Annotated in this window: 56 protein-coding genes and 1 tRNA gene (2 of these 57 cut by a window edge); 24 read left to right on the forward strand and 33 right to left on the reverse strand. The window is 62.7% G+C overall.

Features of this window, described 5'->3' with window-relative positions; all coding sequences use genetic code 11:
• Both D1820_RS01085 and D1820_RS01090 read left to right on the forward strand, forming a co-directional pair.
• A protein-coding gene (locus D1820_RS01085; RefSeq protein WP_118067583.1) for a DNA alkylation repair protein crosses the window boundary here: on the forward strand, positions 1-432 show its 3' end. 693 nt of this gene lie to the left of the window's left edge; the window shows 432 of its 1,125 coding nt (coding positions 694-1,125); its start codon lies beyond the left edge, outside the window; its stop codon occupies positions 430-432.
• A 122-nt stretch (positions 433-554) separates the two neighbouring features.
• A complete protein-coding gene (locus tag D1820_RS01090; protein WP_205521394.1) occupies positions 555-1,682 on the forward strand; it encodes an ABC transporter ATP-binding protein in 1,128 nt (375 codons plus the stop codon).
• A gap of 9 nt (positions 1,683-1,691) precedes the next feature.
• On the opposite strand, the gene D1820_RS01095 is transcribed toward D1820_RS01090, so the two are convergent.
• Both D1820_RS01095 and D1820_RS01100 read right to left on the reverse strand, forming a co-directional pair.
• Positions 1,692-2,381 (reverse strand): YafY family protein, encoded by a 690-nt coding sequence (locus D1820_RS01095; RefSeq protein WP_096788921.1) that lies wholly within the window; start codon positions 2,379-2,381, stop codon positions 1,692-1,694.
• 74 nt (positions 2,382-2,455) lie between these two features.
• Positions 2,456-2,764, reverse strand: coding sequence for a hypothetical protein (locus D1820_RS01100; protein WP_096788922.1), 309 nt, complete (start codon positions 2,762-2,764; stop codon positions 2,456-2,458).
• Between the two features lie 222 nt (positions 2,765-2,986).
• Here D1820_RS01100 and tatA point away from each other — a divergent pair, with 222 nt between their 5' ends.
• The 5 genes from tatA (at position 2,987) to D1820_RS01125 (ending at position 6,134) form a co-directional block, all read left to right on the forward strand.
• Positions 2,987-3,205 carry a twin-arginine translocase TatA/TatE family subunit gene (tatA, locus tag D1820_RS01105; protein ID WP_014874185.1) on the forward strand — a complete coding sequence of 73 codons (219 nt, stop codon included), beginning with the start codon at positions 2,987-2,989 and terminating at the stop codon, positions 3,203-3,205.
• 6 nt (positions 3,206-3,211) lie between these two features.
• A complete protein-coding gene (gene tatB / locus D1820_RS01110) occupies positions 3,212-3,697 on the forward strand; it encodes a Sec-independent protein translocase protein TatB (RefSeq protein WP_118067584.1) in 486 nt (161 codons plus the stop codon).
• Positions 3,694-4,662 (forward strand): twin-arginine translocase subunit TatC, encoded by a 969-nt coding sequence (locus tag D1820_RS01115; protein ID WP_040177947.1) that lies wholly within the window; start codon positions 3,694-3,696, stop codon positions 4,660-4,662. The genes tatB and D1820_RS01115 overlap by 4 nt, the downstream gene beginning before the upstream one ends.
• A 125-nt stretch (positions 4,663-4,787) precedes the next feature.
• On the forward strand, positions 4,788-5,243 hold the full coding sequence (gene rpiB, locus D1820_RS01120; protein ID WP_096788923.1) for a ribose 5-phosphate isomerase B: 456 nt from the start codon (positions 4,788-4,790) through the stop codon (positions 5,241-5,243).
• 48 nt (positions 5,244-5,291) lie between these two features.
• Positions 5,292-6,134 carry an ATP-binding protein gene (locus D1820_RS01125; RefSeq protein WP_118067585.1) on the forward strand — a complete coding sequence of 281 codons (843 nt, stop codon included), beginning with the start codon at positions 5,292-5,294 and terminating at the stop codon, positions 6,132-6,134.
• 108 nt (positions 6,135-6,242) lie between these two features.
• On the opposite strand, the gene D1820_RS01130 is transcribed toward D1820_RS01125, so the two are convergent.
• The 20 genes from D1820_RS01130 to D1820_RS01225 form a co-directional block, all read right to left on the reverse strand.
• Positions 6,243-7,472: a peptidoglycan DD-metalloendopeptidase family protein gene (locus D1820_RS01130; RefSeq protein ID WP_118067586.1), complete on the reverse strand. Its 1,230-nt coding sequence runs from the start codon at positions 7,470-7,472 to the stop codon at positions 6,243-6,245.
• A gap of 137 nt (positions 7,473-7,609) precedes the next feature.
• Positions 7,610-8,257 (reverse strand): protein-L-isoaspartate(D-aspartate) O-methyltransferase, encoded by a 648-nt coding sequence (locus tag D1820_RS01135; RefSeq protein ID WP_014874191.1) that lies wholly within the window; start codon positions 8,255-8,257, stop codon positions 7,610-7,612.
• The gene (gene surE, locus D1820_RS01140) at positions 8,254-9,036 is read right to left on the reverse strand and encodes a 5'/3'-nucleotidase SurE (RefSeq protein ID WP_118067587.1); all 783 of its coding nucleotides are present in this window, start codon (positions 9,034-9,036) and stop codon (positions 8,254-8,256) included. The genes D1820_RS01135 and surE overlap by 4 nt, the downstream gene beginning before the upstream one ends.
• Positions 9,037-9,317: 281 nt before the next feature.
• Positions 9,318-9,971: an SDR family oxidoreductase gene (locus D1820_RS01145; RefSeq protein ID WP_118067588.1), complete on the reverse strand. Its 654-nt coding sequence runs from the start codon at positions 9,969-9,971 to the stop codon at positions 9,318-9,320.
• A gap of 110 nt (positions 9,972-10,081) precedes the next feature.
• Positions 10,082-10,351, reverse strand: a complete 270-nt coding sequence (locus D1820_RS01150; RefSeq protein WP_118067589.1) for a hypothetical protein — start codon at positions 10,349-10,351, stop codon at positions 10,082-10,084.
• Positions 10,352-10,583: 232 nt separating this feature from the next.
• The gene (locus tag D1820_RS01155) at positions 10,584-11,126 is read right to left on the reverse strand and encodes a DUF2199 domain-containing protein (protein ID WP_118067590.1); all 543 of its coding nucleotides are present in this window, start codon (positions 11,124-11,126) and stop codon (positions 10,584-10,586) included.
• A 123-nt stretch (positions 11,127-11,249) separates the two neighbouring features.
• Positions 11,250-12,707 (reverse strand): amidophosphoribosyltransferase, encoded by a 1,458-nt coding sequence (gene purF, locus D1820_RS01160; protein WP_040173288.1) that lies wholly within the window; start codon positions 12,705-12,707, stop codon positions 11,250-11,252.
• A gap of 249 nt (positions 12,708-12,956) precedes the next feature.
• On the reverse strand, positions 12,957-13,661 hold the full coding sequence (locus D1820_RS01165; protein WP_096870995.1) for a Hint domain-containing protein: 705 nt from the start codon (positions 13,659-13,661) through the stop codon (positions 12,957-12,959).
• A 553-nt stretch (positions 13,662-14,214) separates the two neighbouring features.
• A complete protein-coding gene (locus D1820_RS01170) occupies positions 14,215-14,769 on the reverse strand; it encodes a CvpA family protein (RefSeq protein ID WP_040172899.1) in 555 nt (184 codons plus the stop codon).
• Between the two features lie 40 nt (positions 14,770-14,809).
• A complete protein-coding gene (gene radA, locus D1820_RS01175) occupies positions 14,810-16,174 on the reverse strand; it encodes a DNA repair protein RadA (RefSeq protein ID WP_024097800.1) in 1,365 nt (454 codons plus the stop codon).
• Between the two features lie 176 nt (positions 16,175-16,350).
• Positions 16,351-16,797, reverse strand: coding sequence for a paraquat-inducible protein A (locus tag D1820_RS01180; RefSeq protein ID WP_118067591.1), 447 nt, complete (start codon positions 16,795-16,797; stop codon positions 16,351-16,353).
• Complete coding sequence (locus D1820_RS01185) at positions 16,794-17,447, reverse strand: hypothetical protein (protein ID WP_118067592.1); 654 nt, start codon at positions 17,445-17,447, stop codon at positions 16,794-16,796. The genes D1820_RS01180 and D1820_RS01185 overlap by 4 nt, the downstream gene beginning before the upstream one ends.
• Before the next feature lie 19 nt (positions 17,448-17,466).
• A complete protein-coding gene (locus D1820_RS01190) occupies positions 17,467-18,213 on the reverse strand; it encodes an ABC transporter ATP-binding protein (RefSeq protein ID WP_118067593.1) in 747 nt (248 codons plus the stop codon).
• Positions 18,210-19,010, reverse strand: coding sequence for an ABC transporter permease (locus tag D1820_RS01195; RefSeq protein WP_027247608.1), 801 nt, complete (start codon positions 19,008-19,010; stop codon positions 18,210-18,212). The genes D1820_RS01190 and D1820_RS01195 overlap by 4 nt, the downstream gene beginning before the upstream one ends.
• Positions 19,007-20,044, reverse strand: a complete 1,038-nt coding sequence (alr, locus tag D1820_RS01200) for an alanine racemase (RefSeq protein WP_118067594.1) — start codon at positions 20,042-20,044, stop codon at positions 19,007-19,009. The genes D1820_RS01195 and alr overlap by 4 nt, the downstream gene beginning before the upstream one ends.
• Before the next feature lie 258 nt (positions 20,045-20,302).
• A complete protein-coding gene (locus tag D1820_RS01205; RefSeq protein WP_040172918.1) occupies positions 20,303-21,823 on the reverse strand; it encodes a replicative DNA helicase in 1,521 nt (506 codons plus the stop codon).
• A 303-nt stretch (positions 21,824-22,126) separates the two neighbouring features.
• Complete coding sequence (locus tag D1820_RS01210; protein ID WP_118067595.1) at positions 22,127-22,807, reverse strand: orotate phosphoribosyltransferase; 681 nt, start codon at positions 22,805-22,807, stop codon at positions 22,127-22,129.
• 72 nt (positions 22,808-22,879) lie between these two features.
• Entirely contained in the window at positions 22,880-23,920 is a 1,041-nt protein-coding gene (pyrC, locus tag D1820_RS01215) for a dihydroorotase (RefSeq protein WP_118067596.1), read from the reverse strand.
• 102 nt (positions 23,921-24,022) lie between these two features.
• Positions 24,023-24,982, reverse strand: coding sequence for a hypothetical protein (locus tag D1820_RS01220; protein ID WP_040172924.1), 960 nt, complete (start codon positions 24,980-24,982; stop codon positions 24,023-24,025).
• 214 nt (positions 24,983-25,196) lie between these two features.
• On the reverse strand, positions 25,197-26,264 hold the full coding sequence (locus D1820_RS01225) for a glycosyltransferase family 2 protein (protein ID WP_118067597.1): 1,068 nt from the start codon (positions 26,262-26,264) through the stop codon (positions 25,197-25,199).
• 308 nt (positions 26,265-26,572) lie between these two features.
• Between D1820_RS01225 and D1820_RS01230 the strand changes: the two genes are divergently transcribed.
• The 3 genes from D1820_RS01230 (at position 26,573) to D1820_RS01240 (ending at position 30,757) form a co-directional block, all read left to right on the forward strand.
• Complete coding sequence (locus D1820_RS01230; RefSeq protein ID WP_162894116.1) at positions 26,573-27,484, forward strand: MoxR family ATPase; 912 nt, start codon at positions 26,573-26,575, stop codon at positions 27,482-27,484.
• Between the two features lie 15 nt (positions 27,485-27,499).
• Positions 27,500-28,765, forward strand: a complete 1,266-nt coding sequence (locus tag D1820_RS01235) for a VWA domain-containing protein (protein WP_118067599.1) — start codon at positions 27,500-27,502, stop codon at positions 28,763-28,765.
• Between the two features lie 123 nt (positions 28,766-28,888).
• On the forward strand, positions 28,889-30,757 hold the full coding sequence (locus D1820_RS01240) for an OmpA family protein (RefSeq protein ID WP_118067600.1): 1,869 nt from the start codon (positions 28,889-28,891) through the stop codon (positions 30,755-30,757).
• Between the two features lie 91 nt (positions 30,758-30,848).
• Here the strand turns inward: D1820_RS01240 and rsgA are convergent, their stop codons facing one another.
• The 4 genes from rsgA to D1820_RS01255 all read right to left on the reverse strand — a co-directional run bounded on the left by rsgA (position 30,849) and on the right by D1820_RS01255 (position 35,121).
• Positions 30,849-31,940: a ribosome small subunit-dependent GTPase A gene (rsgA, locus tag D1820_RS01245; RefSeq protein ID WP_118067601.1), complete on the reverse strand. Its 1,092-nt coding sequence runs from the start codon at positions 31,938-31,940 to the stop codon at positions 30,849-30,851.
• Between the two features lie 252 nt (positions 31,941-32,192).
• Entirely contained in the window at positions 32,193-33,377 is a 1,185-nt protein-coding gene (locus D1820_RS01250; RefSeq protein ID WP_118067602.1) for a VWA domain-containing protein, read from the reverse strand.
• Positions 33,378-33,430: 53 nt separating this feature from the next.
• Positions 33,431-33,598 (reverse strand): hypothetical protein, encoded by a 168-nt coding sequence (locus tag D1820_RS19010; RefSeq protein WP_040177966.1) that lies wholly within the window; start codon positions 33,596-33,598, stop codon positions 33,431-33,433.
• A gap of 95 nt (positions 33,599-33,693) precedes the next feature.
• Positions 33,694-35,121, reverse strand: coding sequence for a DUF2927 domain-containing protein (locus D1820_RS01255; RefSeq protein WP_118067603.1), 1,428 nt, complete (start codon positions 35,119-35,121; stop codon positions 33,694-33,696).
• Between the two features lie 216 nt (positions 35,122-35,337).
• Here D1820_RS01255 and D1820_RS01260 point away from each other — a divergent pair, with 216 nt between their 5' ends.
• Both D1820_RS01260 and D1820_RS01265 read left to right on the forward strand, forming a co-directional pair.
• Entirely contained in the window at positions 35,338-35,715 is a 378-nt protein-coding gene (locus D1820_RS01260; protein WP_027247597.1) for a hypothetical protein, read from the forward strand.
• A 1-nt stretch (position 35,716) separates the two neighbouring features.
• A complete protein-coding gene (locus tag D1820_RS01265; protein WP_036767018.1) occupies positions 35,717-36,067 on the forward strand; it encodes a DNA-binding transcriptional regulator in 351 nt (116 codons plus the stop codon).
• Here the strand turns inward: D1820_RS01265 and D1820_RS01270 are convergent.
• The gene (locus tag D1820_RS01270) at positions 36,061-36,696 is read right to left on the reverse strand and encodes a DUF998 domain-containing protein (protein WP_118067604.1); all 636 of its coding nucleotides are present in this window, start codon (positions 36,694-36,696) and stop codon (positions 36,061-36,063) included. The genes D1820_RS01265 and D1820_RS01270 overlap by 7 nt on opposite strands.
• A gap of 136 nt (positions 36,697-36,832) precedes the next feature.
• Positions 36,833-37,672 (reverse strand): MoxR family ATPase, encoded by an 840-nt coding sequence (locus tag D1820_RS01275; RefSeq protein ID WP_040172939.1) that lies wholly within the window; start codon positions 37,670-37,672, stop codon positions 36,833-36,835.
• Positions 37,673-37,865: 193 nt separating this feature from the next.
• Between D1820_RS01275 and dksA the strand changes: the two genes are divergently transcribed.
• Together dksA and D1820_RS01285 are read left to right on the forward strand one after the other, a co-directional pair.
• The gene (gene dksA, locus D1820_RS01280) at positions 37,866-38,288 is read left to right on the forward strand and encodes an RNA polymerase-binding protein DksA (RefSeq protein ID WP_036767290.1); all 423 of its coding nucleotides are present in this window, start codon (positions 37,866-37,868) and stop codon (positions 38,286-38,288) included.
• A gap of 119 nt (positions 38,289-38,407) precedes the next feature.
• Entirely contained in the window at positions 38,408-39,634 is a 1,227-nt protein-coding gene (locus tag D1820_RS01285; RefSeq protein ID WP_118067605.1) for an FAD-dependent monooxygenase, read from the forward strand.
• Between the two features lie 250 nt (positions 39,635-39,884).
• On the opposite strand, the gene xth is transcribed toward D1820_RS01285, so the two are convergent.
• The gene (gene xth, locus D1820_RS01290; RefSeq protein WP_118067606.1) at positions 39,885-40,691 is read right to left on the reverse strand and encodes an exodeoxyribonuclease III; all 807 of its coding nucleotides are present in this window, start codon (positions 40,689-40,691) and stop codon (positions 39,885-39,887) included.
• Between the two features lie 388 nt (positions 40,692-41,079).
• Between xth and D1820_RS01295 the strand changes: the two genes are divergently transcribed.
• Both D1820_RS01295 and D1820_RS01300 read left to right on the forward strand, forming a co-directional pair.
• Positions 41,080-41,316, forward strand: coding sequence for a DUF6749 family protein (locus D1820_RS01295; RefSeq protein ID WP_118067607.1), 237 nt, complete (start codon positions 41,080-41,082; stop codon positions 41,314-41,316).
• A gap of 70 nt (positions 41,317-41,386) precedes the next feature.
• Positions 41,387-42,643: a hypothetical protein gene (locus D1820_RS01300; RefSeq protein WP_118067608.1), complete on the forward strand. Its 1,257-nt coding sequence runs from the start codon at positions 41,387-41,389 to the stop codon at positions 42,641-42,643.
• 54 nt (positions 42,644-42,697) lie between these two features.
• Here the strand turns inward: D1820_RS01300 and D1820_RS01305 are convergent, their stop codons facing one another.
• Entirely contained in the window at positions 42,698-43,021 is a 324-nt protein-coding gene (locus D1820_RS01305) for an iron-sulfur cluster assembly accessory protein (RefSeq protein WP_014874225.1), read from the reverse strand.
• A gap of 123 nt (positions 43,022-43,144) precedes the next feature.
• Between D1820_RS01305 and D1820_RS01310 the strand changes: the two genes are divergently transcribed.
• The 8 genes from D1820_RS01310 (at position 43,145) to D1820_RS01345 (ending at position 51,090) form a co-directional block, all read left to right on the forward strand.
• A complete protein-coding gene (locus D1820_RS01310; protein ID WP_254683389.1) occupies positions 43,145-44,302 on the forward strand; it encodes a deoxyguanosinetriphosphate triphosphohydrolase in 1,158 nt (385 codons plus the stop codon).
• A 112-nt stretch (positions 44,303-44,414) separates the two neighbouring features.
• Positions 44,415-44,744 carry a hypothetical protein gene (locus D1820_RS01315; protein WP_040172957.1) on the forward strand — a complete coding sequence of 110 codons (330 nt, stop codon included), beginning with the start codon at positions 44,415-44,417 and terminating at the stop codon, positions 44,742-44,744.
• A 205-nt stretch (positions 44,745-44,949) separates the two neighbouring features.
• Positions 44,950-46,695 carry an arginine--tRNA ligase gene (argS, locus tag D1820_RS01320; protein WP_118067610.1) on the forward strand — a complete coding sequence of 582 codons (1,746 nt, stop codon included), beginning with the start codon at positions 44,950-44,952 and terminating at the stop codon, positions 46,693-46,695.
• 92 nt (positions 46,696-46,787) lie between these two features.
• Positions 46,788-48,164 (forward strand): SPOR domain-containing protein, encoded by a 1,377-nt coding sequence (locus tag D1820_RS01325; RefSeq protein ID WP_118067611.1) that lies wholly within the window; start codon positions 46,788-46,790, stop codon positions 48,162-48,164.
• Positions 48,165-48,327: 163 nt separating this feature from the next.
• Positions 48,328-49,332 (forward strand): beta-N-acetylhexosaminidase, encoded by a 1,005-nt coding sequence (nagZ, locus tag D1820_RS01330; RefSeq protein ID WP_118069957.1) that lies wholly within the window; start codon positions 48,328-48,330, stop codon positions 49,330-49,332.
• The gene (locus tag D1820_RS01335; protein WP_040177974.1) at positions 49,325-50,116 is read left to right on the forward strand and encodes a ScpA family protein; all 792 of its coding nucleotides are present in this window, start codon (positions 49,325-49,327) and stop codon (positions 50,114-50,116) included. Before nagZ ends, D1820_RS01335 begins: the two co-directional genes overlap by 8 nt.
• A complete protein-coding gene (gene scpB / locus D1820_RS01340; RefSeq protein ID WP_118067612.1) occupies positions 50,116-50,778 on the forward strand; it encodes an SMC-Scp complex subunit ScpB in 663 nt (220 codons plus the stop codon). The genes D1820_RS01335 and scpB overlap by 1 nt, the downstream gene beginning before the upstream one ends.
• A gap of 105 nt (positions 50,779-50,883) precedes the next feature.
• On the forward strand, positions 50,884-51,090 hold the full coding sequence (locus D1820_RS01345) for a hypothetical protein (protein ID WP_118067613.1): 207 nt from the start codon (positions 50,884-50,886) through the stop codon (positions 51,088-51,090).
• A gap of 13 nt (positions 51,091-51,103) precedes the next feature.
• On the opposite strand, the gene D1820_RS01350 is transcribed toward D1820_RS01345, so the two are convergent.
• The 3 genes from D1820_RS01350 to D1820_RS01360 all read right to left on the reverse strand — a co-directional run.
• The gene (locus tag D1820_RS01350; RefSeq protein WP_118067614.1) at positions 51,104-52,216 is read right to left on the reverse strand and encodes a 2'-deoxycytidine 5'-triphosphate deaminase; all 1,113 of its coding nucleotides are present in this window, start codon (positions 52,214-52,216) and stop codon (positions 51,104-51,106) included.
• Positions 52,217-52,326: 110 nt separating this feature from the next.
• A tRNA-Pro gene (locus tag D1820_RS01355) sits at positions 52,327-52,403 on the reverse strand.
• A 75-nt stretch (positions 52,404-52,478) separates the two neighbouring features.
• Positions 52,479-55,536, reverse strand: partial view of a MerR family transcriptional regulator gene (locus D1820_RS01360; protein ID WP_118067615.1) — the 3' portion only. It continues 440 nt past the right edge of the window; 3,058 of the gene's 3,498 nt are visible here — the last part of the coding sequence; its start codon lies off the right edge, out of view — the gene reads right to left on this strand; the stop codon is at positions 52,479-52,481.

Consider the following 55,536-nt stretch of genomic DNA (forward strand, 5'->3'; position numbering starts at 1 on the left):
CGCCCGCAGGAGCTGGCCTGGATGACCGCCCATGCGCTGCGTGGGTTGGTGAAGGCCGGGCACAGCGGCGCGATGAAGATGCTGGGGTATGACCCGGACATGCCTCTCGCCGCGACGATCACGCTGCGCGATGATCCTGTGCATATTGGCGGCGCTCTACAGTTTGACTGCCAGCTGGACGGTGCACCGGACGCCCCCGTGCTGGTGGACTATCGTCTGCATTTTCAACGTCCCGGCGGCAAGGTGTCGGCCAAGGTCTTTAAGCTGAAACAATCGGCCCTGACTGGCGGTAGCACGCGTCTCAGCAAACGCCATCCGCTGAAAGCCGGGGCGAGCACCTTTACTCTGGTGCCGGGACCCCATCGGCTTGAACTGCTGGTCAACGGGTGCGTGCGCGCTGAGTTGAGTTTTGATTTATTGCCACCGCAGTGATCATGCTGCCACTGACGACCCTTGATGTCGCGCTCTGGTGCGCTCCCTTGCATGGAGACAGTGGCGTTGATATCTGCAGGCCAATCCCGATCATTTAGGTCGGACACGAACAACGAGGTCGCATGACATCTGCCCCCCCTGATCCGATGCTTGGCACCGACAGCCCGACGGCAGCTGCGCCGCGTCTCGAAATCCGCAATCTGCGGCGCTTTTTTGACGGGCGTGCGGTGGTAGATGATGTGTCCTTGCAGATCCAGGCCGGGCAGGTGACCTGTCTGCTTGGCCCGTCGGGATGCGGCAAATCCACCACGTTGCGGATGATCGCCGGGGTGGAGATGCAGGACAGCGGCGAGATCTACGTCGATGGCAAACTGATCTGCGATACCGTGTTTCGCGTACCGCCAGAGCGCCGTGAAATCGGGTTGATGTTTCAGGATTTTGCCCTGTTTCCGCATCTGAGCGTTGCCGACAATGTCGCCTTCGGCCTGAAGGGCAGCAAGGACGAGAAACGCGCCCGTGTTGAAGAATTGCTGCATAAGGTCTCGCTCGCGCAATATATCGACGAATTCCCCCATCAACTGTCTGGTGGCGAACAGCAGCGTGTGGCTTTGGCCCGCGCGCTGGCCCCACGCCCACGGATCATGCTGATGGATGAGCCGTTTTCCGGGCTTGATAATCGCCTGCGCGACGGTATCCGCGATGAGACCCTGACACTGCTGAAAGAAGAGGACGCCGCCGTCCTGCTGGTCACCCATGAGCCGGAAGAGGCGATGCGGATGGCTGATGAGATTGCTTTGATGCGTTCTGGCAAGATCGTGCAGCAGGGCGCGCCTTATAACGTCTACACCCGACCAGTGGATCGCGCGGCGGTGGGTTTTTTCAGTGATACCAACGTTTTGCATGCCGAGGTGAACGGGGCGCTTGCCGAAACCCCCTTTGGCCAGTTTCTGGCGCCGGGCGTGCCGGATGGCACCAAGGTCGATATCGTGTTCCGCCCGCAGCACCTGCGGATTGATTTTGACCGCAACGGACGCGGTCCTCATCCGACTCCCAGCGATGGGGTTGCCGCGCGCGGCGTCGTCAAACGGGCCCGCTTCCTCGGGCATGAGAGCTTGGTTGAGTTTCGTATGGATTTTGACGACAGCGTGTTGAAGGCGACGGTGCCAAATGTCTTCCTGCCGGATGCCGGGCGGGTGATGTGGCTGACTGTGCGCCGCAACCGTTGCTTCGTCTTTCCAACCGGCGGCTGACGCGGCGGATCAGTCCGGCGCGGGGGTGTCGGCATAGGGCTGATAATCCATCAGGCGCTTGCCCGGTTCATCCACGAACAACTCCGGCAGGGGCTCGGCGGCCTCGATGAGGTCAACCCGAAATACCCTGAAATCCTCACGTGCCTCGCACCAGGCGGTGAGGGTCCAGACCCGGCCCCAGTATTCCATATGCAACGGGCGGATGACCCGCTCGGTCAGCGTGTCATCAATACGTCTGTAGGTGAGATGCAGCTTTTGGCGCGCCTTGATTGCTGCGCGCAGCGTTGGCATCTGGGTAAACCCTCGCGCTGCGTCGGCGAAGGGGTAGACTGCAAATTTCCAGGCATCAGCTTCGGCAATGGTACCCTCGGGCAGCACCGCGTCCACCTTGGCGGCCAGACTTTCGGCAGCGGCCTTCAGATCGGGATCGGCAGCCTCAGCGACAATCGCCATACCAAGGTTCAGCGCCTCCAACTCCTCGCTGGTGAGTGTGAGGGGCGGCAGGGTGATCGCCTCGCGCACCATATAGCCCACACCGCGCGCACCCTCGACCGGCACACCGCTGGCGACCAGCGTGTCCATGTCGCGGTAGATTGTGCGGGTCGAGACCTCCAGCCGTGCAGCAATGTCCTGCGCGCGGTGCAGTTTTCCATCGCGCAGGATCTGGATAATGTCGAACAGGCGGTCGGTGCGGCGCATGTCCTAGCCTTTATACGGGGCGGGGAGGAGGTCAAGACCACCCTCCGCCCCTTGAGCCTGAAAGGAGCCTGACCCTAGCTGGCCATGGACCAACGGACCTCCTCATGACGCATCTTGGCCGTATCGGGCGCGATTGCCGCCATTACCTCTGCCGAGAACTCCTGCGTCATGAAGCTTTGTGCCACCTCCTGTGCTGTCGCCATATCCTGCCAGACCACATAGTCGGTCCAACTGCCATCTGCGCCCTGGGTCAGCTGACGATGCAGAAAGCCGGATTGCGCGCGCACAAATCCCTCGGTGCGCTGCATCAGCGCCACAAAATCCGCTGTCTTGACGCCCTCAGCCAGATGAAAGGTCACGATCTCTGCCACATGTTTGTCCATCACTTGTCTCCTTTTCGGTGTGATACACTGGCAATAGCGCCCCTCAACTGACATGAACCTGTCAGTTGGATTGCGTCACCTCGGATAAAGCTGCTTTTTTGTCAGTTTCCGATGCCGCCCATGCGGCTCAGATCTTTGCCGCGCCGGGGTGGGGGCGTAAAACCGTCGTCAAATGACATCTGCGGGCCATCCCCCGGTCCGCACGCAGAAGGAGACCCTCTCATGCTTAACAATATCGGCCTTCCGGGCCTGCTGCTCATCGCCGTTGTCGTGCTAGTCCTGTTTGGTCGCGGCAAGATTTCTTCGCTGATGGGTGAAGTGGGCAAAGGCATCACCGCCTTCAAGAAAGGTGTCAACGACAGCACCAAGGAACTGGAAGAAGAGAACACCGCTGAGGCCGCGCGCGACGTGACCCCCGAGACCGAAAAAGACAAGGTCTAAGCGGCGATGTTTGATCTTGGGTGGACCGAACTCATGGTCATCGGCGTTGTGGCGCTGATTGTTGTCGGGCCCAAGGACCTGCCGGTTTTGTTCCGCAATGTCGGGCGGTTCGTGGGTAAGGCCAAGGGCATGGCGCGCGAGTTCAGCCGGGCCATGAATGACGCTGCCGATGAGGCGGGCGTCAATGACATGGCCAAGGGCCTGAAGGCTGCAGCCAATCCGATGAACACCGCCATGGATGGCGTCAAACAGGCGGCGCAGGATATGGCAAAGTCAATCGACCCGACCAAATTCGACCCCGACAGCGAAACCGGGAAACTGGCGGCTGAACGGGCAGAAGATGCCAAGAAAATCCAAGCCGCCACCGCCCGTGCCGCAGCAGACCGCAAGGCGCGCGAGGCCGCTGAAGCGCAGGCCAAGGCGGCTGAGGCGGAGGCGGCTTTGGCAACTCCAGACACGCCGACAACGCCGGAAAGTGAGACCAAGACATGAGCGCGTCTGAAGACATCGACGACAGCACAGCGCCGCTGATTGAGCATTTGGCCGAATTGCGCACCCGCCTGATCCGGGCGGTGGGCGCGTTCATCGTGGGGATCGTGCTGGCCTTCACTGTTGCAGAACCAATCCTGCAATTCCTGCTGGGTCCGATTGAGGAAACCCTGCGCAATCTGGGCGATCCCGCACCAACACTGCAATACACCAGCCCACAGGAATATCTGTTCACGCTGTTCCGCATCTCCATGGTGTTTGGCTTTGCACTGTCGTTCCCGGTCATTGGCTTCCAGCTCTGGCGCTTTGTGGCGCCGGGTCTCTACAAGACTGAGAAGAATGCGTTTTTGCCCTTCCTCATCGCCTCGCCGGTGATGTTCCTCTTGGGGGCGAGCTTTGCGCATTTCGTGGTGACACCGCTGGCGATGGCTTTCTTCCTTGGCTTTGCCGATGTGTCGTCGATCTTTGCCAACCTTCTGTCTGGCGCGGTCAGCAGCCTGCCTGCCGATGCCGCCGTGGTGCCGGAAACCACCGAAGGGGTGCGGATCACCTTCTTTGGCAAGGTGAACGAGTCGCTGGATATCACGCTGAAATTCATCATGGCCTTTGGCCTGTGCTTTCAGCTGCCGGTGCTTCTGACCCTGATGGGGAAGGCCGGTCTGGTCAGCGCTGACGGGCTGGGTAGCGTGCGCAAATATGCGGTTGTCGCCATCCTTGTATTGGCAGCTCTTGTGACCCCGCCGGATGTGATCACGCAAGGGATCCTGTTTTCGGTGGTCTATGGTCTTTATGAGGTGTCGATCCTTCTGGTGCGCCGGGTTGAGAAAACCCGCGAGGCGAAGTTGCGCGCCGAAGGTTACTATGACGACGACGATGATCTCGGCGAGGAAATGGATATGCATCCCGAAGATGATCCTCTGATGGCCGAGTTTGAAGATGATGATCAGGACGACGGTAAGGCCAAGTAATCCCTACCGGAACGGATGACAAAAGGCGCGCTGGAAACGGCGCGCCTTTTTGCTTTGGCGGCTGCCCTCTTGCCCGCGCAGCCTGAACATGCTTTGACCCCGGTAACCCACCGACGGAGACTCCCATGGACCAGAAAAAACCGACCCGCGTTGTGCTTTCCAGCGACCACGCCGCGATTGAGCTGCGCCAGGCCATCGCGGATCACATTGCCGCCAACGGCTGGGAGGTCGTCGACATTGGCCCCACCACCCCGGAGAGCACCCATTACCCCAAGCACGGCGCAGCCGCGGCGGAGCGTGTGGCCTCGGGCGATTGCGATCTCGGGATCATTCTTTGCGGCACCGGTCAGGGCATCATGATGGCCGCAAACAAGGTGAAGGGCATCCGTTGCGGCGTCTGCTCTGAAACCTTCTCCGCCAAGATGATCCGCCAGCACAACAACGCCAATATGCTCTCCATCGGGGCGCGTGTGGTTGGTGACAGCCTGGCGATTGAGATTGTTGATGCCTTCCTCAATGCTGAGTTTGAAGGCGGTCGCCACGCCACCCGCGTGGATATGATTGAGCCGCAGGACAGCTGATCCCACAAAGGGTCGCGCCCCCAAGCCAGATAACCGGAGGTCCAGATTATGGATGAGACAAGCCTGACCCGCATCGCGGATGCGCTGGAGCGGATGGCGCCCGCACCGGTGAAGGCACCGGATTTTGCTGCGGCGTCGGCTTTTGTCTGGCATGTCGCGCCGGACCGGCTGGAGCCTGTGAGAAGCGTCAACCGCGTTGATCTGGACCTGCTCCTGGGGATTGATCGCGCGCGGGACACACTGTTGGACAACACCCGTCGCTTTGCCGCCGGGTTCGGCGCGAACAACGCGCTTCTATGGGGCGCCCGTGGCATGGGGAAATCCAGCCTGGTGAAGGCGATTCACGGCCAGTTGTCACCGGAGTTTCCGGCGCTCAAACTGGTGGAATTGCAACGCGAGGATCTGCCCTCGGTGGCGCGTCTTCTGAACCATCTGCGCGCCGCGCCTGAGCGCTTCATCCTGTTCTGTGATGACCTTTCCTTTGGCCATGATGATCAGCACTACAAAAGCCTGAAAGCGGTGCTGGATGGCGGTATCGAAGGGCGCCCGGATAATGTGCTGTTCTACGCCACCTCCAACCGTCGCCACCTGATGCCGCGCGATATGATCGAAAACGAGCGTTCCAGTGCCATCAACCCCTCCGAAGCGGTTGAGGAAAAGGTCTCGCTCTCGGATCGGTTCGGGCTGTGGTTGGGTTTCCACCCTTGCGATCAAGACGAATATCTCGCCATGATTTCAGGCTATTGCGCAGCCTACGGTGTAGAGATTGCGGAGCAGGAGCTGCGCGCCGAGGCGATAGAATGGCAAGCCACACGCGGCGCGCGTTCGGGGCGGGTGGCCTGGCAGTTCTTCACCGATCTCGCCGGTCGTCACGGTGTGAAAGTCACCTGAGAAGGCCGCGCGCGGCTTTGGAACGACCCCACCGGTACATCAAATGGAAAACGGCGCTTAGGGATCTCCCGGGCGCCGTTTTTTATGGTCTGATGTAAGGGGGCGACGTCACTGCAGATAGGGCAGGGGATCAACGCTTTCGAAGCCGTTGCGAACCTCAAAATGCACATAAGCCGACGGCCCGTCACGCAGCGCAGCAATCGTCTGGCCGCGTGACACTGTATCGCCCTTGTTCACCGCGATCTTGTCAACGTTGGCATAGACCGTCAGCAGCTTGGCGTCATGGCGGATCACGATGATCGGGATATTGTTTGAATCCTTGGTGATCGCCGCGACGGTGCCGCCATCGGCGGCCTGTACCGGCGCGCCCGCAGCCCCCGCGATATCAATGCCGTCGTTCTTGCCCTTGGCATAGGTGCGGGTGATCTTGCCCTTGACCGGGTAACTCATCGCGCTGCTGGCGCTGCGGGTGGGGGCGGGCACTTCCACCTTTGGCAGATCCTTGGGAGCTTCGGCGGCCGGGGCAACGGTTTCCTGCGGCAGCGGCTTGGTCGCGCTGGGTGGGGTGGGCGTGCTGGTGCCCTCACCGGGGGCCGTGACGGTTGCGACTGCGGGCACGGCTGCTGTTGCGGAGGCCTCCTTGCGCGGTGCCGGACGGTCCTTCAGCGGGATCAGCAGGAACTGGCCTTCACGAATGGCAAAATCGCTGCCCAGACCGTTCCATTCCGCCAGTGCCTTTACTGGCACCTGATACAGCCGCGAGACGGTATAGGCTGTCTCGCCGCGTTTCACCTTGTGGCGCACCGGCTCCGGCCCGCTCTGCACCTGCGGCTTGCTTGCCGGAGGTTGCGGCGCCAGCGGTGTGGTGTTGACGGTGCTTGCTGCATTTGGCGTGGTGGAGGGGGCACTGTCGATAGCATCTCCCGCCAGCGAGGCGATATCCACACCGCCTGTGCTGTTTGAAGCGGTGCCAGGTGCCCGGCGGGGCAGGGCGATGATTTCGCCCTGGCGCAGCGGATCGTCCGTCTTCATGCCGTTGAAACGGGCCAATTCGCTGGCGGGCAGACCAATGCGGCCAGCCACGTCATTCAGCGTATCGCCGCGCCGGGCCACGGCCACCTGATAGGACGGGTAGGTGATCAGGCCATTGGAATCCGGTTTCGGACGGCTGGTAGTGGCGGTTTGGGCCGCCTTGGTGGTGTTGAAAGCACCGATCTGGCCGCGCAGATCATAGTCAAGCGGCGCCTCGCAAGCGGCCAGCACGGCCACCAGAGGCAACGCCATCAGCACCTTGCGGCCTGTCGCGCGATCGCGGCGGGTGGGGTCAGTCACTGTCATTTCGCTCTCCTCAGAACGCCGTTCCCGTCTTGCGGGCCCCCATTATCCCTGGGGCTTGCCAATAGTCCGTCGGCCAGCCACGTGATCCGGCTCGGGATCTTCCCGAACTTTGGGGGAGGGCAGGTCTTGCCTCTCCCTTACGTGTCTTTGCCGATCCCCTCAAGCAGGGGAACAAAACGCACCGGGCGCAATTCGTCGTATTCCAGACCGCTGGCGGTTTTTTGAACACGGATCAGGGTCTGTACGGTGTCCGACTGCCCCACGGGCACCACCATGATACCGCCGGTCTTCAGCTGCGCCAAGAGCGGGCCGGGGGGATCCTCGGCAGCGGCGGTCACAATGATTCGATCAAAGGGCGCCTGCTCCGGCAGCCCATGGCTGCCATCTCCCACCAGCGAGGTGATATTGGACAGATGCAGCTGGTCAAAAATCTGCCGCGCCTCCCGCACCAGCCGGGCATGACGGTCCACGGTATAGACACGCCGCGCCAGCTTGCTCAGGATCGCCGCCTGATAGCCGGACCCGGTGCCGACCTCCAGAACCGTGTCGCGGGGCGAAATCTGCAAAGCCTGCGTCATCAGCCCTACGACTGAAGGCTGCGAAATGGTCTGCCCGCAGGCAATCGGCAGCGGCATGTCCTCATAGGCACGCGCCGAAAACAGCCCCCGCACAAAGGGGCCGCGATCGATCTGTTCCATCGCGTCCAGCACCTGCGCATCCGTCACTCCGCGTGAGCGCAGGGCAAACAGAAACTGCATCTTGGTTTCGGCAGTCGGCTCGCTCATTCAATGCCCTTCAGGCGCTCCAGCGCGTCCGTCGCCGTCAGATCAGCCCGCATCGGCGTGACCGAGATATAGCCCGCCAGATTTTGTGCTGCATCCGTGCCCTCGGCGGTGGCGATATGCTGATTGCCGCCCCGGATCCACAGGTAGCGCCGCCCATTGGGGGAGGTCTGCTCCTCAGCGGAGAAATGGCTGCCACGCCGAAATCCCTGCGGTGCGATCCGTCGCCCTTTGACATCCTCCGCAGGAACGGGCGGGAAATTTACGTTGTAAAACAACCGGTAATCCGCGTCTTCCTTGGGTTGTGTGTCAAGGATTGAGCGGATGAGATCGGCGCCGTGCTGGGCGGCGGCTTCAAACGGGTTGTCCAGCTGGTTGTTTTCTGGCCCAAAATACTGCGACAGTCCCATCGCGGGGATGCCCTGCAATGCTGCCTCCATCGCGCCACCCAATGTGCCGGAATAGAGCGCGTTCTCAGCCGAATTGTTGCCCCGGTTCACGCCCGACAACACCAGATCCGGCAGCTGATCCTTCATCACCACATGCAGCCCTGCCAGCACGCAGTCCGCAGGCGATCCTTCGGCGGCAAAGCGGCGCTCGCCCAGCTGGCTGAGCATGAAGGGGCGGGTGTAGCTGATGCAATGGCCGACGCCTGATTGTTCAAACGCGGGCGCGACGGTCCAGACCTCGCCGTCGGGGCCTGCCACATCGCGGGCGATCTGCTCCAGAACCGCCAGACCGGGGGCGCTGATGCCATCGTCGTTGGTGATCAGAATTCGCATGAACTGGGCCTCTCGTCTGGCTCTGGCGGGCTGTATCTTGGGTGCGGTCGCGCCGATCCGCATGTCCGACCTGAATAAGATGTGGGGCAAAAGGGGGCAAGAGTTTCCCCACTGTGACCGCGCGCAAGCTGCCCGGTGACGGCCCCTGCGGCACAGAGGCCACAGGTTTGTTGTCCGACCCTGAAACCAAGGCGACCGGTGTCCCTGACGGGCACCGGTCGGCGGAATATCGCGCGTCTGCATCGCCGTTGGGCGTCATGCAGCCGATGGGCAACGTTTGGTCAGTCGGCGGCGGTCAGGATCTGGGGCAACAGCCGGGCCGCTTCCTGCTGCGGACTGGCCAGAGCGTCGCGATCCTCGCCGGGGAAAAACCGGGCACGGACAGCGGTGGCCATGGGCTGCGGCGTCAGCACCTGTACCTTTGGGCCGGTCTTTGCAGTCTCAATCCGCCAGCTGTTGGCCAGCGACATCTGGGCCGCCTTGGTGGCGCCATAGGCGCCAAAGAATTTCTCGCCCGCGCGAGGATCCTCAAAGAACACGGCCTGACCGGTTTGCCCCAGCAGCGGCGCCATATAGGGGATCAGCACGGAGGTCGCCGTGGCATTGATCGCCATGGATTTCTGCCAATCCTTCGCAGCGACGAAATTGGCCGGGCTCAACGGTGCGGCGTGGATCGCGGTATGCAGCCAGAGATCCAGCTGCCCCCAACGGTCGTGGATGCCGCGGCAGAGCGTCGCCATAGCCTCGGGGACGGTGATGTCCATCGGGGCCAATGTGGCAGAACCGCCGACGGATTTGATCCGGTCGTCCAGCTCTTCCAGCGCGCCGGTGGTGCGGGCCACGGCAACGATGTGATGCGTCGGCGCCAGTGCCTCTGCGAGGGCGGCGCCCAGACCCCGAGAGGCCCCGGTGATGAGAGCAAGTTTCTGTGTCATGGGCGCCTTGTGCGGTGCGGCGTGACGCGGGTCAAGGGGCCAAAGCGGCGCAGCTTCCGCCCAGTACCCTGTCAGCCCTCCGTCAGTCCTTTGGCTGACACCAAGGCAGGTCAGCTGCCGGGCATCTCGACCCGCGCAGCTTTGCCGTTTTTCTGCAGGATCAGACCGTCGGCATCAATCGCAATGACCTCACCGCCAGACAGCCGGCTGCCACGGGTCACCACCTGCGTGCGCCCACTGGGCATGCGCACCATGGCGCTGAGGTTGTTGCTGGCGCCAAACAGTCCCAACAGGCTGAGGCGGTTGCGACGCAAGGCGTCTTTCTGGGTGGCATGACCTGCAACATTCGCTGGTGTCTTGCCGCTATCACGATTTGCCATTCTGGTAACTTGGTTCTTTCTCTAGTGCGCTCAGGGCGGATGCCGGTCGGCTATCAGCTTCGCTTTCCGCCGAACAGAGGGGGCGGCGCATGGTGGCAAGCGACTGCCGGTGGTCCGCCCATTGGTGCGCAAGCCCTTGCGCATGGCCTGTGCTGACGCTGCGCAATTGCGCGCAGGCCCTTGAACGTTTGCGGGGGGAAGCAGGCTAGGAAGCGGGGGAACTTCAGTGGGGTCAGGCGTCGTAGATCAGCGACGGCAGATCGTGGCCATAGGCATAAAGCAGGCCCAGCAGCTCCTCCAGCTGCGCACCGACCATCTGCAAATTGTAGAGCGGGTGATCCGGCTCAGAGATCTGCAACTCAGGATATTGCCCCTCAGGCCGCATATGTAACATCGCCTCGACCGACTCGCTGCCGTCTGGTGGGATGGCATTGGCCAGCCAGGCGCGTTTGCTGCCCAGATCCTCGGTCTCCTGCATTTCGAACCGGTCGAGATAGGCCTCGAAATCCTCCTGGCTCAGCCGCGCCCAAGTGCCCAGAATGAACTCCTCGCCACGGGTATCCGCCAGTGGCACCGCCAGCACTGCCCGCACAAAGCGCAGTTTGCCAAGGCGGCAAAAATCCTCGGTCAGCACATCACCCGCCTGAGCAGAGATCGCGCTGTTGTCATGCACGAACATATCTTCCGGGCAGACATCGGGCCGGTCACAGCTGAGGCTCAAGAGCTGGGCAAAGGTCGCCCCGCAACAGCGGCACTGGCGCTGCGAGCCAAGCATGCGGGCGAGATGTGGATCCAAAGGGTCGGCCTTTCGGTGGCGGGCGGTGGTGGTCGCAAAACGGCAAGAGGCGCCGATCCGGTGATCAGCGCCTCATGAGTCGAACTGATATCGGCTGCGCTCTTACTCCGCTGCGGCTTTCATTTCAAACCCCCGTTCCACCATATCGGTGGGAACAACCGGGTATTCGCCAGAGAAACAGGCATCGCAATACTGCGGGCAGGCGCTGTTACGCCCCTGATCCTGACCCACGGCGCGGTAAAGCCCGTCCAGTGAGATGAACTTCAGACTGTCCACGGCAAGGTGCTTGGCCATCTCATCTTCGGACATGTTTGCCGCCAGCAGCTTGTCACGGTCGGGGGTGTCCACGCCGTAGAAACAGGGCCAGGCAGTTGGCGGAGAGGCGATGCGGAAATGCACCTCGCTGGCCCCGGCATCCAGGATCATCTCCTTGATTTTGCGCGATGTTGTGCCGCGCACAACAGAATCGTCCACCAGGATCACGCGTTTGCCTTCGATCAGGGCGCGGTTCACGTTCAGCTTCAAACGCACACCCATGTTGCGGATCTGTTCGGTCGGCTCGATGAAGGTCCGGCCCATGTACTGATTGCGGATGATCCCCATCGCATAGGGGATCCCCGATTGCAGCGAATAGCCAATCGCCGCCGGGGTGCCGCTGTCGGGAACGGGGCAGACCAGATCCGCCTCGACCGGGTTTTCTTTGGCCAGCTCGCGGCCAATTGCTTCGCGGGTCTCATAAACAGAACGCCCGCCAAGGATCGAATCAGGGCGGGAGAAATAGACATGTTCAAAGATGCAGAATTTGGACGCTTGGCGGCGGAACGGGAAATGGCTCTCGACGCCCTTGTCGGTGATCACCACCATCTCGCCCGGCTCAATCTCGCGCAGGAACTCGGCACCGATGATATCAAGGGCGCAGGTTTCCGAGCTGAGCGCATACCCATCGCCGATCTTGCCGAGGACCAGCGGGCGCACGCCCAGCGGATCCCGCACGCCGATCAACTTGGTGCGGGTCATTGCCACGACGGAAAACGCCCCTTCGACCCGGCGCAGCGCATCTTCCATCCGCTCCGGGATATTGCGCTGCAGGGAGCGCGCCATCAGGTGGATGATACACTCGCTATCGGATGAGCTCTGGAAAATAGATCCCCGTTCAATCAGCTCTTTGCGCAGGGCATCGGCATTGGTGATGTTGCCATTGTGGGCAATTGCGGCCCCACCCATGGCGAATTCGCCAAAGAAAGGCTGCACGTCACGGATTGCGGTCTGACCTTTGGACCCGGCGGTGGAGTAGCGCACATGGCCAATTCCGATCGGGCCGGGCAGGGTGGACATCACATCCTGCGAGGTGAAGTTATCGCGGACATAGCCAAACCGGCGGGCACTCTGGAACCCTTCGACAGGATCATGGGTGACAATGCCACCGGCCTCCTGTCCTCGGTGTTGCAGGGCGTGCAGGCCAAGAGCAACGAAATTAGAGGCGTCCTGGACGCCGACGACGCCAAAGATGCCGCATTCTTCGCGCAGCTTGTCATCGTCAAACGGGTGGGCGGGGGGCATCTGCGGCATCGGCAAGGCGGTGTGGCTCCGAATCCGGTTGTCAGGATGCCCCCCACATAGAGGGTCCGCCCGCCCATGTCACCAAAGGATCACGGTTTCACGACAGTTGGGGTGAAAAACCCCGCTCGGCTGCTAGTGCTCTCCACAACGACAAAGACCTGCGAGCGGTCGCAGGTCGGGTGTCTTGCCATGATAGGGGCTTGGAAGCGTAGGGTCTCAGCTTGGCTAAAGCAGATCGTGATCGCGCCCTTAGGCCGCCAGCAGACCGCGCAGCATATCAAAGGCGGAAAGCACGTCATCGCTTTCCTCATCGCGCTCATCCGCGTCGCCTTTACCTGCATCGGTAAGCGCGCGGCCGTCTTCGCTGGCCAGGATCTGACGCGTCTCGGTCAGTGTCAGCATGCGAAAGGCGCCGTCGTCGTCTGCGCCGGTCTCACCTGCCACATGCACCAGCATGCCACATTCGGCCCAGATCATTTCTTCCTCGGCAAAGGTGAGATAGATGCGCGCCATCTTCTCCGGCATGGCGGCAGAGATACCGTTGTAGCCGATCAGCGAGACCACTTTGGTCATCGCAGTGGGGATGTCGAACAGGCGCTCCACTGCGGCCAGTTCCAGACCAACCTTCTGATCTGCCGGCAAGGTGAGGTCATTATCATTCCCCAGCGCACCGGCGGGGACATGCACCAACGAGGTCAGGCGCGGCACCGCATGTTTGACGCCGGTCACTTCCTGCGCGCCGCCATCCAGTGTGTAGATCTTGTCACCGGGCTTCACATCACGGGCCTGAACAAACCCGCGATCCGTTTCCACCATCACATGCGGCAGCAGACCACCAGTGCGCGGCCGGGGCCGGGCACGGCTGGGAGCGGCGGGGGAGACAGCTGCCGGGAAATCCAGCAGAAGACCAACAGGCTGACAGTCAGCAAACGATGTCGAGTGGTCCAGCAGCATGGTGTCGTCCTTCTGAGCGATGTGCCTGACATTCTGTCCGGCGTCTTGTTGACACCAATGTGCGCTGCGAAATTGGACGGAAATGGGGCAAGGATCGGGCCGATTGGGACAACTCAGGGGTTTTTGGCCGTCAATCCTGCCTCATTCACCGAATTGTTGCCCGAAAACACCTTGGATCGCAGGATTTGTTAACTTTTATCGGTCTGCGTTACGGTGTCACCCGAGGATCAGTACGCGTTCCAATGCCCCAAAATAGCGATTCTAATTGGTTAACAGAGTGTTAATGAGTGTTTTTGATGTTAGGAAAGGTAAACGTGTTCGCATCTGGAAATGTCGTCATTGGACAAGTGGTCCGTGCGAAACCTCCGCCCTCGCCTTAGCCCTCGCCGCGAGCGGTCACATGGCGATGGGGCCGGTGGTCAATGCTGGGGCTTGCAACCCTGTCAAACCTCAACCGCTCCCATCCGGCCACGAAAAAGGGCGCCAGAGGCGCCCCGTTCCAATCATGATCATATGTCCCACTGTCGCAGATGCGCGATCAGGCAGTAAGCGCTTACTTCTCGCAGGCGCCGATCAGGCTTTCATACTGCGTGGTGACCCAGCCAAGCGCCTGCTCGGGGTTGCGGTCCTCGATCTTGCCGATCATCCGCTCAAACACCACGGCAGAGCGGCTCTCATCCACGATGGTAAAGCTCTGACCGGTCATCACGACATTATAGAGGAAGAAGGCGATCGCCACCAACAGGATGCCGCGCAGCACCCCAAAGAAGAACCCGATGCCCTGATCCAGCCCGCCAAGTGCAGAGCGCTGCACCAGCGAAGAAAACAGCGGTGTGAAGAACGACACCACAATCAGCGCCAATGCAAACACCGCAGCAAAGGCGGCGATGATCGACAATTCGCAGCTGTCCGCGATGAACTCCCCGATCACCGGGATCTCGGCCATCAGCGGCTCGACCTGCGGCGCAAACAGAAAGGCCAAGATGGCGGCGGCGATCCAACCAGCGATGGCCATCGCCTCACGCACGAATCCGCGCGAATAGGCCAGCAACGCTGATACAACAATGACAAGGGCCACGACCCCGTCGATAATGGTGAAACCTTCCATGTCCCTCGCCCGTTAACCTGCGATTAGAATTCTTGCGACTTTAGCCAGCCCCAAAATACTCGCCCACAAAACCGGCGAGATCAGAGGCCTGTCGCACCGCAAGTCCGGGGACCGCGACGGATTTGCCACCACTTGGAGCTATCGCTGCGGTGAAACCAAGTTTTTGCGCTTCTTTCAACCGGTTTTCGGTCTGAGGGGCCGGTCGCAGGGCACCAGAGAGCGATATTTCTCCAAATACCACCGTATCGGCGGGCAGCGCGGTGTCTTCGCGCGCGCTCAGCAGGGCTGCCGCCACGGCCAGATCCGCCGCCGGTTCCGAGATCTTCATCCCGCCCGCAACATTGAGATAGACATCAAGCCCCGCAAACGGGATGCCGCAGCGCGCCTCCAGAACGGCCAGGATCATCGCCAGGCGCGACGAGTCCCAGCCCACCACGGCCCGACGCGGCTGCGAATGCGGCGAGGGCGCAACAAGCGCCTGCATCTCCACCAGAACCGGGCGGGTGCCTTCGATGCCGGAAAACACCACCGACCCGGGCGAGGGGGTGCCGCGCTCTGACAGGAAGAGCGCGGAGGGGTTACGAACCTCGCTCAGCCCGCCGCCGGTCATCTCAAAAACGCCGATCTCATCTGCCGGACCAAAGCGGTTCTTGACGGCGCGCAGGATGCGGAACTGGTGCCCGCGCTCGCCCTCAAAATACAGCACGGTATCGACCATATGTTCAACCACGCGGGGACCCGCAATCTGGCCCTCCTTGGTGACATGGCCGACCATGATGATGGAGATACCGTTGGTTTTGGCGAATGTGGTCAGCTCATGCGCCGCAGCACGCACCTGGCTCACGGATCCCGGCGCGCTGTCAACATGATCTGCCCACATGGTCTGGATGGAATCGATGATGGCCAGCTGCGGCCGCTCCGCCTCCAGCGTGGTCAGAATATCGCGCAGGTTGGTTTCCGCTGCCAGCTTGACCGGCGCCTCCGCCAACCCCAGCCGCTGCGCGCGCATCCGCACCTGCGCGCTGGCTTCCTCGCCGCTGACATAGATCGTCTTCAGGCCCGAGCGGGCAAACTGCGCTGCCGCCTGCAACAACAGCGTTGATTTCCCGATCCCCGGATCCCCGCCGACCAGAATGGCAGAGGCAGGCACCAGCCCACCACCCAGAACCCGGTCCAGCTCCCCCACACCACAACAGGTGCGCGGCGGCGGCGTTTCCTCTGTTGCCAGATCGCTCAGCGGGATCGTTTTGCCCCGCCGCATGCCGAGGGATTTCGACGCAGGGCCGCCCTTGGACAGGCCCTTGTCTTCGGTGATGGAATTCCACTCGCCGCAGCCATCGCAGCGCCCGGACCATTTTGAGAAGGAGGCTCCGCAGGCAGAGCAGGAATAGGATGTTTTTGCCATGCGGTAGATTTGGCAGATGTTTCCGGTTTGTTCAAGCGCTGCGGCGCCTCAGACCGGGCATGCCAGGCTCTGCCTCGCGCTCCGGGATATTTCGGGCCACAAGATGGGGCGCACAGGACATCTTCTGGCGACACATATCCCGGGGGAGGCCGAAGGCTGGGGGCAGCGCCCCGTTTCTAGTCGTCCTGCTGGCGCCGATGGCGCGCAGTCAGAAGAGACAGGACAATCGACGCCAGAATACAGCCCGTAAACAGATAAAGCCCCCAGGCGGTCTCAATCGTCGCGTAGCCAATCCCCTTGGCCAGCGTGATATAAAGCGCGATGAGAAACACATCCGCCATCGCCAGCTTGCCCAAGACATGCAGCACCGGCTGCACCTTGGCGTCCAAGAGGCCCCACTGCACCAGTGCCAGCCCGATGGTTTTGAGATACGGCGCGAAGATCGCGAAAGCCGTGACCGTCAGCGCCAAAATGACGTCACTGCCCCAAAGGCTCTGCAACCCGGTGATCACCGAAATCTCGCTGAGGCCAAAGATCGGCAGCAACCCCGCCCGCATCAGCGGCGCGAACCACGCGACGGGGTAGAGGATCAGGAGAAAGAGGGTGAGGAGGCGGAGGGTCATTCCTCCTCAGTTTCTCTCTTGTCCTCAATCTGTTTCGGCGGCGCAGGCAACTTAAGCTGTTCTTCGTTCCCACTATCCGCAACTTGGAAGATCTTGTTAAAAAGCTCGACTACTGGATTTAAGTTCTTAGCGCTCTGACCGGCAACTGCAGTAACTTCAGTTACGCCTGCAAGCATTACATCTAGGTCGCTGACTTTTTTGTGAATTTCCGTTTGAAGTTTTTCGAGGCGTTTCAGAAGTCGGCGTTTATGGTTATCTTCGAAAACATCGGAGTCGCGAATTTTTTCCCTTGCCTCGCTAATATGAGACTCAATTTCCTTTATCTGTTCCTTACTGAGCTCGACCAAAGTCGTTTCGTAGTTGGATCTGGCCTTTGTGCTGCCTCGCCTCATAGCAAAAGTTAATTCTAGTTTGGCCAACTGTCTTAGAACAGCGTCGCAGGCGCTCTCCACGCTTGTCACTTGGGAGGGGTCTACTGCTGAGATCGAAATTCCTGCTAGATGGGAAAACTCGATAATACTTCCATAGAGTTCAAATAACTCGCCGGCAATTTGGTTGGCGTGAGTTTCACCACTTGTGATCCCCAAATCGCCTCCATTAATTTCCTTAATTCGATCAATCGAATTGATGATACTTGTAACTGGATCCATCTAGTTGCTCTCCAAAATGCTATCTCACCGCCTCAATCGGCCCCTCTGCGCGGCCGTGGATGAATTGTTCCATATAGGGATCACCCGAGTGGTCCATATCAGCCACCGGACCAGTCCATTGGATCACGCCGCCATGCAGCATCGCCACATTGTCGGCAATCGCGCGCACCGAGGTCATATCGTGGGTGATGGTCATGGCGGTGGCGCCCATCTCGACCACGATCTCGCGGATGAGGTCGTTGATGACGCCGGACATGATCGGGTCGAGGCCGGTGGTGGGCTCATCGAAAAAGATGATCTCCGGCTCGGCGGCAATGGCGCGGGCAAGCCCGACACGTTTCTGCATGCCACCCGACAGTTCTGCAGGCAATCGGTCTGCCACATCGGCCTTCAGCCCCACCCGGCGCAGTTTTTCAATGGCGATCTCGCGCGCCTCATCCACAGGGCGCTTTAGTGAGCCGCGCAGCAGGCGGAAGGCGACGTTCTGCCAGACGGGCAGGGAGTCAAACAGCGCAGCTCCCTGAAACAACATGCCAAACCGCGCAAGAAACTTATCGCGGTCGCCACTGTCAGCGGGCTTGCCATCAACCAGGATCTCGCCGCTGTCCGGCTTGATCAGGCCCAGAATGCTCTTGAGGGCGACCGATTTCCCGGTGCCGGAGCCACCGATGATCACCATGGAGCTGCCCTTGGGGATCTCAAGCGTCATGCCTTGCAGGACCCGGTTGTCGCCAAAGGCCTTATGGACGTCATTCATCTGGATCATAGCGAGAAGAAAATCCCTGTGAGGACAAAATTGGCAGCAAGGATCAGGACGGCTGCGGCCTCAACCGACCCTTTGGTGGCGCGGCCCACGCCCTGCGCCCCGCGGCCCGACTGCATACCATAGTAGCAGCCCATGGTGGCAGCGATGGTGCCAAAGGCCGCCCCCTTGACCAGCGAGGAGACGATATCGCGCAGCTCAAGGAAATCGACGGTGTTCTTCAGATAAGCCGCCGGATTGAAGCCCAGGTTCTGCGTCGCGACCACATAGCCGCCCATGATGCCGATAATATCGCCAACGCCCACCAGCACCGGCACCGTGATCAGCGCGGCCAGAACGCGGGGCGCCACCAGGTATTTCATCGGATGCGTGGACAGTGTGACCAGCGCGTCGATCTGCTCTGTCACCTTCATCGTGGCGATTTCAGCCGCGATGGAGGAGGTGACGCGCGCGGCAATCATCAGACCAACCAGCACCGGTCCAAGTTCGCGCACCATCCCAATGGCGACGATCTGCGGCACGACTGCCTCGGCGTTGAAACGCGCGCCGCCCGCATAGATCTGCAAGGCCAGCGCCGCCCCGGTGAAAATCGCAGTGAGGCCCACCACCGGCAGCGACAGCCAGCCCACCTGCAACAGCGCATTCAGCAGCTCGCGCGGGTAGTAGGGCGGCCGCAGCATATGGCTGAACGTGGACAGACCAAAGAGCGTCACCCGCCCCACAGCGCCCAGACCGGCCAGGACCAATTGTCCCAGCCGCGCAATCAGGCTGAGGGGCGAAAGACGCGAAGATGTGCTCATCCAGTATAGCTCCGTGCGTAGCGGCTGCCGAGAGAGGTGAGGATTTCATAGCCGATGGTGCCCGCAGCCTGTGCGAGCGTATCCACGGTCTGGCGCTCGTTGAGGATGCTGAGGTGGCTGGGATCGTCGCCAAGGTCGCTGACATCGACAGTGATCAGATCCATGGAAACGCGGCCGACCACCGGGCAGGGCGTGTCGCCTGCGTAGACCTGGATCTGGCCGCTGCCCAGTGCGCGGTGCAGACCATCGGCATACCCGGCTGCGACCGTGGCGATGCGGCTGGGGCGCTGCGCCGTCCAGCTGTTGCCATAGCCCACGGTTTCGCCCGGATCGAGGCTGCGGATCTGGATTACCGGCAGGTCCAGCTGCGCCACGGGCAGCGCATCGCCATAAGGCTGCCCGCCATAAAGCCCGATGCCCGGACGACACAGGTCAAAGTGATAGTTGCGCCCCAGCAGCAGCCCGCCAGTGGCGGCAAGAGAACGGGGCAGATCCAGACCTTCTGTCATCTGTACAAATGTCTGCAGCTGATGGTCATTCATCGGGTGCGCGGCCTCATCGGCGCAGGCCAGATGCGACATCAACAGAACCGGTCCCTGGCTCAGGGCAATGTCGCGGACGGCGGCCCATTCGGCGGCCTCCATGCCAAGTCGGTTCATACCAGTATCAAGCTGCACGCCAAAAGGATGGCCCGGCAGGCTCTCAAAATGGCGCAGCATCTGGTCGAGTGAATTCAGCATCGGCGTCAGTTGGAAATCGCGCAGCAGTTTTGCGTCGCCCTCCATATGGCCGGCAAAAACCGAAATGCCGGGGCCGGGGCCGATGGCGCGGCGCAGGGCCACGCCTTCCTCTGCCATTGCCACGAAGAAGTTGCGCGCACCGGCATTGGCCAGCGCCTTGCCGACGCGGCCTGCGTCCAGTCCATAGCCATTGGCCTTGACCACTGCGGCGGTCTCGCAATTGGTCAGCGCATCGAGGTTGCGCCAGTTGGTCACCAGCGCATCCAGATTGAGTGTCAGTCTAGCAGTCGTCATGCGCTGTTCATGACACGGGGGCACAGGGGTCAAGGGGGAAACCGCATTCCGGCCCCGCCGACGAGGTGGTTGGCGGATTTCGCGCCCTGGCTTGCTGTTGCGGCGGGCGACGTGGGCTGCCCCTGCAAGCGGGAGTCTGCGGGGCAATTTTTGGTTTTTTGAGTATTTAGGGAAAGGTGACAGGCACCGGGGAGCGTCCAAAGGCGCGCCGCCGGGTCTGGCTGGCGGCGCGTTGTGTTCAGCATTTCGGGGCGCGGATCAATACTCTGGCGCGTGATCCTGCTGCCATGCCTTGGCGAGGTTGCCAAAGCGGGTGAACTGCGCCTCAAAGGCCAGTTCAACTGTGCCGATGGGGCCGTGACGCTGTTTGCCGACGATAACCTCGGCCTTGGCGTGCAAGCGTTCCATCGCCTGCTTCCACTCTTCCATCTTGTCCAATTCGTGATCGCCGGGTTTTTCCCGTTCCTTGTAATATTCCTCGCGGAATACGAACATGACGACGTCGGCGTCCTGCTCGATCGAGCCCGATTCCCGCAGATCCGACAGCTGCGGGCGTTTGTCTTCGCGGCTTTCGACCTGACGTGACAGCTGGGAGAGGGCGACCACCGGGATGTTCAACTCCTTGGCGATGGCCTTCATACCCATGGAGATTTCCGCGATTTCATTGACCCGGTTTTCGGCCATGCCCCGGCAGAGCTGCAGATAGTCGATCACCAGCAGATCCAGCCCGTGGGTCCGTTTCAGACGGCGCGCACGGGCAGCCAGCTGCGAGATCGGCAGGGCAGGCGTGTCATCAATGAACAGCGGGCAGCTTTCCAGATCTTTGGCCGCCTGCACAAAGCGGCGGAACTCTTCCTCGGTCATGTCACCCTGACGGATTTTATGTGAGGAAATCTCTGAGGCTTCGGCCAGAATACGACCCGCCAGCTGTTCTGCCGACATCTCCAGTGAGAAGAAACCGACCACACCGCCATCAACGGCGCCTTCAGTGCCATCCGGTTTCTGGCCGCGTTTGTAGGCCTTGGCGACGTTGAAGGCGATATTGGTGGCGAGCGAGGTTTTCCCCATCGAGGGTCGCCCCGCCAGGATCAGAAGGTCCGAAGGGTGCAGGCCGCCCAGCTGTTTGTCGAGATCGGCCAGCCCGGTGGAGATCCCCGCCATGCCGCCGCCGCGCTGATAGGCCTCGTTGGTGACATTGACCGCCTCGGTGACGGCCTTGAGGAAGGATTTGAAACCGCTTTCGGTCTGGCCCTGTTCGGCCAGTTTATAAAGCGACTGTTCCGCCTCGACGATCTGTTCCTTGGGTTCAGAGGCGACATCGACCCGGCGCGCCTTGTCCGCAATGCTGCGCCCCAGCGCGATGAGTTCCCGCCGGATCGCCAGATCATAGATCATCTGCGCATAGTCGCGCACCGCAAAGGCCGAGATGGATGCCCCGGCGAGTTTTGCCAGATAGGCCGGGCCGCCCAACTCCTTCAGCCCTTCGTCATCCTCCATGAAGGCCTTCAGCGTCACCGGCGAGGCCAGCGCGTTCTTGGAAATCCGCGCGGCGGCAATTTCGTAGATGCGGGCGTGGACCGGGTCGTAGAAATGCGCCGAGGTGATGATCGATGCGATGCGATCATAGACGTCATTGTTGGTCAGGATCGCGCCCAGCAGCTGCTGTTCAGCCTCAACGGAGTGCGGCAGGATGCTGGCGTCGTCGCCCGTCGCCTCGCCATTGGCAGCAGGCTCCGGGGCGGCGGGCAGATTGGGATCAAAAGGCGTAATATCGTTCATCGCTGCTCTCGTCTGCGGCCGACGTTATGTGGCCCGCGTGATTTGGCCTGTGTATACCGGCGGGGCGCTCGGTCTGGCTATCTGGAAAACTCTGAGGATAAGCTGTGAACAGCTTGTGGATATCCGCAGGCTGACCTGTGTGTCGTTTCTACAGAAGCCGAGTTGGGGTCTGGGTAGTCTATATGATGCGGTACATTCTGGGAAGCTGTCTATATCTGCGCTGATCTGCTTGCTTCCAAGTTGATTCGGGGCGACCCTGTCCACAGGCCGCCCCAGATAAGATGCACGTCACACAGAGGGTGATCAGGCGGATTTATGCGCCTCCTGCCAGGCCCGCGGATCCTTCAGGAATGTCTCCACCTCATCCAGCGTTTCGGCGCTAAAGCTCTTCTGCGCCTTGGCTTCGGCCAGGACATCCCACCAGGTGCACAGGTAATGCAGTTCAACACCGTGGTCGCCGAGGCGCTGGGTGGTTTCGGGGAAGATGTCGTAATAGAAAACCACTGCGGTATGCCCACAGGTGGCGCCGGTCTCGCGGATCGCATCGACAAAGGACAGTTTGGAGCCACCATCCGTGGTCATGTCCTCCACCAGCAGCACCCGCTGGTCCTCGGTCATCACCCCTTCGATGCGGGCATTGCGGCCATAGCCTTTGGGTTTTTTGCGCACATAGGTCATCGGCAGCGCCATGCGTTCCGCCACCAATGCGCCAAAGGGGATGCCTGCCGTTTCACCGCCCGCGATATTGTCAAACGCTTCAAAACCGGCATTGCGCATCACCGTGACGGTGAGGAAATCCATCAGCGTCGTGCGGATCCGCGGAAAGGAGATCAGCTTGCGGCAGTCGATATAGCTGGGCGAGGGCAGGCCGGAGGCCAGCGTATATGGCGTGTCGGTGTTGAAATTCACCGCGCCGATCTCCAGCAACATGCGGGCAGAGAGGCGGGCGATTTCTTCGCGTGAGGGGTAGGAGGAGGGGATCATTCTATCATCCTTTTGGTCGGCGCGAGGCGCCGGTGGCAGAAGCCTCCGGCGGGGATATTTGGGGCCAGAAGATCAGGCGACCTTCCAGAACACATCAAAACCGGGATCAAAGACGGTAACCGGGCCTTCCTCGGTGCTGATCTGCTCAGGGAACGTGACCGGGCTGTCCTGTTTTTCCAGCGTCAGGCGCGCGCTGTTCACCGGCAGGCGGTAGAAGGCGGGGCCATTCTCAGAGGCAAAACCTGCCAGCTTGTCCAGCGCGCCGTCTTCTTCAAACACATGCGCCAGCAGCGGCATGGTGTTGGGGGCGGTGAAACAGCCGGCACAGCCGCAGGCGCTGAGTTTGTTGGGATCGGTGTGGGGCGCCGAATCCGTGCCAAGGAAGAACCGCTTGTCGCCAGAGGTCGCAGCCGCGCGCAGGGCCAGGCGGTGTTCTTCGCGTTTGGCCACAGGCAGGCAATAATAATGCGGCTTGATGCCGCCAGCCAGAATGTGGTTGCGGTTGATGATCAGGTGATGCGTGGTGATTGTTGCGCCAAGGTCTTGGTCCTGGCTGGTCACATAATCGGCAGCGTTTTTGGTGGTGATGTGCTCCATCACCACACGCAGACCGGGGGTGGCGCGACGGATCGGATCCAGCACCCGGTCGATAAACACCGCCTCGCGGTCGAAGATGTCGATGTCGTGGTCCGTCACCTCGCCATGGGTGCAAAGCGGCAGACCGATGTCGGCCATGATCTCCAGCACGCCGCGCACCTTGTCAAAATCACTGACGCCAGAGGCGGAATTGGTGGTCGCCCCGGCCGGGTAGAGCTTCACGGCCTTGATGAACCCGCTGGCATGAGCTGCCGCTACATCCGCCGGATCTGTGTCCTCAGTCAGGTAGAGCGTCATCAGCGGCTCAAACGCCATGCCATCGGGCAGGGCGGCCAGAATGCGGTCGCGGTAGGCTGCGGCCTGATCGCCTGTCACCACCGGAGGCACCAGATTCGGCATGATGATTGCGCGGGCAAAATCGCGGGCAGTTTCAGGCAAAACGGCTGTCAGCATTGCGCCGTCGCGCAGATGCAGATGCCAGTCATCGGGGCGGGGGATGGTGAGCTGAACGGTCATGGCGCCCGCCTAGCACAGGGGCGCGCGCAGGGGAAGCAACGGCATCACCTGCGACAGCGATTGGCAGCACCGGCTTTTGTACCGGGCGCCGCCGGGCTGCCCTTACCGTTCGGGGGGCAGTTTGATCTGGCCGTCTGCGGCGCTTTTGCGCAATGCCTCCAGACGGCGGCGGAAGCGGGGCGCGCGCAATCTGCTGGTCACATTGCGGCACAGCAGCGCCATCAGATAGGGGCGTTCATCCTGTTCCAGACGGGCCATCAACTTGCGCAGGTAGGGGCCATTGCTGCGGCGAGCCCGGTAGAGCTTGTAGAACTGCCGCTCGGTCAGCCGGTCCGCCCCAGCCAGAGCGAGAATATTATAGAGGATTTCCATCTCAATCAGCCGCGTCTGAACGGTGTCGCCCAGATGCGGCGTGCGCAGCCGCAGCACATTCTTACGCGCAAACAGGGCGGCATGCATCGAATCCAGCCGCTCACGCGGGTCGTAGATGACAAAACCCTGCTTGGCCGCATCCATCATATCCGGGGCAAAGCCGTAGCGATCGGTGAAATCAACGCGGCGCATCTCGCTGAACCGATCGTCCCAATCTGTGAGACGCGGATCCAGCGTTGCCTGTGGTTGCACCGCCACGACAGTGGCGCCGGGCGCCGCAACGGAGAACGCCGCCGCCGCATAGCCGCAGGGGCCCGCGCCATAAAACACCACCTTGTCGAATTCATCGAAGAAGCCGTCGTCAACCAGCTGGTCGAAGAACCCGTAGATCCGCTCATTGCGGAACCAGGTGTCGCCATTGGAGATAATGCACAGATGGGACCAGCCGAGGTTCTTTACCAGATCAAACCCCAGCGGCTGCGCCACATCCGACAGGTTGTGGATCCCTTGGATGGTCTCGAAACTGACCAGCAGCGTATTGCCCTGATCAATGAAACTGGCAAAGTGACGGCTGCCCAGCGGCTGATACATGCCGTTTTCCTCGGCCAGGGCGGCCATACGGGCCTGCCACTGCGCGGGTTTCAGCCCCGACAGGTCCTCGTCCAGCGTGTCCAATGTATCCTGCTGCATTGCATCGTCCTCTTGTCCCGCCCTTGTTCGGACGGGTTTGCGTCTGGCAACATCTAAGGGCGAAATAAGGCTAAAATTGGAAATTGTAAGGCCGGTTTATCGGCCATCGGCGCGGGTTTCGTTGAAAAAGATGCCTGTTAAGGCCAGCGCCATTATCCCATGTCCTGCCGTCTGACTGGCTACTCTGCGGCGCCGACCGCCATATTGCGCCGGATCAGTCGCTCTTGTCGCCGCCCTGCGGTGCGCCATGGCGGCCCAGCGTGGCAAAGCCGGTGAGCGTGCGTGCGGTGCCGGGGCTGATCAGCCGTGAGGGCGGCGTCATCATCAGCCGCGAAAACAGCGTCCGATACGCCTCCTGCTGCATCAATCTGCGAAACTGCTCATGGCGCCATTGCACCGCGCGGGCATGCAGCTTTTGCAGCTTGGCGTCCTCGCGCAGCAGATCGGCAATGGCCTCGCGGGCGGGGCGATAGCGGGCAATACTCTCATCCTCATCGGTGTTGAAATTCCGTTCAACCCAGTAATCCATCCCCAGATCGCCCGGACGGTTGACCCGCCCCCGCTCGGCCTTCAGCACATAGCTTTCCATGGACCCCAGCGGATAGTGGTTCAGCTGCACCAGATCGAAATTTGCCTGCCCGTAGTCGGAATAGACCCGCTGCGTCTTGAACCCCTGATCCAGTTCCCGCCCGGAACCATCGAACCAGCGAAACTCCTCTAGGGTGGCGCCATCGTCCGGGCTGCGCGGGCGATGCACCCCCAGTTTGCGATAGGTGCCATCGTTGCGATAGAGCGTCTTGAACATGGCCGCGCGCCACGGCCAGTGGATCACCTCCGGCGCGCAGCGGGTGAAGCTGTCGGTCACCGGCTGGTCCTGATAGCGCACCGTCTCGCCATTGCCGAACAGCCGCCAGGTCAGGGTGATGGCATCCGCATCGGGCAGCGCTGCGTGAATATCCGCCAGCCGACCCTCGCCTGCATGGATATTGACGAATTCGTCTACATCCAGCGCCATCACCCAGTCCGCCTTGCGCATCAGACGGTGTTTGTCGGCCTTCTTCAGCCCGGTGAACTGAATGCCGCCCTTGTCATAGGGACCATCGTTGCGCAGATGGGTGACATGGCCCAGCTCATCCAGCCGATCCAGCATCCGGTCGGTGCCATCCGCGCAGTCGTTGGACAGGACGAGGATATCGCTGAAACCCACCGCCTTGTGATGGGCAATCCATTCCAGCAGGAACGCGCCTTCGTTCTTTACACATGTCACGGCCAGTGTTCGCATGCTGTCTCCTGCCACGTCTGTACCGGACCCGCCTGGGCCGATGGCGTGTCTCTGTCATCGCATTGCAGCGCAGGTCGGTCAATGTGTCCGCAAGCCGGGCACAGTCTCGTCCACGGATGACCTATGGGACCAAAGTGGCATGACCAGCCGCTTGACCCGCTTCCATCGCCGTGGCCTCTTGGGCAGAGCCGAAGGGGAGCCAGATGTCGCAGCAGACGAAGCCGAGCCAACCGCAGACCACCAGCCATCCTGTCAGCCATCCCACCAGTCACGCTGCCGACCCCTCTGCACCGGCCGGCGCGCGCGGGATGCCCGGCTCCATTGATGCGGTGGAAACTCTGCTGACGGAGGCCGGATATGTCGCCGACCGAGGACTGGCGACGGTGGTGTTTCTGTCGCTGCGCCTTGGTCGCCCGCTGTTTCTGGAGGGTGAGGCCGGTGTGGGCAAGACCGAGATCGCCAAGACCCTCGCCGCCGCGCTGGGCCGTCGCTTGATCCGGTTGCAGTGCTACGAAGGGCTGGATACCTCCAGCGCGGTCTATGAATGGAACTTCGCGGCCCAGATGATCGCCATCCGCGCCGCCGAGGCAGGCGCTGGCGAACCGCGTGATCGCGCGGCCCTTCAGGCGGAACTCTTCAGCGACGACTATCTTATCCGCCGCCCGCTGCTGGAGGCGATGCAGCCCGATCCCGCTGGCGCGCCAATCCTTCTTATTGATGAGTTGGACCGCACCGATGAGCCGTTTGAGGCGTTCCTGCTGGAGGCGCTCAGCGATTTTCAGGTCACCATCCCCGAACTCGGCACCATTAAGGCGCCGGAACCGCCCATCGTGATCCTGACCTCCAACCGCACCCGCGAGGTGCATGACGCGCTGAAACGGCGCTGCCTCTATCACTGGGTGGATTATCCGGATTTTGACCGCGAGATGGAAATCCTCACCACCCGCGCGCCCGGTCTGGCGCCGCGTCTGTCGCAGGAGGTCGTGGCCTTTGTGCAGGCGTTGCGCACCGAAGATCTCTTCAAACATCCGGGCATTGCCGAGACAATTGACTGGGCCAACTGCCTCTTGGCGCTGGATGTCATTGATCTGTCGCCGGAGGTGATCGCCGACACATTGGGGGCCATTCTGAAATATCAGGATGATATCAGCCGCCTGCAGGGCTCCGAGGCGAAGCGCATTCTGGATCAGGCGCGCGCAACGCTGGGTCCTGCAGGATGATGCGGACCTGCGCTGATGCCTGAATACCCGCCGCTGCCGCTGCCGGAGGCCCCCCGGCTGGCGCAGAATATCACCCATTTTGCGCGTGGCTTACGGCGGGCCGGGCTTCCCATCGGTCCCGGCCGGGTGGCCGAAGCCGTCGAGGCGGTGGCCACGGCGGGCTTCACCTCGAAGCAGGATTTCTACTGGACCCTTCACGCCTGTTTTGTCTCCAAACCCGAACATCGTCAGGTCTTTGCACAGATCTTTCGGCTCTATTGGCGGGATCCGCGCTTTCTGGAGCATATGATGGCGGCGATGCTTCCCGCGATCCGGGGCACGCAGGAGGAAAAAGCCGCCAAGCCCGCCCAGAAACGCGCCGCCGAGGCGCTCTTGGATGGTGCCGAGGCCCCGGATCGCCCCGACCAGCCGGAGGGGGAGGAGCCACCGGAGCAGCTGGAGTTAAACGCCGAACTCACCATGTCGCGGGAGGAACGGCTGCGGCAACTGGATTTTGAGCAGATGAGCACTGCGGAAGTGGCCGAGGCCAAGCGGATGCTGGCCAAGATGCAGCTGCCCATCCGCCCGATCCAGTCCCGCCGCCTGATCGCCTCCGCCACTGGCAACCGCATCAACTGGCGCCGCACCATGGCGCAGGCCGCCCGTCAGGGCGGCGAGATCACAACCCTCGCACGCGCTCAGCGCCGGTTGCGCTGGCCCAACCTAGTGGTGATCTGCGATATCTCAGGCTCAATGAGCCAATATTCCCGCCTGATCCTGCATTTCCTGCATGCGGTCGCCAATCGCAAGGGGCCGGGCTGGGCGCGTGTGCATGGCTTTACCTTCGGCACACGGCTCACCAATATCACCCGCCATCTGGGGCAGCGCGATGTGGATGCCGCCCTTGCCGCCGCCGGGGCAGAGGCGCAGGATTGGGAGGGGGGCACCAGGATTGGCGCCTGCCTGCACGACTTCAACCGTGACTGGTCGCGCCGGGTCATGGGGCAGGGGGCGGTGGTGCTGCTGATCACCGACGGGCTGGACCGCGACGACAGCGATCAGCTCAGCGCCGAAATGCTGCGGCTGCATCTCTCCGCGCGCCGCCTGATCTGGCTCAACCCGTTGCTGCGCTTTGATGGCTTTGCGCCTAAGGCACGCGGCATCCGCGCCATGCTGCCCCATGTGGACAGCTTTCGCGCAGGCCATTCGATTGCGGCGCTGCAGGATCTTGCGGATGTCCTCACCCGGGCGGAGGACAGCGGCGAAAAACAACGGCTGATGCAGATGTTGACGACTGAATAACGGACACAAGCGCCACCTCTGATCGGCAGGCTCTGGCCGAAAATCATCGCTCACAGGCAACTTATTTGCCCCGACGCGGGTTATGTTTCTAGGCTTTGCATCGCACAGCGAAAGGAACACCGCATGGTTTCGCAGCTTCTCAGATCCTCGACCGCGTTGGCGGTCATCGTCTCTCTCAGTCTTCCGGTCGCCGCCCCCGCGCAGTCGAAATCGGACCCGACCGACCTCAGCCAGATGGCCCCTGAAGAAATCACACAGGCGGTGCAGCGCTGCCTACGGTGGCTCAAAAACGGGCGCATCAGCCCCGAAGGGGAGATCCTGAAGGGCAAGGGAAAAGGGGCGAAAGCGAAGTTCTGCCAAGCCTATGTCACCGGTGAATTGGACGCGGATTTGGATCCCGCCCTTGTCTCCTCCGCACTGATGGCAGGCGCTGAACAGGCTGAGGCCGCACCTGCCGCGGGCGAACAGGCCGAGCCAGCAGCCCCGACCGAGGCAGAGCAGGCCGCCGCCGCTCCGGTTGAACCTGCCCCAGAACCCGCCACAGACGCGGCCCCCTCTCAGACCGCGCAGACCGAAGCTCCGGCCGAGACGGCAGAGACAACCGCTGAACAGAACGCAGGTGAAACCACCGCAGAGGCAGAGACTCCGGTGGAGCCGGTCGCCAATGATGGTGTGAACACAGCGGCCAACACAGAGGCAGGCACCACCGCGCCAGAGGGTACGGCTGAGGCCCGAACCACCTCCGACACCGAACTGGCCGCAGCGCTGGCAGAGGCAGAGGACGGGACCGACCCTGCACCTGCGTCCGAGCCAGAACCCGAACCCGAGGTCGAACCGCTCGACAGTCAGGCGCAGGCCGATGCGCTGGCGGAAGATGAGGCCGAGGATGATAGCGCCGCCGCCGCCGCGAGCGCTGACACCACCGGAGAGGCTGAGGTGGTGGAAGAAACCGTGACAGAAGACACCGCACGCAGTTCGGATGAGGAGTTTGAAACCGCCGTCAACACGCCCGCAAGCGAGGCTGAAACCACCGCAGAGGCTGAAACTGCTGCGCCGACCGAGAACAGCGCAGCCGCCGCCCCAGCCGCAGAGGAGGACGACGGCCTCAGCAAGCTGCAGAAGGCCGCGCTTCTGGGGCTGGGCGCCGTTGCCATTGGCCAGCTGCTGAAGCAGGGGGAAACCGTGGTGACCAACTCCGGTGACCGTGCGGTGGTCGAACAAAATGGCCAATACCGGGTGATCAAGAATGACGACGCCCTGCTGCGCCAGCCCGGTAGCAATGTTACCACCTACCGCTTCAAGGACGGCTCTACCCGAACCGTGGTCGTGCGCGAAGACGGCGCGGAGGTTGAAACCATCCGCGCCCGCGATGGCCGCGTTCTGCGCCGCACCCGTACGCTCACCGATGGCAGCAGCGTTGTGCTGTTCGATGATACGCAGCGCGCCGACAATGTGGTGGTCTCCGAATTGCCCACCGCCGCCCCGCGCAGATCCGCCTTCAGCAGCGATACGATCAACGCGGATGAGCTGGCGCTGGCGCTCGCTGCCAAGGAAACCCCCGCCGTCAGCCGCCGCTTCTCCCTGCGCCAGATCCGCAATATCGATGCGGTCCGCCAACTGGTCCCGGAAATCACCGTGCAGTCGATCAACTTTGAAACCGGCTCCGCCGTGATCCGCGCAGCAGAGGCCGAAGAACTGGCGGCGCTGGGCAATGCGCTGCGCGAGATGATCGCGCAGAACCCGCAGGAGGTGTTCCTGATCGAAGGCCACACGGATGCCGTCGGTGCCGCACCCTTTAACCTCGCACTGTCAGATCGCCGCGCCGAAAGTGTCGCGCTGGCCCTGACCGAATATTTCAAGGTGCCGCCCGAAAATATGGTGGTGCAGGGCTATGGTGAGACCGATCTGGCGGTGGTGACCCAACGCGCCGAACGCGCCAATCGCCGCGCCGCCGTGCGCCGGATCACGCCGCTTCTTCAGGGCGGTAACTGATCGGTCTGCTGGCGGATCCAAGCCTGGAACAACACATCAAAGGGCGCCCAGATCGGGCGCCCTTCTGTCGGTTTGAAACCTGCGATAGCGGCTATTTCCGGCTGCGCTTCTTGATGGTTTTCGCCGTTTTCACCATCTTGCCAAAGCTTTTGTCCTTGGCGCGTCGCTGCGCCAGAGAGGCGGAATTGAAGGCTTCTTCGGCGGCCAGTTTGCGCCAGCGGTCCAACCGGCTGGCGTCAACCTCACCGGCGGCAATGCCGGCCTGCACCGCGCAGCCCGGCTCCCCCTCATGGGCGCAATTGCGGAAGCGGCACTGTGTCGCCAGCTCTTCCAGATCGGCAAAGACATCGCCGACACCGCTGGCCGCATCGGTCAGCTGCAATTCCCGCATCCCCGGCGTGTCCAGCACGCCGCAGCCGTTATCGAGGAAATAGAGCTGCCGCCGGGTGGTGGTGTGGCGTCCGCGCGCGTCATCCTCGCGAATGCCCTGCGTTGCGATATCCAGATCCTCGCCAAGCGCCTTGGTCAGCGTCGATTTGCCAACGCCCGAGGTGCCGAGGAAGGCAATGGTCTGCCCGGCCCGCACCCAGGGCGCCAGCGCCTCGCGCGCGGCCGCGCTCTTGGCGTTCAGCGGCACCACCTCCACCAGATCGGAAATGCTCCTGGCCTGGCTGATATACTCCGCCGGATCCTCGCAAAGGTCGATTTTCGTCAGCACGATCACCGGCGTCACCTCTGCATCAAACGCCATGGCGATGAACCGCTCCAGCCGCGCGACATTGAAATCCGCATTGCAGGAGGTGACCACAAACATCGTGTCGATATTGGCGGCGATCAGCTGGACCTTGCGATCCTTGCCCGGTGCGCGGCGGCGGATCAGGCTTTTACGCTCCAGCACCCGGCTGTGTGTTGGCAGTTCGGAGTCCAGCATCAGCCAATCGCCAACCGTGGCTTCGGGGCCGGGGGGGATCACCATGTCGATGCCGTCGCCCATGGCGCGCAGCCCGTTGCGGTTCACTTCGGTTATGCGCACGGGCGGATGGCTTGCCATTTCGTCCAGATCGGTCTGCTGGGAGAAGAACCCCTGCCAGCCAAGATGCTCCAGCGCGCTCAAAGGGCGCGTGCTGTCGGCGATGTCTTCAGGCGCAGGGGTGCTCAGGAATTGGGAATAGTCCCTTGTCATTGGGAATGTCTTTCTTGGTGTGATCGCGGGGTTGGCCCGGATCTGTATGTCTGATGAATGTCGCGCAAATCTTCCCTGACACCTGCCAATAGGGGCAGGCGGCATTCTCCGGGGCAATCTGCAAACCGGGGTGGCCTCTGCCGCCCCTTCTTCACCAGGACATAAACTCTCCAATTCTCTGGCGCTTGGTCTACCCGAGGCAGGGTGACTTGGCAAGCTTTCGCCGCGCGGGGCCGCGGCGGGCCGCCCCGTTTAGCGCGTCAGCTCCCGCATCCCGCGTTCCAGCCCCGCAAGCGTCATCGGCACCATCTGATCGGCAAAGATCTCCCGGATCATCTGGATCGAATGGGTGTGGGGCCAATAGGCTTCCGGCACCGGGTTGATCCACAGATGCGAGGCCCATTGCGCCCGCGCCCGCTCCAGCCAGACCTGACCGGCCTCGGGGTTCCAATGCTCATTGGCGCCGCCCGGATAGGCAATCTCATAGGGAGACATCGACGCATCGCCGACAAAAATGCACTTATAGTCCGGCCCATAGGTGCGCAGCACCTCATGAGTGGGGATCTGCGCATCCCAGCGGCGGCGGTTGTCGCGCCAGACCCCTTCATAGAGGCAATTGTGGAAGTAGAAATATTCCAGATGTTTGAACTCGCTGCGCGCCGCCGAGAACAATTCTTCCACCACTTTGATATGCGGATCCATTGATCCGCCGACATCCAGAAACAGCAGCACCTTGACCGCATTGTGCCGTTCGGGCCGGGTTTTCACGTCCAGATAGCCGTGTTCCGCAGTGGCGCGGATGGTGCCTGACAGGTCCAGCTCCTCCGCCGCGCCCTCGCGCACCCAGCGGCGCAGACGTTTCAGCGCCACCTTGATGTTGCGCGTGCCCAGTTCGACATCACCGTCCAGGTTCTTGAACTCGCGCTTGTCCCAGACCTTGACCGCGCGCTGATGGCGGCTTTCCTTCTGGCCGATGCGCACCCCTTCGGGGTTGTAGCCATAGGCGCCAAAGGGCGAGGTGCCCGCCGTGCCGATCCATTTGTTGCCCCCCTGATGGCGGTTTTCCTGATCCTTCAGCCGCTCCTTCAGGGTCTCCATCAGTTTTTCGAACCCGCCAAGCGCCTCGATTTCGCGGCGCTCTTCCTCGCTGAGGTGCTTCTCCGCCATCTTGCGGATCCACTCCTCAGGGATGTCCACGGCCTCCATCACCGCCTCAGCGGGGATCGCCTCCAGCCCGGAGAATGTCGCGGCAAAGGCGCGGTCGAATTTGTCGATATTGCGCTCATCCTTCACCATGGCGGCGCGCGCCAGATAGTAGAAGGCATCAAGATCATAGGTCGCAAGCCCCGCTTTCATCCCTTCAAGAAAGGTCAGATATTCCCGCAAGGACACCGGAACCGCCGCCTTGCGCAGGTTTTCAAAGAAAGGCTGAAACATCTGGGTCTCCGTCAGGGCTGATCAGGCGGCCATCTTGCGCCCCGCGCGCTGCGTCAGAGCAGCATACGGTCGGCGAGAATGGTCGCAAACAACCCCAGAATAGCAAATACCATGGCGTATGCAGCGCCATATTGCAGCTTATCCGCCAAGCTGCCGCCGCGTTTTTGGGCCGTGCGGACCCCCAGAAGTGCGCCAAGAAGCAATGCGCCGATTACGATCATGCCGATGTCCGTCTGTTAAGAATGTTCATGTCTCAGGTGGGGCCGTGCCGGTCCGGGTCAAGCCGTGACGCCGCTGGCGCTGCGCCAGCCGCAGATCAGTGCGGCGGCGCAAGGGCCGCAATCTCGGTCATCGCGCTGCGCACCGCCCAATCCGGGCCGAACCCGTAGCGTGCCCATCCCTGGCTGTCCAGCCTCACCGCATAGGCCGCGTCAGTTCGGCCCTGCAACAGCAGTGCCTCGGCCTCCAGCAGCATCAGACTGGAGAGCAGCACCGCGTTCTCACCCCGCGCCGCCACCGGCAGGGCAGGCCGGATGCGGGCCAGTGCCGTGGCGCCATCGCCGCGAATGATATCAAAGGCGGCCATGCGGCTCGCAATCTGGGCGCGCAGCAGCGGGCTGTCATAGCGTCCTTGCAGATAGATCAGCGCGGTCTCGAAATGCTGCTGCGCCAGTTCCGGATCATCCCGTTGCAGAATGCGCCCCAGCACATAGTGGTTGAAGGCCCGCCGGTGATCCTGCCAGCCCAGATCACGGGCAATCGCCGCCCCGCGATGTGCCGCACGCAGCCGAACGGCACGGCTGCTGCCCGGTGTCAGCGCCGCCTCGGTCGCGTCGATCCAGTCGCGGGAGGTGGCGGGCAGTGGTTGCGCCGCCCGACCAGCCCCGCCGGGGTTCAGACGCGCCAGAATGGCTGGCAGACGGGCGGCAACCTCAGCCCGTGTCATGCCGCTGCGCAGCTCGGGCGCATAGCCCACCCGCAGGATCAACATATCAAATCCAGTCAGCACCGTATGCACATTGTCGTCGTTGAACACCGAATCCGACAGCCGGTAGAGATCGTTGAGCGGCCCGATGGCCTGTGCCAGCTCCTCGTGCAGGCAGTCGCGGGTCTCCTGCGGGCTCACATCATTGGGCACAAAAATCGCCAGCCTCTGACGCGCGCGCAGATTGGCCCAATTGGTCCGGGGTTTGCGCTTGGAGCGGCGGTATTCCGCCAGCGAACTGACATTGGGCACCACGAAACAGGCCGCGCGGGGCGAGGCGCGGCGGATGGCTTTGCGCGGCACAGCCTCAATGGTGATATTGGCAGCAGGGCCCACAGCCTCCCCGCCCAGCAGCCGCAGATCCAGCCCGGCCTCGCGCTGCAACCGCTGCATGAGCGCCGCCAGATCCCGGTTCAGGCTTTTGGTGGGCTGGCCGATAAGGCGCAGCGTGATCGGGTGTTCAAACCGGGTAAAGACGGGCAGGGCGGTGCCGCTTTCCAGCTGAAAATGCAGATCGAGGAAATCCCGCGCAATATCGCTATTGGCCCGCTGCGGCGCCACCGGATGTGCGCGGGCAAAGCTCTTGGCTGGGGCCAGCGGTGCCAGTGCCGCAGCGGTGCGGCTCGGGGGCGCATATCGTGTCTCAGCCCCGCATGCAGCCAGCGCCGCCACCATCGCCAACGCCGCAAACCCGCGCCAGCACCGCAGCGGGGAGGGCCGCCCTGCAAGAGGATCGGCAGAAGGACCAGCGGGCAGCATACGGGGCCGGAATGTGAACAAGCGATCTCTCCTGCGACAGGACAGCCCCAGCTTGTGCCAAGACAGGGTTAAAAATCAATGTTATGGCTGGCCATAGCGCAGCAGAGCCGCAAAGAGAAGGGCACCCCGGCAACACCTCTCCTGACGTGGGGCGAGGCAGGACCACCCGCCCCGTGTCAGGGGCAAACGCAGAGACAGGTTGAAAAGGCTACGCCAATGGCGTATATACGCAAAGAGACACAGAAATGCCTGCGGGTGGATTACCGCATCACCCCGGTCGCGATCGAGGACGCCATCCACGCCTATCTGGACGAGGATGAGCTGGCCCGGCTGATCGCCACCCTGGTGCGCGACCCCACCATAGGGCGCAAGACGGATGAAGATTACCACCATGTCGCCGGGGATCTGACGCTGCGCTACCGCATCCATCAGGCCAGTCCTGATCTGATGATGGTCTATGTGCTCAGAATACACCGTCGACAGCGGGATCCGCGCCTGTCGGGATTGATGGCGCAGGGCGCGCGGGCGGTGGGCAATCTGGCGCTGGATGTGGTGAAATCCCGCATCAAGGCGCTGCTGAAGGAGGATAATTGATATGGCAGAGCATAAGGCAAACCATCAGGCCAGAGGCACCGGCCGTATCCGCCAGCAAAGCGAGGCGGACCGTGATGCCATGGCGCTACAGCAGATGCAGGACGATATCTCCGGTAAAACGCCCTTGGAGACCATGGCCAGCCGCGAGGTGCCGATGGTGGACGTTGTACGCCTGCGCAAAACCCTCGGCATGTCCCAGGAACGGTTTTGCAGCCACTTCGGCTTTCGCCTCGGCTCGGTGCGCAACTGGGAGCAGGGCCGCCGCCTGCCGGAACGCCCGGCCCGCATCCTGCTGCGCATGATTGAGGATGATCCAGAGCGCGTCGAACGCTTCCTGCGCGAGGCTTACTGAGGGCGCAGGCACAAGGCGGCGTGGACCCCCAGTGCAATGAACTGTGCGTAGATCCACGCCTCAAGCAGCCTTTGGAACAGGCCCTGTGCCTCCGGAACAGCAATGATGGCGCCGAACAGACCACCCCCGACAGCCAAAGACGGCAGCGCAAAGCGCCGCAAAAGCGAAGGTTGCGGGAGGGTCAGCACCAGCAGGAACAGGCCGATCAGCGCCAGCGGGTAGGCCACAGCTGCGGCAATCATATGCGCGATATGGACCGCACTCTGCCCGTCGTCTCCGCCGTTACATCCCGCGTCGCAGGGCAGCCCGGCAGCCAGCATAAGCAGGCCCGCATAGGTCGCCAGCAGGATCAGTGAGACCCGTGTCAACCGTCGGTCCGGCAGGCGCGCATTGAGCAGCGCCAAAAAGCCGAGGAACCACAGTTCAGTCGGGATGAACACCGCATAATTGGTCCAGGCGGCATATGGCGCCCCGGCGGCTCCCAGCACGCTCATAAAATGGCTGACATGGGAATAACCGGGGCTGAGCGCCGCAAGCACACCCACGCCAATGGCCAGCCAAAGCCCGCTGATCACGGGCAGGGCAATCAGCGCCCATGACGCGGTGTCACGCAGTGGTCCTGACCGCAATTCTCGCTCCCCCCGCAACACTACACAACGATCGGATCGCCCAGATCACACAGGAAGAGGACACCAGATACGTCAGCCGAAAACCGTCATATATCAAGGCGCCCTCGCAAGCGCTTCGTGTTGTGCGCCCGTCTCTTCAGCGACGTCCCCGCGCCATGAAGGCAAGCCGTTCGAACAGATGCACATCCTGCTCGTTCTTCAACAACGCGCCGTGCAGTTTTGGCAGCGCGTCTGCGCCATCACGTTTCAGATCTTCCGCCGTCAGATCCTCGGCCAACAGCAGCTTCAGCCAGTCCAGCACCTCCGACGTCGACGGCTTTTTCTTCAACCCGGCTGTATCGCGGATCTCGTAGAACTGCGTCAACGCCGTGGTCAGCAGGCTGTCCTTGATGCCGGGGTGATGGACCTCGACAATCTTGCGCATGGTCTCGGCATCGGGGAACTGGATGTAGTGAAAGAAGCATCGGCGCAGGAACGCGTCCGGCAGTTCCTTTTCATTGTTGGAGGTGATGATCATGATCGGACGCTGACGCGCCCGGATCGTCTCGCCGGTCTCGTAAACATGGAACTCCATCTTATCGAGTTCCTGCAACAGGTCATTGGGGAACTCGATATCGGCCTTGTCGATCTCATCAATCAGCAGCACCACCTTCTCGTCCGCCTCGAAGGCCTCCCAGAGCTTGCCGCGCTTGATGTAGTTCTTGACGTCATGCACCCGCTCATCGCCCAGCTGGCTGTCGCGCAACCGGCTGACCGCATCATATTCATAAAGCCCCTGCTGGGCGCGGGTGGTGGATTTCACATTCCACTCAATCATCCGCAGCCCCAGCGCATCGGCCACCTGCCGCGCCAGCTCGGTCTTGCCGGTGCCCGGCTCCCCCTTCACCAGCAGCGGCCGCTCCAGCGTAACCGCGGCGTTGACCGCAATTTTCAGATCCTCGGTCGCGACGTAATCCTTAGTGCCCTGAAACTGCATTTCTTTCCTGCCTCGTTGCCTCTGTGCAACCCCTGGGGGCGCTCTTATGCAGGTTTTAACCCTTTGTGCGTACTATTGTGTAGTGACAATCGCTGACGCAGGGGATAAACGCTGCGGCATGCGGGGGGAGCCGCTGAGTTTGTAAACAATACCGAGGAAGACCGGCAGTATGGGGCAAACCAAAGGTAGTGAAATGAAGCAAGAAGTGTTTCTGCCGGATGATTATCGTCCAGCTGAAGATGAACCCTTCATGAATGACCGGCAGCAGGAATATTTCCGTCGCAAGCTGCATGAATGGAAGCAAGAACTCCTGGCCGAAAGTCGCGACACGATCGAGGGGTTGCAGGACAATACCCGCAATATCCCCGATGTTGCTGACCGCGCCAGTGAAGAAACAGATCGCGCGCTGGAGCTGCGCACCCGGGACCGCCAGCGCAAGCTGGTTGCCAAGATCGACTCGGCGATCCGCCGCATCGACGAAGGGGAATACGGCTACTGCGAAGTCACCGGTGAGCCGATCTCTCTCAAACGTCTGGATGCCCGACCCATTGCCACGATGAGTCTTGAGGCACAGGAACGCCACGAGCGCCGGGAAAAAGTCCACCGCGACGACTGATTTTCTTGCATTTGTAAAAAAAATCATAACGCCGGGGCCTGTTGCTCCGGCGTTTTTCGTTTATCTGGGGGTATCGCGCGGCCAGAACGGACCGGCCTGTGTGCAGATAGCGGGACAAGATGAGACTGACAGACCGAAAAATCACCATCATCGGTGCGGGCATTGGCGGGCTGGCGGCAGCGCTTGCCTTCAGCCGACAGGGCGCAAAGGTCACGGTTCTCGAACAGGCAGAGGCCATCACCGAGGTTGGTGCGGGCCTGCAAATCAGCCCCAACGGCGTTGCGGTTCTGCGGGCGCTGGGGCTGGCGGATGATCTCGCCTGGAGCGCGCCGCGCGCCCGCGCCGTGGTCCTGCGCAGCCACCGGCAGGGCCGCGAGGTTCTGCGGCTTGATCTCGACCAATATGCGCCGGGACAGAATTTCTACTTCGCCCACCGCGCCGATCTGATCAACCTCTTGGCCGATGCCGCGCGCAAGGCCGGGGTCAGGGTGCGCCTGCTGCAAAAGGTCGACCGCATCACCAGCGGTGCTCGCCCGGTGGTGCATCTGGCCAATGGCGCACAGTGTGGCGGGGATCTGGTGATTGGCGCCGACGGGCTGCATTCCAAGGCGCGGGCTGCGTTGAATGGCGTCGCGACGCCCCGCTTCACCGGGCAGGTGGCCTGGCGCGCGACTGTCGCCAATCTGCACAATCACCCGGCGGAGGCACAGGTTTTCATGGGGCCGGGTCGCCATCTGGTGACCTATCCGCTGCGCGACAGCAGCCTGATGAACATCGTCGCGGTCCAGGAACGCAAGACCTGGGCGGAGGAAGGCTGGCATCACCGTGATGACCCGGAGGCGCTGCGCAGCGCCTTCACCGGATTTGGTGGCGCCGCCGCCGATCTGTTGGCGCAGGTCGATCAGGTGGCCCTCTGGGGGCTGTTTCGCCATCCGGTTGCCGAGGTCTGGCATCAGGGCAACCTCGCGATCATGGGCGATGCTGCGCATCCCACCCTGCCGTTCATGGCGCAGGGCGCAAATCTCGCGCTTGAGGATGCCTGGGTGCTGGTCGATGCCCTGCGCACCGCCACCACTGACGAAGAAGGGCTCGCCGCCTATCAGAGCCGCCGCCGCAACCGCGCCGCCAAAGTGGTGGCTGCCGCCACCGGCAATGCCTGGAAATACCACCTGCGCCAGCCGCTCGCATGGCCCGCGCATCAGATCCTGCGCCTCGGCGGGCGGCTCGCGCCCCAGCGCATGGTACAGCAATTCGACTGGATCTACGGCCACGACGTCACCGGCGGCACCCCCGCCCCAACAGGCAACGACCCCGGCGCAGGTGGTCCCATCACGACGCTGGCCTAAGGTGACGGAACAGCAAGCCAAGCAGCTGTGCGTCGCGGCCCTGTCGCTGAATATTGATGGGGTGACGCCTGAGTCATTTCTCAGCGGCGATCAGACTGGCATGTCCAATGAGCAGGAGGCCGCGTGGGCAAATTTCTTCGACGTTATTGAACGTTTTCAATAGTATAGAAGACATGCGCGCGACGGCATAGCTGGCTGGATAAGGCCCACCCGCGCAGCACTCCGTCGGTGCGGTCAGGCCCTCAGCGCCTCACAGATCCAGATCGACCCAGACCGGCACATGATCTGATGGCTTGTCACGGCCGCGCACATCCTTGTCGATCTGACAGTCACGCAGCAGGTCGGCGGCCTGCGGGCTCAACAGGAAATGGTCGATGCGGATGCCATTGTTGCGGTTCCAGGCGCCGGCCTGATAGTCCCAGAACGAATAATGCCCCGGCCCCTGATGGCGCGCGCGGAACGCCTCGGTAAAACCGAGCGCCATGATCCGCTGAAACGCCGCCCGGCTTTCGGGGCGGTGTAGCGCATCGTCTTTCCAGGCCTCCGGGGTCTTGGCATCTTCGGCCTGTGGGATGATGTTGTAATCCCCGGCCATCAGCGCGGGCATTTCCTCGGCCAGCAGATCCTGCGCGCGCAGCCGCAGCCGCTCCATCCAGGCCAGTTTATAGGCGTATTTGCCGCCCTCGACCGGCTGGCCCTCCGCGTCCAGCTCTACCGGGTTGCCATTGGGCAGGTACAGCCCGCAGATGCGGATCGCCTGTTTGCCCACCACCGTCGCCTCGATCCAGCGCGCCTGTTCGTCGCTGTCATCACCGGGCAGCCCGCGCCGCACATCCTCCAGCGGCAGTTTCGACAGGATCGCCACCCCGTTAAAGCTCTTCTGACCGTGAGTTTCGACGTTGTAACCCCGGTCCTCGAACAGCTCGCGCGGGAAGGCTTCATCGACGGATTTGATCTCCTGCAGCACCACCACATCGGGCTGCGCCTCATCCAGCCAGTCCGGCAACGCGTTGATACGGGCCTTGATACCATTGATGTTGAAGGTGGCGATTTTCATATCCGGTCTCCTGCCTCTGTGGCCCGGGGTGGGGCGCCTGATCTATCGCCCAATCCGGGCGAGGGGGCAAGGGCGCGGCGGGACGCCCATGCCGAATCATCGCCGTCGAAAATGCGGCATATCGCAAAACCGCGCGACACCCGGTTTGCAGCGCTGCAAGAGGAGAGGCAGCCGATCCCCCCGCGTTTTGTGTGGCTGGGGTTGTGGACAGCTCTGTGGTTAACCTGTGCAGAAGCGGCTTATTTGCTTCCTGATCAGGCATCTGCCGCGCAAAGCTCATCGGTTGTCCCATCATAAAAACAACTCAAAGGCGTGCTTTCGTGTTGTCGAGCAGGCATTCCGGGTCAATCGTCGACGGGTGTTTTTCACCTAGAACGGGAGACGATCCATGACCATTGCTACACAGCGCCGCCAGACCGCGGCATCGCAATTGACCGCGCCAGAAACCGACCTTCACAGCGGCCAGGGGGCCGAGCTGTTTTCCTCCGGATCGCTTAGCCACGACAGCCGCGGTGACATGGTTGAAGGCGCCGGAACCGCGCTGTTTTCCTCAGGCTCAGCGCCCCGCGCTGATCGCGCCACCACCGGCGGTGCCGCAACCGGTCTGTTCTCCTCCGGCAGCTGATCCTCGACGAACCAACCTTCCAGATTGCGCCCTGCCGCCGGGGCGCACCCCCCGCATTGGTGCAAGATCCATGACTGTCATCCTGCCTTTCACACATCCCGGAGCGGGCCGCCGCAAAACCCGTCGCGCCGCCATCGGCACGCAGCCCAGCGATCAGCCCCCAACTGGACCGGGGCTCTCTGCGGCTGGCGCAGTTGCGCCGTGGGTTGAGAGCTTTGCCCGTCACCGGCGGCAGCCTCAAGATGTCTATTGGCTGAAGGAGAACGCAGAGCTGCTGAGCCTGCTTCGGGTGATGCAGCACCGGGTTGGGGGAGGCGCGGGCGCAGGGGGTTTCGGGGATGAGGCAGCCCTGTCCCCCCTGCGCCCGTTTTACGATCGCGCCGCACGGCAGTTGCAGTTTTTCCCGCAATACTATCGGTTTATCCTGTCGATCTGTCTCGACTACGAGGACCTGATCGGGACCGGTCACGTTGGATCCAACACCCGCGCAGCGGAACTGGCCCATTGGGTGGCCCATCAGGGGCTGGTCGAGGCGGAAATGTCAGACCTGCAACGGGCCGAGGCGCGGCAGCTATTGGCGCGACGCGGCATCGCGGTGCCAGTGGATCCGGGACTTGATGACAGGCTGCGCCGGTTTGCCCACCGCAGCCAGACCTTCGCCATCCCCAATCGCAAGGCTGCTTATGAGCTGACCCATATCGTGTTCTACCTCTCCGACTATGGTCGCCGCGATCCGGGGCTGGACGTCGCGGTGCAGTGCAGCCTGACCTATGCGGGGCTTCTGGCTTGCCTGGATCAGGATCTGGATCTCCTGTCTGAAATCTGCATCGCGCTGCGCTATTGCGGTGTCACGCCACTGCTCTTGTGGGAACAGGCCCTGACGCGCGCCCTGGCGGGCTTTGTTATCACGCCAGACGGGTTTGACGGGCATATGGATGGCTATCACGCCTACTTCGTCACACTATGGTGGCAGCAGATCTGCGGCCCGGCGCAACAGCCGCTGGGGGTGGATATCGGCGGCTTGCGCGTCGGCGCATTCCATATCGCGATGCCTGAAACCACCAGCCTGCTGCGCCCGCTGTCGGCTTGGCTGCTGGAGGTTGGGGGACGCTCGCAGATGACCGCGCCGCAGCTCTGGCGCAGCGCGGTGAATGAGATGACGGCCCAATACGGGCCGCAGGCGGGTCAACAGCTGTGTGACCTGCAGCACATCAGCCCGATGTTTGAGGGCTTCTGGCGCATCTTCAGCAGGTCAGGCGATTGCGGCTCAAAGCTGCGCCTGATTTGTAGTGATGGCCTCAGCCTGCTGCCACGCTCACCCGCATAGCGCAGATACCGCACAAAATGGAGCCACCCGCGCCTTCATGCGGCCAAGGGAGGATTACATCGAAAATGAGGTGCCGCAGCCGCAGCTGGAGGTGGCGTTGGGATTGTTGATTACAAACCGCGCGCCGATCAGCTCTTCGGTGAAATCAATCACCGCGTTTTCCAGAAATGGCAATGAGACCTCATCAACCACAACTTTCTGGCCCTGACCCTCAAGGATCAGATCATCCGCCTGCGGGGCGTCCAGGGCAATTTCATACTGAAAGCCGGAACAGCCGCCGCCTTCCACTGCCACACGCAGCGCCTGACCCTGATCGGCGGCGCCAATTTCGGCCAGCCGGGCAAAGGCGCGTTCAGTCACTTTCGGGGGCAATTGCATCTCTGGTCTCCCAATGAGGTGATCACTGCCGTGTTGCAGCAGAGACAATAATATAGAAAGGTGACGCGACAGGGACAAGATTGACCGGGGAAAAGATTAGTGACCTACGCGCCTTACGCGACCATGCCGGACCGCAGCCGTGGTCGTCAGATCCCCGAGGAAGAAAGTAGCTTCCGATCGCCCTACCAGCGCGACCGAGACCGGATCATCCACGCCAGCGCCTTTCGCAGGCTCAAGCACAAGACACAGGTGTTTGTCGAACATGAGGGCGACAATTATCGCACCCGGCTGACCCATTCCATTGAGGTGGGGCAGGTGGCCCGCACGATCGCGGGCGCGCTTGGCCTCAATCAGGAACTGACCGAGGCAGTGGCGCTGGCCCATGATCTGGGGCACACGCCCTTTGGCCACACCGGTGAGGATGCGCTGCATGCGCTGATGGCGCCCTACGGCGGCTTTGATCACAACGCGCAAGCCATTCGTATCGTCACCTCGCTGGAACGGCATTACGCCGACTTTGACGGGCTGAACCTCACCTGGGAGACGCTGGAAGCCATCGCCAAACACAATGGTCCGGTGGTGGGCGATCTGCCTTGGGCGCTGGCCGAGTGCAACGCGGCGGTGGATCTGGAGCTGCACACCCATGCGAGTGCGGAGGCGCAGGTGGCGGCATTGGCGGATGACATCGCCTATAACAACCACGATCTGCACGACGGGTTGCGCGCGGGATTGTTCACCGATGCCGATATCATGGACCTGCCGGTGATCGGGGCCGCGTATCATGCGGTGGACAGCCGCTATCCCGGTCTGGATGCGCGCCGTCGCCGACATGAGGCGCTGCGCCGCGTCTTTGGCGTGATGGTCAGCGATGTGATCGACGGCGCCCGACGTCGCCTTGCCGCCAGTGGCGCGCGCAGCGTCGAGGATGTGCGCTCCCTCGGGGCACCTGTGGTGGTGTTCTCCGATGCGCTCTGGGCCGATCTGAAGGACATCCGCGCCTTTCTCTTCACTCGCATGTATCGGGCCCCCAGTGTGATGCGCAAACGCGCCGAGGTCTCCAAGGTGGTCGAGGCGCTGTTTCCCTATTTCCTCAACCACCCTGAGGAGATGCCCGCCCGCTGGCAGGGGGATATCGCCGCCGCCGCAGGGGAAACCGCGCTGGCCCGCATTGTGTCGGATTACATCGCAGGGATGACAGACCGCTTTGCACTGCAGGAACACCGTCGCCTGTTCCCGGCTGAGGCCGCCGCTGCGGAGGTCGACCTGCGCGCGGGGGAGTAGGCGCGGGCTGCGCAGCGACTGGCGGTATCGCTGATGCCAACTGGCTCTATCGTCGGGCGGGCGCGATGCGGTTTGATAGGCAGGAGACAGCTGCAAACCGCAAGAGGGCGCCATGATCCCCACGGGCACCACAACCAGTGGCCTGACACATTGGACCGTCACCTTTCAGGACGCGCCGGAGATGGCGCGGATCCGTGCGGATCGGCTGCGCCGGGATGCCCATATCGCCTTTGTGCGCGCCCACCCGGAATTACAGATCGGCGGCGCGCTGGCGATGCGGCCCGAGCAGGATTTCCCCGGCGCCATCTGGAACGTAGAGGCCAAAACGCGCGGTGATGTGGAACGTCTGATTCTGCGCGATCCCTATTATGTCGCCTCGCTGCGCCGCTATCAGATCACCCGCTGGGGCCGCCTGCCGGTGCGCGACGCGCCGGTGGCCTGATCCGCAGGCTTGCGGGGTCGTACCGAGCTAGGCGACAGCGGGCGCGCTTCCACCGGTCGCGCCCAATTTTCTGACCGAGAAAATGGACCGGAAAATTCAAATTTTCCGCCCGCTGGCCCGCGCAGGCGGATAGGTGTCCTGCAATCCTGTTGACCCTGCCGCTGGCCCTCGGTATCCGCAACGGTGAACAGATGGGACGCCAGACATGAACCTCTTTACCGATATCCGCTCGCTCGTGCTTGACTGCCTCAAGGTAATGGTGGCTGAGGGCACCCTGCCCGAAGGGCTCGATTTTGCCAATGTCGCGGTAGAGCCGCCGCGCGATGCGGCGCATGGGGATATGGCAACCAATGCGGCGATGGTGCTGGCCAAACCCGCCAAGATGAAGCCGCGCGATATCGCCGATGCGCTGGCAGGGAAGCTGGCCGCGGACGCGCGCGTCACCTCAGCCGAGGTGGCAGGCCCCGGTTTCCTCAACCTGCGTCTGGATCGCAGCAGCTGGCAATCGGTGCTGGCGGCCGTCCTGGCGGAGGATATCAAATTCGGTCGCTCCGACCTCGGCGCGGGCAAGCGGGTCAATGTGGAATATGTCTCCGCCAACCCCACCGGCCCCCTGCACGTCGGCCACACCCGTGGTGCGGTGTTTGGCGATGCGCTGGCCAGCCTGCTGGATTTTGTCGGCTATGACGTCACCCGCGAATACTACATCAACGATGGCGGCGGTCAGGTCGACGTGCTGGCACGCTCTGTCTACCTGCGCTACCTTGAGGCCCACGGCCAAGAGGTCGCCTTTGTCGATGGCACTTACCCCGGCGACTATCTCGTCCCGGTTGGTCAGGCGCTGAAGGACAAGGTTGGCGATGCCTATGTGGACCAGCCCGAAGATGTCTGGCTGGAGGAGATCCGCAATTTCGCCACCGATGCGATGATGGATCTGATCCGCGCCGATCTGGCCTCGCTTGGCATCCAGATGGACAAGTTCTTCTCCGAGAAATCCCTCTACGGCACTGGCCTGATCGAATCCGCGCTGAAAAGCCTGGATGACAAGGGCCTGATCTATGAGGGCGTGCTGGAGCCGCCGAAGGGCAAGAAGCCCGACGACTGGGAACCACGCGAACAGACCCTGTTCAAATCCACCGAACATGGTGATGACGTCGATCGCCCGGTGAAAAAATCCGATGGCGCCTGGACCTATTTCGCACCGGATATCGCCTATCACTATGACAAGGTCGAACGCGGCTTTGATATGCTGATCGACATCTTCGGCGCCGATCACGGCGGTTATGTGAAGCGGATGAAAGCAGCCGTCTCAGCCCTGTCTGATGGCAAGGTGCCCTTGGATATCAAGCTCTGCCAGCTGGTGAAGCTGTTCAAGGACGGTCAGGAATTCAAGATGTCCAAACGGGCAGGGACCTTTGTCACCCTGCGCGATGTGGTGGATGCGGTGGGGCCGGATGTGACCCGCTTCATGCTGCTCACCCGCAAGAACGATCAGGGCTTTGATTTCGACCTTGATAAGGCGCTGGAACAGTCCAAGGACAACCCGGTCTTTTATGTGCAATACGCCAATGCACGGATCTGCTCGACCCTGCGCAAGGCGGCGGAGGCGGGGATCGCCACCGACGACGCCACGCTGGCCGCTGCGGATCTGTCGCTGTTGCAGGATGATGCCCAGTTGGCTGTCGCCAAGAAGCTGGCGGAATGGCCGCGTCTGGTGGAAATCGCCGCCCGCACCAATGAGCCGCACCGCGTGGCCTTCTACCTCTACGATCTCGCGTCTGAGCTGCACGGGCTCTACCACCTCGGCAAAACCAACGAAGGTTTACGTTTTGTTAACGAGAGCAACCCATCTGCAACACATGCGAAAATGGCGCTGGCCAAGGCCGTTTCCATTGTCATTTCCGCCGGTCTTGGTATTCTTGGGGTCACACCGGCGCAGGAGATGCGATAGCTAAAATCGCCCAGGCCGCCGGATCGAGGCAGATCATCAAGTAGAAACCCGGGGCGGCGCATCGCGCACAGTATGCGGGCAGTGAGGCGGAAATGGCGTATTTTACGCAGGCAGGTCACGGCCAGTCGTATTCCAATGGAGGGGACCGTTCTTCGGACCCCGCCACAGAAACGCAAGGGATCCGGCAGGAGCCGTCTTTCGCCGATGCGCATTTGCGCGATCCCGTTGCCCAATCGCCCTATCCGCAGCCGGAACACCCCTTCGGCCATGATCCGCAGACACCCGCTCCGCGCCCGCAGGCCGCCGCAGGGTATGGCCAGCAGCCGCAAGCGGGTGGGTATTTTGCACAACATCAGCCGCAGGCGCCCGCGCAGGGCTATAGCCCTTATCAGCAGGCAGCCTCCGCCTATGGCGACCCGGCAGAGGACGCCTATAGCGGTCCGGGTACCGACCAGGGGCACCGCTATGACGACTATGGATTTACCCCCGAACCCGCCGACACCGGCCGCGCCGGACTGGCGAAGGCGTTTAGCGCCCTCGGCGCCGTGGCCTCGCTGGCGCTGGTCGCAGGCATCGGTCTCTGGGGCTATCAGCTGATTTCACGCGACGTAAGCGGCGTGCCCGTGGTGCGCGCTGTCGAAGGCCCGTTGCGGGTGCAGCCAGACAACCCCGGCGGCCTGCCCGCCGATCATCAGGGCCTTGCGGTCAACGCGGTTGCCGCCAACGGCAACGTCGAAAGCCCCGCCGACCGTCTGACGCTGGCCCCCGAAGACGTGGCGCTGACCGATGATGATCAGCCGATGCAGGCGGCCCTGTCCACAGGCAGTCCGGGAGCCGGGCGGGACCGCGCCTCCGCGCCTGACACCTCCGATCTTTCGACTGAGGCGGTGGCCGCCTATCAGGGCGGCGACATCGACGCGCTGGTGGCAGAGCTGACCGACGGCGTCACCCCACTGGGACAGGATGCGCTGAACGGGGCAGAGCAGCTGTCCGCTGCCGCGCCAAACGCCGCCCCGGCAATTGTGCAGCCGGAACCCCTGCAACCCGTGAGCATCGCCGCCGTGGCCCCGGGACCGAACGCGGCCCTGCGTAACGCCCCCGGCGTGCGCGTCTCGCTGCGGCCCGCAGCGCGCCCGGCGCGGTTCTCTCCAACTCGTGCGGTTGCGGCCACCCCGGCGGCACGCACCACCCAGGACGTCTCGCCCGACAGCCTGCCCGCAGGCACCCGGCTGGCCCAGCTTGGCGCCTACGAAAGCGCAGAGGTGGCCCGCGCCGAATGGGACCGCATCCACGGTCGTTTTGCGGACTATCTGGAAGGCAAGAAACGCGTGATCCAGAAGGCTGAAAGCGGTGGTCGCACTTTCTACCGCCTGCGGGCGATGGGTTTTGCCGATCTCTCCGATGCGCGTCGGTTCTGCTCCGCTCTGGTGGCAGGCAACGCCGACTGTATTCCCGTGACCACCCGCTAGGGCATCCCCGCCAGGACTTGGGGCCACCCCCGACACCTCAGCGCCCGGCCCAGCCGGGCGTTTGTCGTTTACCATCCGGCAAACTGCTGCCAGTTTGCCCCATCCGACCATGGCGCCGCCCGCGACACTGGTGTATCAGCGCCCCAGCACAAAGAGGATCGCAATGCGTTACGGAGCCACCATATTAGATGCCGAAGGCCTGCGTCTCAGCGCGGCGGAAAAGGCGCTGTTTCAGCGGGTCAATCCGTTTGGCTTCATCCTGTTTGCCCGCAATGTCGACACTGCCGAACAGACCCGCGCGCTTTGTAGTGACCTGCGCGAGGCGGTGGGCCGTGATTGCCTGATCACCATCGACCAAGAGGGCGGCCGGGTGCAGCGCCTGCGCTCGCCACTGGCGCGGCAATGGCAGCCCGCATTGGATCACGCGCAGGCGGCAGGGGCGGGCGCAGACCGTGCCATGTATCTGCGCGCGCGGCTGATCGCAGAGGAATTGCGCAATCTGGGCATCGACAGCAACTGCGCGCCGCTGGCGGATGTGGTGGGCGAGGGGACGCATCCGTTCCTCAAAAACCGCTGCTATGGCAGCGACCTCACCACCGTGGTCAACCGCGCCCGCGCCACCGCTGACGGCCTGCTGGACGGCGGTGTGGTGCCGGTGGTGAAACACATCCCCGGCCATGGCCGCGCCAGCATGGACAGCCACCATGATCTGCCCCGGATCACCGCCTCGCTCGCCGATCTGGCGCGGGAGGATTTCGCCGCATTTGCCGCGCTGAACGATCTGCCGATGGGGATGACGGCGCATCTGGTCTATGAGGCCCTCGACAGCCAGCCCGCCACATTGTCCCCCCGGGTGATGCAGATGATCCGTTCTGACATCGGCTTTGACGGGCTGATCATGAGCGACGATATCTCGATGAAGGCGCTCAACGGCGCCCCCGCAGATATCGCCCGCGACACCATCGCGGCCGGCTGCGATGTGGTCCTGTTCTGCAACGCCCCGCTGGATGAGCGCGCCGCCGTGGCCGAGGCCGCAGGCGAGATGACCGACGCCGCACAGGCGCGTGCTGCGCGCGCCGAAGCCGCCCGCCGCGCGCCCACCGCGCTTGACATACCCACGGCCGAGGCCGAACTATCAGCCCTTATGGGCGGACAGGTATATGGCTGACACTCTGTTTGACGACGACGCGCTCAGCGTCGAGGACCGGCTTGCGGCCGAAGCATTGATCGTGGACGTTGACGGCTACGAGGGGCCGCTTGACGTGCTCCTGTCGCTCTCGCGCACGCAAAAGGTCGATCTGCGCCGCATTTCAGTGCTGGAACTGGCCCGCCAATATCTCAGCTTTGTAGAAAAGGCGCATGAGCTGCGCATTGAACTGGCTGCGGATTATCTGGTGATGGCGGCCTGGCTCGCCTATCTGAAATCCCGCCTGCTGCTGCCACCTGACCCGACCGAGGAAGGCCCCTCCGGTGAGGAACTGGCCGCGCATCTGGCGTTTCAGCTGGAGCGTTTGCAGGCGATGCGCGACAGCGCCGCGCGGTTGATGGCGCGCGACCAGCTGGGGCGCAACTTCTTTGCCCGTGGTCAGAGCGAGGATGTCACCCGCATCCGCACCGTCAGCTACTCGGCGAACCTCCTGGATCTGATGCAGGCCTACGCCCGCATCCGTACGCGGGATGATTTCCGCCCCTTCGTGCTGGACCGCGAGGCGATCTTTACCATGGAGGCGGCGCTGGAACGGATGCGCCACCTGATCGGCTACACCGGCAGTTGGACCGATATGATCACCTATCTGCCCGAAGGCTGGCACGCCGACCCGATGAAACGCCGCTCCGCCACCGCCTCCACCTTTGCGGCTTCGCTGCAACTGGTGAAAGAGGGCCATCTGGAGCTGCGCCAGAGCGAGACCTATGCGCCCATTCAACTGCGCATTCGTGACAAGGATACCTGATGGACGACCACAGCCAGAACACCGTTGCGGAGGAAACCCAAACCCTGTTTGAAGCGCCGCCGATGGCCGAACAGGAGCGCATGGTTGAGGCGGTGCTGTTTGCCAGCGCCGAACCGGTCACCGTGCGCGATCTTGAGGCGCGGATGCCGCACGGCTGCGAACCGGGCACCGCGATGGAGCACCTGTGCAAACGCTACGAGGGGCGCGGCGTCAATATCGTGCGCGTTGGCGATGCCTGGGCGCTGCGCACCGCCTCCGATCTCGGCTTTCTGATGCAGAAGGAAACGGTGGAAACCCGCAAACTCTCGCGTGCCGCCATCGAAACCCTTGCTATCATCGCCTATCACCAGCCGGTCACTCGTGCTGAAATCGAGGAGGTGCGCGGGGTCTCTGTGTCGCGCGGCACCATTGATCAGCTGTTGGAAATGGACTGGATCCGCCTCGGTCGCCGCAAGATGACGCCGGGCCGTCCGGTGACATTTGTCGTGACGCCGGTATTCCTTGATCACTTTGGGCTCGAAAGTGCGCGCGATCTGCCCGGCCTCAAGGAGCTGCGCGCCGCTGGCCTGTTGGAAAACCGCCCGCCACCGGGCAGCCTGCCCCTGGGCGGACGCGGCGACAGCGACGAGGTGGAGGAACAGCCGGAACTCTTTGGCGATTGATTGCCACCGGGAACAGACGCCCTAAATCCGCCGCATAGAGGGGCCACACTAATACGGTCGGGCTGGTGGCCCGGCAATCCCGATTGGTGCGAAGGAGACAGGCAGATGAACATTGAACGCGTGATCAATATGATCCTGCGCCGCCTTGTGGGCCGCGCGGTCAATGCAGGCGTTAATGCCGGGATCAGGGCTGTCTCAAAACGTGGCAAAGGGCAGGGCGCTGATAAGGGCACCCGCCCGCTTCATCAGGATGAGGCCACAGCCCAGAAGGCGCGTTTGATGCGTCGCAACACCCGGCCACCCCGGTTCTAGGGGAGAATCAGGCTTACTCTGGTGATCTGAAATGCTTTGACAGTTTCAACCCCTGACCCTGATAGTTCGACGCAATATCAACGCCATAGAGCTGCTCTGGCACTTCGGACATCCGCTCATAGACCAGCCGCCCGACAACCTGCCCATGCTCCAGCACAAACGGCGCATCATGGCAGCGCACCTCCAGAACACCGCGCGACCCAGCACCTCCAGCAGCGGCATAGCCAAATCCGGGATCGAAGAATCCCGCATAATGCACCCGGAATTCGCCCACCATCGCCAGATAGGGCGCCATCTCGGCAGCATACTCCGGCGGAATGGCAATTGCCTCGCGGCTCACCAGAATGTAAAACGCACCGGGATCCAGAATGATCTGTCCCTTGGTGGTGCGCACCTCCTCCCAATACTCTGCCGGGTCGTAGTGACCCAGTTTCGACAGATCGACCACGCCGGTGTGATGTTTGGCACGGTAGCCCACCAGATCACCGCTTTCGGGGCGCAGATCGACGGAGAAGCCGAGACCATCTGAAATCACCGGATCACCCGATACAATCGGCGTCGCCTCATGAACCGCGCGCAGGTCGGCATCACTCAGGAACGTCCGTCCCTGACGAAAGATGATCTGCGTCAGCAATTGCCCCGGCTGCACCACAACAGAAAAGCTCTGCGGGCAGATCTCGGCATAAAGCGGCCCGTCATAGCCATCGGGCACCCGGTCAAACTCCACGCCCTGATCTGTGATCACCCGCGTCATCACATCCAGCCGCCCGATGGAAGACTTGGCACTGGCCGCCGCCGTCATACCCTCCGGCAGGCGAATGCGCTCCATCAGAGGCACCACATAGACGCAGCCTTTTTCCAGCACCGCACCGCCGGTCAGCGCCACCCGGTGCATGGTCAGATCCTCCAGCCGCTCCGCAACAGTGCGCCCAAGACCGGGCAGGAACGAGGCACGCACCCGGTAGGCGCAGTCGCTCAGCCGCAGATCAAGGCTCGCAGGCTGGATCTGATCATTCAGGATCGGAGAGAAGGCGGCAATCGCGCCCTCGGTGATCATCTGCCGGATTTTCCGGTCCGACAGCACACCCTGTGTCAGGCTGCTGCGCGTCTGTCCCTCAGATGTCATCCCATTCTCCCAACGCTTTGTTATCAACACCTTGCACGAAAGGCAGATACAAAAACACCCACCCCAGAAAGGGGCGGGCGTTTTTTAGCCCCTTGCGAGGCGGGGTATTTTGGTCGGGCTAGCAGGACTCGAACCTGCGACCTTCCGTCCCCCAGACGGACGCGCTACCAGGCTGCGCTATAGCCCGTTGCGCTGGTTTCTACCCGTTTTTCCGGCAGGGGCAAGCGAAAAGATCAGTTTCTTTCGCCCCGCTGGCAAGTTTCTAGGCCGCCCCCTGATGTGCGCGCAATCTCTCGGCGCAGGCCCGCACCTCCGCGATGTGATCGGCAGGCAGATGGTCCACCCCGGCCAGTCGCGCCAGCATGCCCGACGCCTGCGGAGCATGCGGCTCCGCCTCATCTGGGATGTCAATCACCAGCGGTTTTGGCTCTTCAGCGACGTCCGCAGCGACCTCCTCACCGACCGGCGCCTCAGCCTCCGCTGGATCCGCCGCCACCAGTTCCGGATTGATGAGGTCCGGGGCGCCCAGATCTGGGTCGGCCCCGTCCTCGCCCGCGTCAACGCTCTCCTGATCAAGGAGATCGGCCACGACCGGAGCAGGCTCCGTCAGGTCAATTTCGGCCACATCCGCGTCACCCAGGTCGGCTTCCGCCAATGCGGGACCATCCGGTGCAGAAACATCCTGTTCTGGTTCGGGCACGTCAGCTGCCGCCGCCGGTGCGACCTCAAGGGACTCCGCATCCTGTACGCCAAGCGCGGAAAGCTCAGGATCTGGAGCCGCATCCTCTGGCAGATCGCTCTGCAGCGCGGCTGTCGTCTCCTCGGCAGTGATCTCCGCCGCGACCTCCGGGATGTCCGCCTGTGGCGCGAGGTCCGGGGCCGTCTCGGTCAGTTCCGCAGGCGCTCCAATCTCCGCAGGCGCCGTCAGTTCCACCGGGTCTCCCAGCTCCGCCGGAGCGGCCAGTTCCCGCGTTTCAGCCATGACATCCGGCGTCTCTTCCGCGGACGGTGCGGCAGTATGCTCCGGCAGGGGCGCATCTTCTGCATCCGCAAGATCTGCCACAACCTGCTCCGGCTCCTGCAGCGCGGCGTCCTCCGCCAGTGGTGCGTCCAGAAAATCATCGGAGACCGCAGGCGCGCTCAGGACCGGGTCGCTGACCAGGCTGTCGTCCAGCGTCGGCGCATCCAGTTCCAAGGTGTCCAGATCCACCGCGTCGGCTGCCACTGCGCTGTCGTCAGCCATCTCCGGCAGCTCTGCCGGTTCAGCCAGATCCGGCGCATCGGCAGGTGGCTCCGGCATCTCCGCCTCATCAGCAAAGGCCAAGGGATTGTCCTCGGGGGAGGGGGCTTCGTCGTCGTCCGCCAGATGGTCGGCATGTGCATCCGCCGCATCCGTGGCAGCGGCCAACTGTTCTTCTGCGGGTGGCCCCTCAATGTCTGAGACCAGCGGTTCGGCCTCCGCAAGGGTATCTCCGAGATCTAAGGGCGGTTCGGCAAGGGGCTCTGCCTCAACCGCCGCGACCTGTTCCGGCGCCACCACATCGTCAAGGGCAGGGTCACTGTCCAGCGCCTCGACCACCGGGGCTGGGCTGTCACCCTGATCAAAAACCACCGGGTCCGGCACGTCACCTTCAGCCACGGCATCAGGAGTCGGCGTCTCTGGGTCGGCAGTTTCAAGATCGGCAATCACTGGGTCCGCAGTCTCAGGTGCTGTCGCCTCGACCATCTCTGTCGCATCATGCAGGGGCGCATCATGCAAGGGCGCAGCAGGTGCGGAATCTGTTTCAGGGTCTGCGATCAGATCGGGCGCTTGCGGTGCAACAGCCTCCACAGCACGCCCCGGCTCATCCTCAACAGGCTGGTCCGGGGCATCTCCATCGCTCCAGGGAGAGGCGCTCTCGGCGTCGGTTTCATCGACGGCGGCCACAGTCTCCACGTCTGTCCTCGCTGCCACCGGGCCAAGGCTCGGCTCAGCGGTGGGCGCCGGATCAGCCTCAACCTCCACGGCGCCACCTTCGGCAGTGTCACCTTCCAAGGGCGCGACCGAGGTGACGGTCTGCCCAGCCGGGGCCATCAGCTCCGCCGGGGCGAGGGGAACATCCACGTCCGCCGCCGCCGTCTCTGTCTCAGTCGGCAGGGGCGGGACTGGGTCCGCACCTCCGACCTCAGACACCTCAGGTGTTGCATCCCACAACTGGCCCTGTTCCGGCGTGGGCGCATCAAGATCTGTTGTTGTATCAACGTCTTGATCGATTTCAGCCGGGGCGGTGGCATCACCCTCGCCTGCGATGATCGCAGCATCACGCGTCTGATCCGCGACATCCAGCGGCAGACCCGGTTGGGCAGCCATTGCGGGGCTTTCCGACGGGGCCTCTGGCGCGGGCGCAGCCGTATCGGCCATCGCCGCACCCATCGCAGCGGAAGGCGGGGTCGATGGGTCCGGTGGGGGGGCGGCAGGTGTTGCCATTGGTGCCGCGGGCGTAGCGGCAGGCGTGCTCGCCGCTGCGCCGGGTGTGCCACCTGTCATCCCAACCGGTGTTTCCCCGACCACCTCGCCTGGCATCTCGCCCGTAGGCGCTGGCGCGGCAGGGATCGCCGTTTCGCTGGTGGTCGCGGCTGGCGGGTGGAGCGACCCGGTCTGAGACACCGCAGTGTCAATCGGATCGGCAGCGGGAGCCACACCATCAGCGGCAGGCGCAGCGGCGGGCATGGAGGGAGCGGGCATGGAGGGAGACCCCGGCGCGGCGTCGAACGCGGGTTCCACGGCGGCAGAGGTCCCGTCCTCAACGGCAGGCGTTGCCGGGACCACGGGCGCGGTTTCTGTCTGCGCTGCTACAGGCGTCTCACCCTGCGGCGGCGCCACAGGTGTCGGATCCGCTGAGGCCAGCGGTGCAGACGCAGCTGGGGTAGATGCGGGGGCAGCGGCCGCGGGAGCCGGAGTGCTGGGGGCACCTGGGTCGGCAGCAGGGGCAGCCGCGCTGGGGGCCGCAGGAACCGCAGTAGCAGGAGCCGCAGTAATCGGGGCGCCCGTCGCGGGCGAGGCCGCAGGGGGGGCGGCGCTGACAGATGGTGCGGCAGGTGTTGGATCCGCCAGTCCCGGTTGAGCCAGTCCCGGTTGAGCCAGCCCCGGTTGCGCCAGCCCCTGTTGCGCCTGCGCCGGTTGGACTTGCGCCGGTTGCGCCTGTCCGGGTTGGGCCTGTCCCGGTTGGGTCTGTATCGGCTGAGCCTGCGCGGGTTGCACGGATTGTGCTGGCGTCTCTGGCACCTGCGCCGCCTCTGCCGGTGCGGCCAGCGGCGGTTCGGTGGCGGTGGGGGCCTCT

Origin of the sequence: Phaeobacter sp. LSS9, from assembly GCF_003443595.1 — a bacterium.
Lineage (GTDB): Bacteria > Pseudomonadota > Alphaproteobacteria > Rhodobacterales > Rhodobacteraceae > Phaeobacter > Phaeobacter piscinae.

Excerpts from the sequence above, each read along its gene's own strand:
- D1820_RS01225 (WP_118067597.1), bottom strand. The coding sequence starts at position 26,264 with ATGCGAACACTGGCCGTGACATGTGTAAAGAACGAAGGCGCGTTCCTG.
- D1820_RS01170 (WP_040172899.1), bottom strand. The coding sequence starts at position 14,769 with ATGGAAGGTTTCACCATTATCGACGGGGTCGTGGCCCTTGTCATTGTT.
- D1820_RS01305 (WP_014874225.1), bottom strand. The coding sequence starts at position 43,021 with ATGCAATTGCCCCCGAAAGTGACTGAACGCGCCTTTGCCCGGCTGGCC.
- D1820_RS01345 (WP_118067613.1), top strand. The coding sequence starts at position 50,884 with ATGAACATTGAACGCGTGATCAATATGATCCTGCGCCGCCTTGTGGGC.
- D1820_RS01250 (WP_118067602.1), bottom strand. The coding sequence starts at position 33,377 with ATGTTTCAGCCTTTCTTTGAAAACCTGCGCAAGGCGGCGGTTCCGGTG.
- D1820_RS01115 (WP_040177947.1), top strand. The coding sequence starts at position 3,694 with ATGAGCGCGTCTGAAGACATCGACGACAGCACAGCGCCGCTGATTGAG.
- dksA (WP_036767290.1), top strand. The coding sequence starts at position 37,866 with ATGAAGCAAGAAGTGTTTCTGCCGGATGATTATCGTCCAGCTGAAGAT.
- D1820_RS01195 (WP_027247608.1), bottom strand. The coding sequence starts at position 19,010 with ATGAGCACATCTTCGCGTCTTTCGCCCCTCAGCCTGATTGCGCGGCTG.
- D1820_RS01165 (WP_096870995.1), bottom strand. The coding sequence starts at position 13,661 with ATGCTGCTGGACCACTCGACATCGTTTGCTGACTGTCAGCCTGTTGGT.
- nagZ (WP_118069957.1), top strand. The coding sequence starts at position 48,328 with ATGCGTTACGGAGCCACCATATTAGATGCCGAAGGCCTGCGTCTCAGC.
- surE (WP_118067587.1), bottom strand. The coding sequence starts at position 9,036 with ATGCGAATTCTGATCACCAACGACGATGGCATCAGCGCCCCCGGTCTG.
- D1820_RS01205 (WP_040172918.1), bottom strand. The coding sequence starts at position 21,823 with ATGAACGATATTACGCCTTTTGATCCCAATCTGCCCGCCGCCCCGGAG.
- D1820_RS01185 (WP_118067592.1), bottom strand. The coding sequence starts at position 17,447 with ATGGATCCAGTTACAAGTATCATCAATTCGATTGATCGAATTAAGGAA.
- D1820_RS01260 (WP_027247597.1), top strand. The coding sequence starts at position 35,338 with ATGGCGTATATACGCAAAGAGACACAGAAATGCCTGCGGGTGGATTAC.
- D1820_RS01155 (WP_118067590.1), bottom strand. The coding sequence starts at position 11,126 with ATGCTTGGCTCGCAGCGCCAGTGCCGCTGTTGCGGGGCGACCTTTGCC.
- tatA (WP_014874185.1), top strand. The coding sequence starts at position 2,987 with ATGCTTAACAATATCGGCCTTCCGGGCCTGCTGCTCATCGCCGTTGTC.
- D1820_RS01190 (WP_118067593.1), bottom strand. The coding sequence starts at position 18,213 with ATGATCCAGATGAATGACGTCCATAAGGCCTTTGGCGACAACCGGGTC.
- D1820_RS01335 (WP_040177974.1), top strand. The coding sequence starts at position 49,325 with ATGGCTGACACTCTGTTTGACGACGACGCGCTCAGCGTCGAGGACCGG.
- D1820_RS01135 (WP_014874191.1), bottom strand. The coding sequence starts at position 8,257 with ATGAGCGAGCCGACTGCCGAAACCAAGATGCAGTTTCTGTTTGCCCTG.
- D1820_RS01235 (WP_118067599.1), top strand. The coding sequence starts at position 27,500 with ATGCCTGAATACCCGCCGCTGCCGCTGCCGGAGGCCCCCCGGCTGGCG.
- D1820_RS01210 (WP_118067595.1), bottom strand. The coding sequence starts at position 22,807 with ATGATCCCCTCCTCCTACCCCTCACGCGAAGAAATCGCCCGCCTCTCT.
- D1820_RS01220 (WP_040172924.1), bottom strand. The coding sequence starts at position 24,982 with ATGCAGCAGGATACATTGGACACGCTGGACGAGGACCTGTCGGGGCTG.
- xth (WP_118067606.1), bottom strand. The coding sequence starts at position 40,691 with ATGAAAATCGCCACCTTCAACATCAATGGTATCAAGGCCCGTATCAAC.
- D1820_RS01150 (WP_118067589.1), bottom strand. The coding sequence starts at position 10,351 with ATGGCAAATCGTGATAGCGGCAAGACACCAGCGAATGTTGCAGGTCAT.
- D1820_RS01145 (WP_118067588.1), bottom strand. The coding sequence starts at position 9,971 with ATGACACAGAAACTTGCTCTCATCACCGGGGCCTCTCGGGGTCTGGGC.
- D1820_RS01285 (WP_118067605.1), top strand. The coding sequence starts at position 38,408 with ATGAGACTGACAGACCGAAAAATCACCATCATCGGTGCGGGCATTGGC.
- D1820_RS01265 (WP_036767018.1), top strand. The coding sequence starts at position 35,717 with ATGGCAGAGCATAAGGCAAACCATCAGGCCAGAGGCACCGGCCGTATC.
- D1820_RS01230 (WP_162894116.1), top strand. The coding sequence starts at position 26,573 with ATGCCCGGCTCCATTGATGCGGTGGAAACTCTGCTGACGGAGGCCGGA.
- D1820_RS01325 (WP_118067611.1), top strand. The coding sequence starts at position 46,788 with ATGGCGTATTTTACGCAGGCAGGTCACGGCCAGTCGTATTCCAATGGA.
- tatB (WP_118067584.1), top strand. The coding sequence starts at position 3,212 with ATGTTTGATCTTGGGTGGACCGAACTCATGGTCATCGGCGTTGTGGCG.
- purF (WP_040173288.1), bottom strand. The coding sequence starts at position 12,707 with ATGCCCCCCGCCCACCCGTTTGACGATGACAAGCTGCGCGAAGAATGC.
- alr (WP_118067594.1), bottom strand. The coding sequence starts at position 20,044 with ATGACGACTGCTAGACTGACACTCAATCTGGATGCGCTGGTGACCAAC.
- D1820_RS01310 (WP_254683389.1), top strand. The coding sequence starts at position 43,145 with ATGCCGGACCGCAGCCGTGGTCGTCAGATCCCCGAGGAAGAAAGTAGC.
- D1820_RS01350 (WP_118067614.1), bottom strand. The coding sequence starts at position 52,216 with ATGACATCTGAGGGACAGACGCGCAGCAGCCTGACACAGGGTGTGCTG.
- pyrC (WP_118067596.1), bottom strand. The coding sequence starts at position 23,920 with ATGACCGTTCAGCTCACCATCCCCCGCCCCGATGACTGGCATCTGCAT.
- scpB (WP_118067612.1), top strand. The coding sequence starts at position 50,116 with ATGGACGACCACAGCCAGAACACCGTTGCGGAGGAAACCCAAACCCTG.
- D1820_RS01300 (WP_118067608.1), top strand. The coding sequence starts at position 41,387 with ATGACTGTCATCCTGCCTTTCACACATCCCGGAGCGGGCCGCCGCAAA.
- D1820_RS01180 (WP_118067591.1), bottom strand. The coding sequence starts at position 16,797 with ATGACCCTCCGCCTCCTCACCCTCTTTCTCCTGATCCTCTACCCCGTC.
- D1820_RS01125 (WP_118067585.1), top strand. The coding sequence starts at position 5,292 with ATGGATGAGACAAGCCTGACCCGCATCGCGGATGCGCTGGAGCGGATG.
- D1820_RS01275 (WP_040172939.1), bottom strand. The coding sequence starts at position 37,672 with ATGCAGTTTCAGGGCACTAAGGATTACGTCGCGACCGAGGATCTGAAA.
- rsgA (WP_118067601.1), bottom strand. The coding sequence starts at position 31,940 with ATGACAAGGGACTATTCCCAATTCCTGAGCACCCCTGCGCCTGAAGAC.
- D1820_RS01315 (WP_040172957.1), top strand. The coding sequence starts at position 44,415 with ATGATCCCCACGGGCACCACAACCAGTGGCCTGACACATTGGACCGTC.
- argS (WP_118067610.1), top strand. The coding sequence starts at position 44,950 with ATGAACCTCTTTACCGATATCCGCTCGCTCGTGCTTGACTGCCTCAAG.
- D1820_RS01255 (WP_118067603.1), bottom strand. The coding sequence starts at position 35,121 with ATGCTGCCCGCTGGTCCTTCTGCCGATCCTCTTGCAGGGCGGCCCTCC.
- D1820_RS01095 (WP_096788921.1), bottom strand. The coding sequence starts at position 2,381 with ATGCGCCGCACCGACCGCCTGTTCGACATTATCCAGATCCTGCGCGAT.
- D1820_RS01100 (WP_096788922.1), bottom strand. The coding sequence starts at position 2,764 with ATGGACAAACATGTGGCAGAGATCGTGACCTTTCATCTGGCTGAGGGC.
- D1820_RS01295 (WP_118067607.1), top strand. The coding sequence starts at position 41,080 with ATGACCATTGCTACACAGCGCCGCCAGACCGCGGCATCGCAATTGACC.
- rpiB (WP_096788923.1), top strand. The coding sequence starts at position 4,788 with ATGGACCAGAAAAAACCGACCCGCGTTGTGCTTTCCAGCGACCACGCC.
- D1820_RS01090 (WP_205521394.1), top strand. The coding sequence starts at position 555 with ATGACATCTGCCCCCCCTGATCCGATGCTTGGCACCGACAGCCCGACG.
- D1820_RS01240 (WP_118067600.1), top strand. The coding sequence starts at position 28,889 with ATGGTTTCGCAGCTTCTCAGATCCTCGACCGCGTTGGCGGTCATCGTC.
- D1820_RS19010 (WP_040177966.1), bottom strand. The coding sequence starts at position 33,598 with ATGATCGTAATCGGCGCATTGCTTCTTGGCGCACTTCTGGGGGTCCGC.
- D1820_RS01130 (WP_118067586.1), bottom strand. The coding sequence starts at position 7,472 with ATGACAGTGACTGACCCCACCCGCCGCGATCGCGCGACAGGCCGCAAG.
- radA (WP_024097800.1), bottom strand. The coding sequence starts at position 16,174 with ATGGCAAAAACATCCTATTCCTGCTCTGCCTGCGGAGCCTCCTTCTCA.